A 57,671-nucleotide genomic window follows, 5' to 3' on the forward strand; every position below is an offset into this window, starting at 1 on the left:
GCTCTCTGAAGAACTTACTTCAGAAGAAGATTCAGACGAACTGCTTGAACTCTCTGAAGAGCTAGATTCAGATGAACTACTTGAGCTCTCTGAAGAGCTAGATTCAGATGAACTGCTTGAACTCTCTGAAGAAGAAGATTCAGACGAACTGCTTGAACTGTTTGAAGAACTAGATTCAGACGAACTGCTTGAACTCTCCGAAGAGCTTACTTCAGAAGAAGATTCAGACGAACTGCTTGAACTGTTTGAAGAACTAGATTCAGACGAACTGCTTGAACTCTCTGAAGAGCTTACTTCAGAAGAAGATTCAGACGAACTGCTTGAGCTTTCAGAAGAGCTTACTTCAGAAGAAGATTCAGACGAACTGCTTGAACTCTCTGAAGAGCTTACTTCAGAAGAAGATTCAGACGAACTGCTTGAGCTTTCAGAAGAGCTTACTTCAGAAGAAGATTCAGAAGAGCTACTTGAACTTTCAGAAGAACTTACTTCAGAAGAAGATTCAGACGAACTGCTTGAGCTTTCGGAAGAACTAGATTCAGAAGAACTTACTTCAGAAGAATTTTCAGATGAGCTACTTGAACTTTCAGAAGAACTAGATTCAGAAGACTCTTCGGATGAGCTACTTGAGCTTTCGGAAGAACTAGATTCAGATGATTTGCTTGAACTATTTTCAGACATATCACCTGTTCCAATACCAATTGAACCACGCCAAGTTGCTGTTGATGTGCGTGTATCAACTAATTCGTCTTCATCGAATGATTGAACGGTGTTTCTGTATTGTTCAGCGTCCCCTTCGTCAGTGATTTTGGTTTTGTAGGTAATCACGGCCGAAGTTGGGGCTGTTTTATCTGGCGTTTCGTCAACACCGTGCAATGGGCCTAAGTTAATTAGGAAACTTTGTGTCCCATCACCATTGTCTTTAATAGTTGGATCATCCGTTGAACGTTTAACACTCTTACGATCAGGACGGGCATTTCGATAATTGATGGTCATTGACCCAGGAACATATTCTTACCCCTTGCCAAATGTATCGCGAATAATGGCCTCATCATAAGTTTCTTCAGCATTGTTAACAACAATTTGCCAAGTGAGATCTGTTGGATCGTCTTTATTGTAAGAAATTTGCTTGCTCAACATACTTTGACCCGTCGAATTACGATTACTTTTCTTCCAATTAACATGTAATGTGTTCTTGGAATCATTTTCATTTGGAAGTAGGATATCATTCCCTTTATCATAATCTAATTTAGACGTATCGATTCCGGTCCAAAAGCCAATTCCAAAGGCAACATCAGACAGGGTGACATCATTGCCAAGTCGATCAAAGACGACTGTACCTTTGCCATCTTTAATTTCAACGGTTCCGATGCGTTTACCAGTTTCAATGGAATCAATAATGATTGGTGAGTTACCCGTTTGATATTTAAATTCAGGAGCGACTTCAAACGTGTACTCTTCACCAGGTGTTAAATGGACACTATCGGGAATTTCAAAGATGTAAGAGACCTCATAGCTGGACGAATCGGTTAAAGTGTCACCATCTTTAATTTCACGACCGGCAGAAGTGTTAATCCAAGATTCGGTAATGTATTTTGTAATATCGGTGCTATCGGCATGGGCAACATTTATTGAGAAAATGCTAAATGTCACCATAGTCACCAGAAATAGTAAGCTTTTAAATCTGTGCATTTGGGGGCTCCTTTTAAGTGATTTTAAAATCATACCATAAAAGGATGCATTTTGTCTCTAAAAACAAATGATAAACCAATATTTAAAGATATTGAAAAGATATCGAAAAGATTAAATTTTGTGCATCAATTCACTTTCTTCCCCGTTAATTATCTTTTCTATTTCTTCAGCTAGCTGATAGCGTGGAATCGGACGCAATTTATTAGACCAATCCCAATGAATTTTATTCACAAAGACATTGAGGCCCTTTCCCATATAATACGTATTATTACGAGCCTTGTCATAAACAAGACCAGGATAAATATTAATGGCACGTGACTTAAGTTGACGATCTGCATATTCGGCAATGACATTTTTAGTTTTGGCATATTTATTCAAGAAGAAAGGAGCTGAATTCATATTTAAAAAGATGAGTTTCGTATTTGATAATTTAATAGAATCGATAATTCGTAAACCAGGCAATAAACTATTTTGCTCGTACGATGTTTTTTTGATTGGATTTGGAAATAGAATGCCAATACAATTTATCAGCCAATCAGCTGATTGTACTTCACGCTGCCAATCACCTTCTTGCATTAAATCAGCAGCAAGGTAACGGACATTGGGCAAATGGTCATGCACATGACCACCAGATTTTGAAATACTAACAAGCTCATATACCTGGGAACCAGCACGTTGTAATTGCTTTAAAATCCCCGTTCCAATGAACCCGGTTCCTCCCATAACGACTATTTTTTGCATAATTTTTCTCCTTTTTAATTGTTAATGTATTAAAAAAAGCGTTACGCACAGTAATTGTTGGTAACGCTTAAAAGCTTAGACAAGATAACTTTTATGAATTGTATCAATCAATGTCCGCATTTGAACGGTTTCAGCAACGTTGTGAACTCGTAAAATACGATTTCCTGCTGAATAGAGTAAGGCTTCTGTGATTAAAGTCATGGTAAGTCGATCATCTTTAGCTAAGCCTAATAGTTTTTGTAAATAACTTTTATTAGATACGGCCGTCATGATTGGAAGTTGATACTGATTAAGTTTTTTAATACCGTGCATGAGTGCCAAATCATTATTTAAATTACCGACAGTTGAAAATCCAATACCTGGGTCAAGCGATACACGTTTTAAGTCAATATTGGCATTTTTAAATGTCTGTAGTTGATCATCGAATGTTTCGATGACTTTAGTATAAGTAATCGGTTCGTCCATTAGTCGTCGGTTAAGCATACTAACTAGCCCGACTTTTGAATTTTTCATTAATTCAATTTTTCGTGGATCGTCCACAAAACCATTTATATCATTAATGATATGCACACCAGCGTTGATACTTGCCTCAATGACCATCGGTTTATAGGAATCGACCGCAATGAGTGTATCTGGAAAGCGTGATTTTAATAAGTCGATGTAAGGCAAAATGCGTTCAAGCTCCTCTTCACTTGAAATTTCAGTGTAACCAGGACGGGTTGATTGTCCCCCCACTTCAATAACATCAGCACCATTAGCAACTAGTGCTTCAATTTGAGTGATCGCATCAGCTTTTTGAAAATATTTTCCACCATCGTAAAATGAATCAGGTGTTGTATTTAAAATAGCATAGACTAGGCCTGATGTGGTTAAATCGATTTGCCGATTTGGCAATTGCCAAACAATTTTATGCTGATTTAGAATTGTTTCCAGTGCATGTTGTGCTGCGTCATCAAATAATGATGTGTTTTGAATGAGATCAGATAAAGCTTGATATGTAAATAAACCAGTCAAAGCCTGTTCATCTTGGGCAAATGTCACAAAATAATGTTCGAATAATGGCAGTAATTGGTTTGTCTCGGTTGGACTCAAATTTGAAAAAGAGATAATTAATTTTTGATCAAGTTGGGCTTGTTTTTGAAGTAATGTGTCGGCTGCATTCAAAGCATCAGTGTGAGTCAAATCTTGAATGTTCATTGTAAAGCTCCTTCTTCAATGGCTGTTCTAACATGGTTAATGAGATAAAAAGAGCCGGTAATAATAATTGGACTAGTGGCATCTTTTAACTGATGTAACGCGGTTGATAGGTCTTTACTGGTTGTCACAGCTGTGATACCGGCCTGTTTAAACGTTTGTTCCAAGGTTTCTTTGCTCAAAAATCGTTCGGAATTGTAGGGTTCCGTTAAGATGAAATCGGCATCTAATCTTTTTAAAAATGGCATACAATCGGTATAATCTTTATCTTTTAAAAATCCAATAATCATATGATAATGCTGAGTGCGACCTAAAGTATCAGTCAGCGCCTTTATGCTATCAACATTATGGGCACCATCAATAATAATTGTTGGATTCCGTTGCAAAAGTTCCATTCGACCAGGTAACGGAACTGCATGCAAAGCATTAATGAGTTCATAATCTGTAATGGAATCGCTTGAATGATCTTGATTATAGATATAGGCCCAGTTAAGTGCATTTTGCAGATTGTCGATTTGAAATTTTCCAGCTAATTGAACGCTTAGACGTTCAGTATGATTTACATTTGAAAGGCGCAAATCAACGATGTTTTCAGTTAAATTAGCTGACACTAGCGATACCTGAAATGGTGAATCGTTATAAATCTTTGAGTTGTGTTTTAGGGCAGCCTGTTTAATGATTTTAGAAACGATTGGGTTTTGACTAGGGTAATTAATAACAGTTGAGGTATCATCAATGATTTCAGCTTTAGTGGTGGCAATCGCTTCAAGGGTGTCGCCCAAGATGCCCATATGATCCATTGCAATTTTGGTGAAAATTGTATAGTCACTTTGGCCGAGGGCATTTGTGGCATCTAAACCGCCGCCAAGTCCACATTCATAAATGGCCCAATCAACGTCATTTATACTAAAATGAATGACGCAAATGATAAAATAGGTTTCAAAAATGGAAATATCTGCTTGAGTTAGGGCCAGTGAACTTAATGCTTTTTTTAATTGGGTATAAGCAAGGACAAATTCTTCTTCTGTAATTGCAACCCCATCAATTGTAATTTGATCTAAATCATCGTACATAGCAGGACTACTAAAATGCCCCACTTTCTGATGATGAGTGCGTAACATATGATTGATAATCGTACCCGTTGATCCTTTACCATTTGTTCCACAAATATGAATGTTTTGACTGGCTGATTGTGGCGAACCAAGTTCACTTAAGATTTGAGTTAATAATGCAATGCGATCAATTGTGTCCTCATACAACATCGTTTTTGGAATTTGCTCGATAATTTGTTCGTAAGTCTCTGACAATTTCCATCACCCCTATTTATCTAATCATTCCCAATAACTAATCAGTTATTCAGTGTATTAAAGAATTCCTGTTGTGTATCTATATTTGTAAAGCCACCACGGTAGAAGCTTGATTTAGTCATACTGTTTGATTTTTTGACGCCACGCATTTCGACGCACATATGGCGCGCTTTAACAAAAACAGCGACACCAGCAGGATCGAGGATATCCATCAATGTGTTACCAATGGTACTTGTTACTTCTTCTTGTAAAGTAGGTTTTTTTGTTGCGTAGTCTACCAAGCGTGGAATTTTACTTAAACCAATGACTTTATTGTTTTTTGGGATATACCCCACTGAAACAGTTCCAAAGAAAGGTAATAAATGGTGTTCACACATCGAATAAAATGGGATATCAGCGACAGTAATCATTTCACCATTAATGGAATCATCTGTATCAAATAATTTGTAGTTAATAAAATCAGGTGTTTCTAGAGTAGAAAAAATTTCTTCATACATACGGGCAACACGTGTTGGCGTTTCTTGAATACCTGGGCGATTAGCATCTTCACCAATTGCTTTAAAAATATTGCGAATGCTTTCTTCGATAAGTGCTTGATCCATGAAATTCTCCTTAGTTTAAAGGTTCAATGTATTGGGTACCCCGTAAATCGTGGGTCCGGGTGATAACCTTTTGATATTGTGGATGGTTAACATCCAAAACATCAAGTAGTGGGACTAAAACAAACAAGCGATTAAACATTTCACGATGTGGAACGTCCAAACTGGCTGATTGTATCGAATCATTGTTGAATAATTCGATATCTAAATCTAGTGTTCTTGGTCCCCAATGAATCGTACGAACACGATGATATTTGTGTTCCAAGCCATGTAATGTTGTTAATAATTGTTCAGCGGATAAAGTTGTAGTAATTTTGATGACCGCATTTGTAAATTGGTCTTGGTCTATATTCCCCACAGGATCGGTGATATAAAAGTTTGAGACTTGCTTCACTGAAATTTGGTCAGAAGCATTTAAATCCTTAATTACCTGTTTTATCGTATCCAAAGACTTGCCCATATTACTGCCCAGTCCGATATAACTTGTATTTTTCATGGTTACCCTGCCAATTCGATTTCTGCATTGTCTAAGATGCCATCAATCGGTAAATTATACTTTTTGATTTGAACAGTCACGCAGTCAATTTGATTTGGAAATTCTGTATGAATGGCTTGAATCATTTGTGCTGCAAGTGTTTCAAGTAATTTCACCTCATGTTTTCCTTCAGCCAAATTGGCAACAATATCAAATACGACACCATAGTTAATGGTTTCTGACAAATCATCTTTTAAATAAACTTCAAATGGTTTACTTGGAACATCGAGGGTAATTGTTACGGTAATATCTTGACCAACGGACCGTTCTGCTTCAAAGAAGCCGATAAAACTGTGGAAGCGCATGCTGTTTAATTTAATTTTCAAAATAATAAGCCCCTTAGAGTGTGATATATTAAAGTTTACAATAATTAGGGTACAAAAAAAACAGTAGTCGCCTACTGTTTAACGGTTATTTATCTTTAAAGACCATAACCTTACTTAGAATATAGTTTAAAATAACGACAATAACATTATCGATAAGTTTCCAAATAAATGGATCTTGTTGCAATAATTGGACTCCGAACCAAACAATGGCCATATCAACTAGTAGTGTTGTAAAACGAGCACTAGTAAAAGTAAAGGCTTCTTTTCCAATTTCCTTGGGCGTATGCGCCGTTGAATGGAAAACCCATGTTCGATTGGTTACGTAAGCAAATAAAACAGACGCAATCCAAGCAATCACATTTGCGATTTGTACATTTAGACCTGTAAATGTAATCAGCACATAAAAAGTTACCAAATTTACCAGCGTTGTTAAGACACCGAAAACTAAATATAAGAGAATATCTTGATATTTTTTAATTAAGTTCATCATGCTTGTGGGCCTCTGAATGTGAGATTGGCTGTGTATTTACCTGTTTATCATCAAAATCTTGATCTGATAGTAAATTATCTTGAATGATAAAGCGTGGACGGCTCTTTACTTCATTAAAGATTTTTCCAATATATTCACCAATAATGGCCAGTCCAATCATTTGGAAACCGCCGATAAGCCAAAGCGAAACCATGAGTGACGTCCAGCCTTCAACTGTTTGCCCCGAGATTTGCTGGTACAAAGCATAAATGACCATACCAACGGATACCAGTAAACTAAGAATACCGGCAACTAAAATAAAACGCATTGGTGCAACTGAAAATGATGTGATTCCGTCCCAAGCGAAAGTAATCATTTTAGTTAAGGGATATTTAGAAGTTCCCTCTTCTCGTTCCTTACGTGCGTAATAAACAACAGTACTTGGGAAGCCAACTCTAGGAACAACGCCACGCAAAAATAAGTTGTGTTCTTTAAAACTTAATAAATGATCTACAGCACGTTGAGACATGAGACGGTAGTCCGCAGCATTAGGCACCATTTCAACGCCCAACTTGCCCATTAAGCCATAGAACATGTCGGCTGTCCCACGTTTAAAAGCTGAGTCAGTTTCACGTGAATTACGTGCGCCATAAACGACATCAAAGCCTTTGGCATTTTCGTCGACCATTTCATAAATGGCATTAACATCATCTTGTAAGTCGGCATCAATGGTGATAAAGATATCTCCATAATCTCTTGCAGCTGTCAAACCAGCAACTAAAGCATTTTGATGACCAAAATTACGACTGAAGTTCACACCTGTAATGTGTGGATTGCTTTTTGCAGTATTTTCGATGATTTCCCATGTCTTATCGGCTGAACCATCATTAACAATAACAATTCGACTTTTGGAATCGATTTTCTGTTTATCAATCAAGTCAGTCAAAATTCCATCTAGGACCGTTAATGTTTTTGGTAGTGCTTCTTCTTCGTTGTATGCGGGTACAACAATCATTAATTTATTCATTGTTATCTCCATTTGTCACAAAAAACAATATGTTTTCTATGCATTCTTCTTGACTATTTAGTTTATCACAAATTGTGAATTGTTGCATTTGAATTAAATGAGAATTTTTTAAAACGAAATAAATAAAAAGCAACTCTCAATTGAACTGAACGAAAGTTGCTTTTTATGTTTATTTCTTATTAAGATGCTGCATGTAATAGTAAACAGGCAAACCTAAGATGGTTAAGCCAATCCCAATAATTGCCAATGTGAATTGTGTGATTATTGTTGAAACAATGATGAATACACCACTAAGAATCGCGATAAGTGGCACAATCGGATACAAAGGCACTTTGTATGGACGTGGTAAATCTGGTTCTCGACGACGTAACACAATCACTGCAACGAAGACCAATGTATAGAATAACCAAATCACAAATACTAACATATCTGTTAATGTATCAAAACCACCGATAAACATAAGTGCAATTGCCAAAGCAAGTTGGAAAAGACCTGCAACATATGGAATTTGGTTTTTGTTCAAGCGGGTTAAATATTTTGAGAATGGTAATTCTTTGTTCTCAGCCATTACATATGGTAAACGCATTCCAGTTAAAGTATAACCGTTAAGCGTGCCATAGATTGAAACTAAGATACCAATTGTAATTAGCTTACCACCCATACCACCAAAAATTTTACCAGCAACGTCCATAGCAGCACTTTCATTACCTGCTAAAGCATTAAGTGGTAATGTATGCAAGAAGACGAAATTAACAGCCAAGTAAATGACCATAATCCCAATAATTCCACCTGTAATTGCACGTGGTAAATCACGTGATGGATTCTTAAGTTCTCCAGCAATGTTACCAACGTGAATCCAGCCGTCATATGCATACATTGTGGCTAGTAACCCTGCCCCCAATGCAGTAATAAAACCACCGGTACCAGAACCAGCAGTGACGGGGAACAAGCTAACCGTAACACCACCTGGCTGTAGCAAACCAAAGATAACAATTAATGCCAATGGAATTAATTTAAAGAACAATGTAATTGATTGGAAAGCTCCCGCAACCTTAGCCCCTAAGAAATTAATCAATTCGACCGAAACTAAGGCTGCAATTCCAAATGGGACAATCATTTTAGCATCAACGTGGAATAAATTAACCACTTGTGTTCCAAAGATGATTCCCTTGGCGGCAATACTAGCAGGAAAGTATACAATCACTTGGGCCCAGCCAAGTAGAAAGCTAGGTAGTTTCCCATAGGCACGTTCAATATAAACCAACATGCCACCAGTTTGCGGTAATGCAGCCGCTAATTCAGCCCCAGTTAGACCGGCACATAAGCTAATTAAGCCACCTAACAACCAAACAAGCATCGACATGCTTGTCGATCCAGTCACTTCGGAAACATTAGAGACCTTAAAGAAGACACCTGCTCCGATAACGGTTCCCATAACCGTAGAAATGGCGGAAACCAGGTTCATACTACGCTTCAATTCTTGTGGATTTGAAGCACTACTATCATTATTCATTATTTTACCTACTCACTATTTTATAATTAACTGAATAATTATACCTAAGATGGTTGCGGCATGCAATTATGAATTGTCCTTAAATGTTAAACGCATATAGTGCTTGTACAAGAAATTGTACTTATCATTGGCATTCTTATCCGACCATGGCTTATTTTTACCACAATAATGCAAGAATACAGTGTTACGTGCCACCCAATTGGCATCATTTTCCCCACTACTTGTCAATTGATAAGTCATATCTTTACGAACATCGTAGTTATAGTAACTATCAGGAACAGGCAAAATATCTTCACCATATAATTTATTTAAAACATCTTGGTCTGGTAAGATAAGCAAATTTTTATATTGTTCAATGAAATTAAAAATATCCTCAGAGGTCACCTTCTGGCGAATATTGGCCAAATTCATGAGTAAAACACCGGAATTATAATAATTTTCAGTGTCAGTATCTAGACGAATCTTGTTGACCGTACTAGTTAGATTTAATGCATCAGCATGCATTGAAGCCGCATAAAGGTAGTCTGAAATATCCGTTTCATAAAATGGCGTAATGTCATTAATACATAAGATATCCGCATCTAAATAAAGAATTTTATCTAAATCTGTTGGTAGATATTCATGTGCTAACAAACGGAAATAAATTGACTTTGGATAACGCTTAGAAACTGGCGCTTTTGAAAAGTCATTCTTATCAATCACGATTGGATGATAAGTCATACCAAATTTATCAAAGAATAATTCTAATGCTTCAGTTGAAGCCAATCGTTCTTCTTGGACAATATAGATGTTATATTCATTTTCTGAATCTGAATTCGCCCAGATTGAGTAAACTGTGGTCATGAGCTGTGATGTAAAGTTGTCATCAATAGAAAAAAGTAAATTAACTTGCATAATTAGACTCCCATATCTTTTTAAGTAAGTGGTAACGCTAGTTCAGTAATAATTGTATCTAAGACGCCATCTTGGTCATTTGAAGCAATGGCATTTTTGAAATGATTGATGAGATACGCATCCCCATTTGGCATTGAGCGCGGCTCACCCACGAAATTTAACATTTCTAAATCATTAAAACCGTCACCAAAGGCCATCACTTGGTCCGCATTTAAGTCATAGTAATCTAAAAGATAGGCTAAACCAGTCGCTTTATTGGTATTTGCAGGTATAACGTCAATCGCACCATAGCCAGAAGTTGTTGCATGATATTTCTCAGAAAATGCTTCATTTGTATGCTTGATGAAATTTTTAGCTTCCGATTCAGCAGCACTAAAAATAACTTTCACAATTTCCTCATTGGCAGGAATATCAGAAATTTGATCAATAAACTTAAGATTTGGAAAATACCAACGAATATCTTGGTATAAGTCACCGATTCCTTTATAGTGTGCAAGCATGTAGGAATCTTGAATCCCATTAAAAATAATGCCATGTCTAAAATGCATGGTGTCATCCTGTTCAATCAGTGCTTGAATTTCAGGTAAATCTGTCCGCGTAAAGGCTGAGCTCCGTAAAGACTTGCCTGTTTTGGTCTTGACTTGGGCACCATTGTTAACATTGTAATCAAAGCGACCAATGAATGGCTCGAAAATCATATCAACGAGCGGTTGATCATTACCCGTTGCAATCACAAAGTGCATGTCATGTGCTTCAAAATAAGTTAATAACTTATCAAACTTTTCTTGGTTAATCTTTCGTTGATTATCAAAAAAAGTCCCGTCTAAATCGGTTGCAACCATCTTTATATCGTTCATAACTAACCCTTTCTATGGCGTATTATCACACTTAATATTTTAGATGAAAAAAAAGCAGGTGTAAACCACACCTACTTTTAATCTGCTATATTCTTAGCTTGCTTTTGTTTAATTTTTTTGAAAAAACTGACAATGAACGGTAAGGCAAGATTGACAATCAACATACTTCCATAAATGCAAAGTGAGGTTTCAACAAAGCCAGATGTATTTTCAATAAATTGATCCACATCTTGCTGAAAGAGACTCATAATCATCTGATACATTTTTTGACCCGGAAAATATGGAACTAATCCAGGCACCAGTAAAATGAATGCTGGAATATGGTACATACGTGCTGCAAAAAAACACAGGGTCGTGACGGATGCGACGCCAAACACAATACCATAGTAGAGATCGTCTGCAAGCGTCGCCGCAATAATATTTGGAATGTAGCTCACTGCACCAATTGTTCCGGTAATTAATAGTGAACGATTAGGTGCTTGCACCGCCATGGCGAAGCCCACAGATGCACAAAAAATTAGAATGAGATTTAAAATGAAATGCAAGAAACTCATGCGATTACCTCCAAATTGTATAGACAAGGAGACTGCCTAAAACCATCGTTAACGTTAAAATCATCGCACTTAATAAACGCTGTGGTCCACTAATGAGATTTCCATCAAAGATATCGTTAATGGATGTCGTTAATTGGACCCCTGGTAAGAGCGGGAATAATGCCCCAATGATAATGGCATTATAATCAGACAAAGGAATCATTAGCATTAAGAGACGAACGCAAATGGTAATGATGGCAGAAACGACTAGCTCACCAATAAATGGGCGATGTAAATATTTATAGATACGTAGCACGAGATACATGCCCATCATGCCAAATAGTCCGGCTAAAAAGCTATTCAGCAGATTTTGAGTACCTAAATACGTTAAGGTACTACTTAACAAGAAACTACCAGCTGTCGCCTTTGGAACACTTAATAGATTTTGTTTTCGTAATTGCTGTAATGCGCGATAAAGCTCTGGCAAGGTTAATTCATGTGCAACAAATGCGCGCGAAAGTCGATTGATTTCATCAATTTTAGTTAAATTAATTGACTTAACGCTTGTTTTTTCAACCAAAACAAGTGGTTGCATGTCCGTATCCATTGGGTCGTTGGCGGTAATGATAATGAGTGTACTTGTCACGTAGGCATCAATATCATCATTTCCTTCGGAATATGTATTTGAAATATATTTTACGGTACTGTCAATTCTTGAAAGTTCAGAACCATTTTCCATTAGAATTTGGCTAGCTAAGAGGCATGTTTTTGCTAGTAGTAACTGTTGTCGATCTTGTCCCATATGGTGCCCCACTCCTGTTAATAATTTTAGCGTGTTTATTTATACATAATAAAAGCTGTTGCTTTGGTCTTCAAGACGGCCGCAACAGTTTTTATAAGTAAATTAATTAAATGATAGTTGTTCAAAATGGTAAGAACGATTGCCAGCTGTGATAATACGCTTAACCATTGAGCGACCATATTTTTGAATGTGATCCATTCCATCTAAATTGCTTTCAAAAAGCAAACCAGCTGTTGTTCCAACAAGTGGCATGAGCGTTGTTGCATCACCTGTAATATCCTTTGCCATTTCAAGCGCTTCAGAATATGATGACGCATTGAGAACAATCCAGATGCAGGCGGTTAATGTTTCTACAGCATCATTTGAGGCGGTTAATTGATTCATAGCTGTATTTTTAAAGTCGGGTGTATTTAGTTGTTCAAAGGCTGATAAAGCCTCTTGGAATATTTGATGTTTAGAATAATAATCATAAGCCGCATCAATTGCTGTTTCAAAGGCGTCAACTGGTTGTTGGTCAATCAAAAGTTGATTCACAAAAAAAGCGTAGATACTATTCGTAATCAGCGCAGTTGGTTGATTATGCGTGAGACCCGTCACTTGATGCAATGACAACATAGCGGCACCATTTGAAATAAAATCACTGCCATACTGTGAATTCAAATATAAGACAACCGGCATAATGCGTAAAAGCGCCCCATTATCAATGTCATCAGTTGCATGACTACCTGATGAAAATGGATCATGATTAATCATGTAATGTTCAATTGAGCGAATTGTTGTACGGTCAACCATCTGGGCACTGCGATTAGCGGTGTAATCACCGCGAGCATACCAAGCTGTAAATTGATCCATTAAATGATTTAAGCTATAGCCTCGTGTTAAGCTCGCGATTGTTGCAAGTGACAAGGATGTGGCTGAACTCCAATCAGAAATGTGATCATTTTGACTTAGTTCAGCTACACAGTCTGCATTGATTAAACCATAAGTTGAATTAGTAAGTGCTGTTTGAGAATGATTCATATCTTTATCCTTTCAATCGCTGTATTCTAACATGAATGTAATATGTTGGCAAATTAACTGAAATGCTTTATACTTAAATATATTCACATTGAAAAGTAAGGAGTGACCTATGGACGACTCAGTTCAATCACCAGAAATTAATACATTTTCGCTAGCAGTTTTACGGGACCGCTTATTACCAGATTTATTGCAAGAAGATGAAGCTAATATCTTGTATTGGGCTGGTAAAGGGTTAGCGACGCGCGAGTCTTTAACGAGCATTACAACGATTGAAGTTTACTTTAATCGTGCTGGATTTGGAAACTTGAAGGCACTTGCGCACAAAGGATCTGAAATTGAATGGATTCTTTCCGGACCGGTTGTTCTTGCCCGCCTAACAGAACGCGATGAGCCTAATTTTTACTTAGAGGCAGGCTTCTTAGCTCAAGTAATTGAAACCCTTGCAAATGTTGGAACGGAAACGACCCTTAAGATTGAGGATGAAGAAGTTCATTTTACAACATTATGTGAGCAAGCAATTGATTTACCAATTTAAAGCATTAAAAAATCCGAGACACTTACTGTCTCGGATTTTTTTTAGTTAAATTTACCAACAAACTTGTAAATTGGGAAGCCTTGTTCTGAGAATTTGTGCTCGTACTCGGTTTCGACATTGTCGATCATTTTTTCTTCGTCATCATGCAAATTCAATGATATACCATCAGGTACAAAGCTAATGCCAAATTGATTAAATGAATACAATGAATATTCAAATAAGCCGCGATTATCGGTTTTGAACTCTAGTTCCCCACCTTCAGGCAAAATAGCCTTGTAACCTTCTAAAAATGATTTGTACGTTAAACGACGTGATTCATGACGTGTCTTAGGCCAAGGATCTGAGAAATTTAGGAAAATCTTGCTGACTTCTCCCTGCTCAAAATACGTATCGACACCTGCCCCATCACCATAAATGAATTTTAGGTTAGGCAATTCTTCAGGAAATTCATCTGCTTTACGACCAGCCACTGCGACCGCAGCTTCTTGAATTTCCATTCCAATGAAATTGATTTCTGGATACTTTTGAGCCATACCAATAATGAATTGCCCTTTTCCAGTGCCAATTTCAATTTGAATGGGCTGATTTACAGGGAAAACTGAATGCCAGTCTCCTTTTAAATCAGTCGCTTTTTGTTGATTGATAACTAAATCGGCATGTTCCTCTAACCAAGGTTGAGCCCATTTTTTATTTCGTAGACGCATGTTTTATTCTCCTTTTAAACATGTTCGCAATAATGCGATCAGAGTATAAGAATACCAAAAGAAAGGTAAATATGACAAGGCTAAGCATGCCAATTCCTTGGTTAATATCAAAATTATGGGTAATTACAATCAAAATGAACCAAATTATAAGCATCATCAGGCTTAATGGTAATAAGAAACTGTGAAATGCTTTTTGGCGGTTTGATAGCGTGATTGGGATTACGGTATCAAAAACAAGACGACGGTAACTGCCAGCTAACGGTAGAATTTGGGCAATAAATAAATATTGGAGTAAAGCCAACAGCCCATAAAGTAAATATCCGTTTGTAAATGGAATCAGTAACAAACCAAAAATAAGCATACGCACCCACAGATTCAGATATTCGCTCTTACGGATAAAAGTTGTGAGGTATATTGGTAGCAGTGTGTCCTTACGGTAGTTTGGCCACAAAGATCGTAAACGTTCTAAATATGGATGGGGTTTAATCGTACTTTGTAACCCAGGTACGTCAATAAATAGATTGAAAAATGCATAAATTGTGGCTAAGCGCTGATTCTCTAGTTCAGAAACAGCAGTCCAGTTAATTAGTGTTAGCTGATCAGTATTGAAAGCTGCCGTTTGGCGGGCTTGAACATAGGTTAACATCATCTTTGCAATAATCATGAAAAGCGTAATTAGCAGTAAGATGAAAAAGTTAAAGTCAAATAACTTCATCAACAAAGGCCAAAAGATGATAATGAGTAGTCCTTGAATGGTTCCGTTTATCAACATACTGTATATAGTTGCTTGTTGCCAAAGGCGTTGCAACGGCGCTTCATCCCCTAAAAAGAAAACCGCATCAGCTGATTTAACAAATGAAGCTGGTGTTTTAAACAATAATAATGTTAAAAACAGAATTAATAATAACCCACCCTGCGTCCACCAAACACTAGGTATCGTTTGTAATAATTGTTGATAGGCAAATAATAGTGCACCAAATAAGAAAAAGAAAGCAATGATTGCGTGGTCATTGAAGACATATTTTAAATAACGAGAAAATTCTCGCCACTGTTGTAACCAACGATTTTTGAATAGAGTTGATATCATACGTCTGCCTCACCAATAAGTAACGCTGGAACTTGATCTTTTATCTCTTCCATAGAACCAGAAGCGGCAATTTGACCATCTTCAAGGTAGATAAACTTATCAGCATGGGCACGCAAAGTACTCATGACATGCGTTGTGATTAGAAAACTTGCACCAGCGGCTTTCTTTTCATCAATTAAAGCCAATAAATCATTCACTGCGATGACATCTAAACCTAAGAAAGGTTCGTCAATGATAAATAAGTCAGCATTGGTAATAAAGGCCATAACAATCATGACCTTCTGCCGCATCCCTTTTGAAAAATGAGTTGGAAACCAATTTAATTTATCGTCTAATCGGAATATTTTTAGGAGTCGATGTGCCTCTTCCCAGGTTTCTGCTGAGTCAAGCTGATAAATATTAATCATAAATTGAATATGTTCCTCTAGATTTAATTCTTCATAAAGAACTGGTTGCTCAGGGACATAGGCAATTTGTTTTTTATAAGCAATTGGATCCATCACCATTGAAACATCATTGAGAACGATTGAACCTGTTTTGGGTGCAAGGAGTCCAATTAAATGATTAATCGTTGTTGATTTTCCAGATCCATTTAATCCAATGAATGCCGTAAGTTCACCAGGTTGGATGGTGAATGATATATTTTGAATGACCGTGAGTTGGCCATATCCACCAGATAAATCTTTAACAGTTAAGGTCATGTTTAATGCTCTTACTTTCATTTTTTATTTAATATATCTATTTTACACTATTTTTTACCTCAGGAACCCAAGCAAATTCTTTTCGCATAAGCTATAATGGACTATAGATAAAAACATTTTCAAGGAGGCGTGTTATGGCAGAAGATATTTTTGATAAGATTATTTCAGGTGAGATTCCTTCATATAAGGTATATGAAGACGATGATGTATTGGCCTTTTTAGATTTAAGCCAAGCAACACCAGGACATACCTTACTTGTACCTAAGCAACATGTGGCTGATATTTATGCTTATGATGATGCATTAGCTGGTAAGGTTTTGACCAAGATTCCATTTATTGCACGAGCAATCAAGGCTAGTGATGATAAGATTATTGGTATGAATATTTTAGTTAATAACGGTGAACAAGCAGGTCAATCTGTCTTCCACTCACATATTCACTTTATCCCACGTTATCAAGACGATGGTTTGAATTTGCCTGCTCCTACTGAAGCACACGATATTTCAGAAGCTGAATATAAAAAGCGTGCCCAACAAATTCGAGACCAATTCTAAGGAGTTAAACTGTGAAAGTATTTCAAGATATGAAGCAAATGTTTGGAGATGCCACAAAAGCAGTTCAATTGAATGTTCAAACAGTGGTATTGCGAGTTAAAAATGTTAATGTTACCTCAAATGAACTTAAAAGTGCGCTAAGCAATGTAGAATCAGTCGTACCAGAAGTTCAAACAACGGTTAAAGATATTCAAAAAGATGTCGACAAAATGAACTTTAAAAATAAGGCGCATTTGGATCGCATCAATGAAGCGCAAGCACGGATTGAAACGGAACTTGCAACCCTCAATGATATGTTAACCTTTGGTAAAAAGAAAAAACGTAATAAAAAAGCCAACGCAGTCAAGTAGTCGACGCGGTTGGCTTTTTTTATTTATTTACCAATTTGGAGTTTAAGTTCCATAACTGAGTCACGAAGATTAGCTGCTTCTTCGAAGTCCAGACGCTTAGCAGCGCCTCGCATTTGTTCTTCCAAATTAGCAATTGTTGCTTCTTGATCAGCACGTGGCATATCCTTAAATGCAGTTTGTGTGAAACTTTCTGACTCAGGCTTCCCTTTTTCGGGCGCATGGGTCACTGCAATTAAGCCACGGACTTCTTTCTTAATTGTGTGTGGGGTAATATTGTGCTCTTCGTTGTAGGCAATTTGTATGGTACGACGACGAGCTGTTTCATCCATTGCCTGCTGCATTGAAACGGTAACGCTATCAGCATACATGAGCACATGACCATTTTCATTTCGAGCTGCACGTCCGATGGTTTGAATTAATGAACGTGGATTACGCAAGAATCCTTCCTTATCAGCATCCAAAATTGCCACTAACGATACTTCCGGTACGTCAATCCCTTCACGCAGCAAGTTAATACCAACTAATACGTCGAACTTTCCTAAACGTAAATCACGAATAATTTCGGTTCGCTCCAGTGTTTTGATATCAGAATGGAGATATTTAACTTTAATGCCAACATCTTCAAGATAATCGGTTAAATCTTCGGCCATCTTTTTCGTCAAAGTTGTAATAAAGACACGTTCATTTTGTGCAACGCGCTCATTAATTTCACCAATTAAATCATCAATTTGCCCTTCAACCGGACGCACTTCGATTTCTGGATCTAACAAACCAGTTGGTCGAATAATTTGCTGTGCAACGTTCTTCTCATCAACGCGCTCAGTTTCATAATCACCAGGTGTTGCAGACATATAAATAATTTGATTGACATGTTGTTCAAATTCGTCAATTTTAAGTGGACGATTATCCAATGCACTAGGCAAACGGAATCCATAATCAATCAAAGTTTCCTTACGCGCTCGATCCCCTTTGTACATACCTCTTATTTGTGGCATGGTGACGTGTGATTCGTCGACAACAATTAAGTAATCTTCAGGGAAAAAATCAAGGAGTGTGAATGGTGGTTCGCCAGGTTGTCGCCCATCCATATGGCGTGAATAGTTTTCAATCCCTGTTGTAAATCCCATTTCTTGAATCATTTCGATATCATATTCGGTACGTTGCTTAAGGCGCTGTGCTTCAAGTAATTTTCCTTCGTCTTCGAATTTTTTCAATTGTTCATCAAGCTCTGCCTTAATCGTTTTGACAGCTCTTTCACGAATACTGTCGTTAGTCATAAAGTGGGTTGCCGGATAAATTGAAATGAAATCATCTTCAGCCGTAACTTCCCCCGTTAAGGCATCGATTTCACGAATACGATCGATTTCATCACCAAAGAATTCAATACGTAATGCCTTTGCATCAGAAGATGCAGGGAATATTTCTAATACATCTCCACGCACGCGAAAACGACCACGTTGAAAATCAATATCATTACGCTCGAATTGAATATCAACTAAGCGGCGCATCAATTCGTTGCGTTCAATTTCTTCACCTACTCGTAAATTAATCACATGGTCACGATACTGTTCTGGACTACCTAAACCAAAAATTGACGAAACGGAAGCAACGACAATGGTATCTTTACGTGAAAGTAAAGATGCGGTAGCTGAATTTCGTAGTTTATCAATTTCATCGTTAATTGACGAATCTTTTTCAATATAGGTGTCTGAAGATGGCACATATGCTTCTGGCTGGTAATAATCATAATATGAGACAAAGTACTCGACGGCATTGTTTGGGAAGAATTCTTTAAATTCACCATATAATTGGCCAGCTAGCGTTTTATTGTGTGATAACACCAACACGGGTTTGTTTGATTGGGCAATAACATTAGAAATCGTATATGTCTTACCAGTTCCAGTGGCACCAAGTAAAATTTGTTCCTTAGTACCGGTATCAATCGCACTAACCAGTTGATTAATGGCAGTGGGTTGATCGCCAGTGGGGCTGTATTTTGAAACTAAGTCAAATGTTTGATCAGATGTATTTGTTGACATATGTATCTCCTACTCTTATGTGTTAGCTATAATCTATTATAGCGCTAAATCGTTCAGTTTAAACTAAAAAATTTGATTTAACTTAACAAAAAAAGAAAGATAAGCAGTGTGGTTATCCTTCTTTTTTAGATTATTCAGCATTAAAAATATTAATGTAAATGCGTTGCAAGGTTTCAGAACCAGGGAATTGTTCATTTAAAAGCTCAGGTAAAACTTCACGAATGAAATAGGCAACACTCGCCATGTCTCTAAATGCAAAAATTGTTTCAAGACTCTCTTTATAAATTTCTAAGAAAACATGTTCGGGATTCCCCTTTTGTAATTCACCATAAGCTTCATACAAAAGATCAATTTTATCAGCAACAGATAAGATGCGTCCTTCTAATGTGCTATCCTTTCCTTCATGTAAGCGACGCTTATACGCTTCTTGAAGTTCCTTTGGGATTTCTGTCTCGACAAAGTTATCAGATAAGCTCGTTTCGACATTTGCTAGCATTTCACGTAATTCAGATGATGCATACTTAACAGGTGTTCGGATATCACCAATAAAGCGCTCTGACATGTCGTGATTTAGCGCTTTTTCGTACAACATGCGCCAATCAACTGCGTTCCCAGTTTGTTCTTCAACGTCGCCCAAAAATTGTGCTGCTTGCGTTACTTTCCATGAATGTGCTGCAACAGAGTGTGGTTGATATTTAAAATAACCAGGGGCTCGGCTAATCATTTCTAGTTCATTGAGTCCTGATAAGTATTGATGCATTCCCATGTTCGTGTGCCTCCGAATAGTAATTTTCCTTATCTTAACCTCATATCCAAAACAATGCAAGCGCAATCAAAAAAACAGACCTGATGATTGGATATCATCAAGTCTGTTAAGTATTAATTCAAAATCGTTGTTGTATAGTCGTCGCTATCTGCATCTTTAGTAATATATGCTTGCATATTATCTGAAGCACTAATATTAATTTTCACAGGCACACCCTTTGGCAAATATTTAGGTGCTACTTGAGCAACATAATTTGCAAAATTCGTGATTTCTGTGGCTGAATAGAATTGCGTTGAAATTTTAACATTCAATTCTTGAATTTCATTATCTTTGTAATTTGCTTTTCCAGTTACAGAAGACAGATTTGGGAAGAAGTTTTGCACGTCATCCGTAAAGCTTGTAAAGCTTTGATTTAACTCAGATGCAGGTGTCTTCTTATCAGACGTCTCATCAATACCTTGCATTGGTAATGTTACGGTTTGATAATTAAGACTCTTCCAACCTTCTAATTTATCTCCAGAAGTTGATTTATTCCAACTATAGAAGTCACCACCAGACAACTGGTCATCGGGAGCTTGGGCATACATCGCAACGACAATTGGGGTATCATCACTAACCCCTTTAATTTTACGATAGCGCTTTACGAGTTCTTCAGCCATTTTTTGACCTTCGGCAACACGATCAGCCTTACTAATTTTTTGGGTATAGTTAGCACCATACTCTTCTTTTTGATAAATATCCTCAGTGTTCATACCGAGGCCAAGTACAATCCCCTCTAACTTCAATTTACCGTCATCTTGCTTCATGAAGTTTTGCTCTTCAATCGTTTGTAAGTAAATTGGATTTCGTTGATCGTTTGTCTTCCCGTTATCTTTGGGATTTAAGCCATCTGGATTTTTATCAGACTTACGACCAAGCCAATCTGACATCGTATCCGAATTAACATATTGACCTTCTTGGAATATATATTGAGAAGGGCTAAATCGGTCTTTTGAAAAATCAAGTAAACCATCTTGAAAACTAATCAAATTGAATTGATTGTTATTTTTAGTGGCAGTGATACCTCGTGCTTTACTTGTCAAATAATGACCATCTTTAATAACGGTTTTATAATTTGTTTTATTATTTTTACCAGTTACCTGCACGCCAGAACCCGAATTACGTTTGGTTGTGACGTTTTCTTGATCTGTTTTTTCATTAACATTATTTTTTGAAAAGAAGTTTCCAAAAAAGACTAAGATGCCAACCAAAGCGAGCACGGCTAATGCGCCAAGTCCCCATTTGATCCATTTGCTATAAGACTGCATAATATCTCCTTTATTAACCCCATGCAGCTACGCGGGTAATTTATGTCATTTATAAAATGTATTACTTCACCATATTATCACGTAATTGCTCTTCAGACCAAATATCTATGTCTAAATCTTGTGCTTTTGTTAGTTTTGAACCTGCATCTGCACCGGCGATTAGTAAGTCAGTTTTCTTTGAGACACTATTAGTTACAGTGGCTCCTTGTTGTTCAACCCACTCCGTGATTTGTGGCCGGGTCATCTCGGTCATTTTACCGGTAATCACAACCTTTTTACCGCTTAAAACAGTGTCATGATTAACGGGAGCCCCATTCAAATAAGCTAAATTGACATCTAATTGTTCAAAATCATGCAATAATTCTTGCGCTCGATCAGTTGCAAAATACTGGGCAATGCTATGTCCAATGACGAGTCCAATTCCCGGAACCGCTGCAATATCTTCAGCAGAAGCTTGCGCAATATTCGTGAGCGTTTCAAATTTAGCTGCAATCGTTTTGGCAACTTTTGCACCGACGTTTCGGATGCCTAGGCCAAAGAGTAAGCGTTCAACAGAATTAGTCTTAGAAGCCGCAATTGCGTTTAGTAGGTTGTTAGCTGAAGTTTCACCAAATTTCTCCAAGGCTACCAAATCTTCAAAATTGAGACGATATAAGTCAGAAACTTCTTGAACCAGTTTTTTCTCTAATAATTGGGTCACAATTTTAGGTCCAAGCCCATCAATATTCATTGCTTGACGCGATGCAAAATGTGTAATCGATTCTTGAATTTGCGCAGGACAGAGTGGATTAATACAGCGTAAAACAACTTCACCATCAATATGAACTAATGTTTCATCACAGACAGGACATTCAGTTGGAATCTCGTATGCCAAACTGTCATCTGGGCGTTTGTCAAAGATAACTTCACTAATTTCTGGAATAATATCACCAGCTTTGTGTAGTAAGACTGTATCGCCAATTCGGATATCTTTCGCAATCAAATAATCTGGATTATGTAGTGATGCGCGTGCAACAGTCGTTCCAGCTAGTTGGACTGGATTCATAATTGCAGTTGGCGTCACAGCACCAGTCCGACCAACTGTCCAAGTGATATTTTGGATAACTGTCTCTGATTCTTCTGGTGCAAATTTATAGGCAATTGCCCAGCGTGGAACTTTAATGGTATTACCGTATTCTTCTTGTAAGGCAAGTTCATTTATTTTAAAGACAATTCCATCAATGCCATATGGTAACTCATCACGCGTATGATCAGCCTGCAAAATATATGCTTGCGCTTCATCCATGCTCGTAATGACTTCGTTTGTTTCATTCGTTGGAAGTCCCAGCGCTTTTAGCTTCTTTAACAAGTCAGCTTGTGTAGCTACCGCTAATGTAGCGATTGGATTAACTGCATAATATAAAAATGCTGATAATTTCCGAGCCTTAGTGATTTGTGGATCAAGTTGTCGTAAAGACCCTGCAGCAGCATTACGTGGGTTAGCAAACGTTGCCAAGCCATCATGTTCGCGTTGTTCGTTCAACGCAACGAAACTGGCCTTATTCATGTAAACCTCACCACGTACCTCAATTGATAGTGGTTCCGACAATTGTGTCGGTATATCTTCAATTTGTAAAATATTGGCTGTTACGTCCTCACCAATTGTCCCATCGCCACGCGTTGATGCTTGAATAAGTTGACCGTTTTCATAAATTAAACTAATTGCTAATCCATCAATTTTTAACTCAGCATTATAAGTTAATGAGTATTCATTTTGTTTCTGTGCATTGTCAGCCCATGTTTTTAACTCGTCGATTGAAAAGACATCACCTAATGATAGCATCGGTATTGGATGCGCCACCTTAGCTAAATCACTTTTTAGTTGGGCACCACCCACTTGTTTCGTAATTGAATCTGATGACATTAATTCAGGAAATTCAGTTGCTAACTTTTGTAATTCAGCATAAGACTGATCATATTTTGCATCCTCTACACTTGGCGCATCGTTTTCATAATACTCTTGTGCCCACTGTTTTAATTGTTGCTCTAAAGTATTAATTTGATTTTGAATATCTGTAACAGAATTATTCGCCATAATAAATTGACTCCAATCTAGTCTTCAATCTTTTCAATTGGTGCAAATGCAGCTAGTAAGCGTTTAACACCTTGATTTGGAAACACAATGTCCAATTCTTGATCATTACCTTGCCCGGATGTTTTAACCACACGGCCAACACCCCACTTCTTATGTTGCACTTGATCCCCATCATGCCATTCTGTACTAGGTTGATCAGAAGTATGATTATTGAAAGTTTGTGCGGTTGCGCGTGCCATCGAACGGTTATTTGATGCAGATGATCGCCCGGTAAAGGTTGTCCCAGTTGCCGCTGTTGAACGACGCGCAAAAGGATACTGACTCTCCTGATTTTGTGTACTTGAAACACGCTGATTTTCAGGCATTTCAATTAAATCAGGATTAATTTCATCAATAAAACGTGATGGTGGATTCGTTGATGTCCGGCCGTAGAGCATACGTGAATAGGCATTCGTTAAATAAAGCTTTTCACGTGCTCGTGTGATACCAACATAAGCTAAGCGACGCTCTTCTTCCATTTGGTCATCATCGTTCAAAGCCCCAGCTAATGGGAATAATGATTCTTCCATCCCGACCATGTACACAACCGGAAACTCCAAACCTTTGGCAGCATGTAACGTCATTAACGTTACTTGGTTTGTTGTGGCTTCATCCAAATTGTCTAAATCTGAAACAAGCGCTAGTTCAGATAGAAAATCAGCATATTTTGAAATTGTTTCGTCAGTTGGCTCATAATGTTCATCAAATTCAGCTGTCACTGACAAAAATTCAGAAATATTTTCTAAACGACCTTGATTTTCAGGTGTTGGATGCTCTTGCAAAAACTTTTCATAACCAGATTGGTCAAGAATTTGCTTTGTTAAATCTGTGATTGATAGATCAAATGTCATTTGTTTCTGTAGATTTTCAATCATTGTTGCAAATGCTGTTAATTGGTTCGCCGCACGTGACGTCAAAGAAGGAATCAATGTCGCATTTTTGGCCGCATCTAAAAGCGTCCAATCATTTTGTTGCGCAAATGCACGTAATTTATCGATACTTGTTTGACCAATGCCTCGCTTGGGTTCGTTAACAACACGCAAGAAGCTTTCATTTTCAGCGGGATTTGTAATGAGTGTAAAGTAAGCTAATACATCACGAATTTCTTTACGGTCGTAGAACTTCGAACCACCAATAATGGTATACGGAATATTAGCTTTTACGAGCGCTTCTTCCATTCCACGAGATTGTGCATTTGTACGATAAAGAATAGCTTGATCCTTATAATCATATTGGTCTTCGCGCTTCAACTTTTGGATTTGCGATAAGACGAAATAGGCCTCATCTCGGTCAGATTGCGCACGATAATAGGTGATTTTATCTCCTTTACCATTGTCAGTCCAAAGCTTTTTAGCAATACGCTCCTGATTATTGGTAATGACAGCATTAGCAGCATCTAAAATATTCTGAGTAGAACGATAATTTTGCTCCAGCATGACGGTTTTTGCATCTGCATAATCTTTAGTGAAATTAAGCATAATTTGCATATTCGCACCACGCCAGCCATAAATTGACTGATCAGAATCTCCTACGACTGCCAAATTACGATGCAAGTCAGATAAGAGATGAATTAAACGATACTGCGCATCATTTGTGTCTTGGTATTCATCGACGTGCACGTATTGAAATTTATTCTGATAAAAATTAAGCACTTCGGGCTCTTTTTCGAGTAATTCGATAGTGAGCATAATTAAATCGTCAAAATCAACAGATTGTGTCAATTCAAGTTGATGTTGGTAACTTTTATAGGCTTTAGCCACGATTTCTTCAAAAGGACCATTAGCATTTTCGGCATAGTCAGCAGGCTTTTCCATTGCGTTTTTGGCATTTGAAATCGCAGATAATACCGAACGTGGATCATATTTTTCAATATCGACATTTAAATCTTTCAGCGTTCGCTTAATAAGACTGCGCTGGGCAGATGTATCAATGATTGTAAAGTCTTTTTTATAACCTAAACGGTCAATATCACGACGTAAGATTCGGACAGCTAATGCGTGGAAAGTTGATACCCATACGGCTTGCGCATCTTCAGGTGAAACCAGTTGCCCGATTCGTTCACGCATTTCGCGTGCGGCTTTATTGGTAAATGTAATGGCTAAAATCCGCCATGGTAAGATATTTAAATCTTCAATTAGATGTGCAACCCGGTGCGTTAGAACGCGTGTTTTACCAGAGCCAGCTCCGGCCATGATAAGTAACGGTCCCTCGGTCGTTAAAACAGCTTCAGATTGTTTATCATTCATACCTTCTAATAAAGGATTCATTGGTTACCCCCTTCAATGCGCTTGTGTTCAATGTTTCATGCTTACTTTTGTTAAAAATTAACGGATTTTTTTACCCCAGTATTGATAAAGATCAACTTTTAATGCACCGTTATACAGCTTGCGTTTCTTAGTTGCTTTTGCACCAAAAGCCTCTTCAAAGCCCTCATCTGAAGTTAGGATATATTTTGACCAGGTTGGCATTTGATTATAGATATGCCCCATTTGCGCGTAAAGTTGGCGAGCAGCCTCTTCATCACCTAAACGTTCGCCATAAGGCGGATTAGCAACAATGACACCATTGATTTTGTCAGTCGACCAATCTTTTGCGGCCAATTGTTTAAATGTAATATCATCTCCGACACCTGCTGCATCAGCGTTGGCCTTCGCAATATCAATCATGCTGCCATCGATGTCGAATCCTTCAATATCAAGTTCAACATCAAAATCAATCATTTGACGTGCTTGTGTCTTTAGTTTTTGTGCAATATTGGTATCAAACCAATCCCACTCTGAAATATCAAATTCACGACTAAGACCGGGGGCAATGTTACGTCCAAGCATTGCAGCTTCAATTGCAATCGTTCCTGAACCACATGTTGGATCGACAAATGGATTATCAGTGAACCAATGTGCAAGCTTAACTAAAGCCGCTGCCATTGTTTCTTTCAAGGGTGCGCCCCCTTTTTCAGTACGATAACCACGTTTAAAGAGTGAATCGCCAGTTGTGTCCAAGGTAACCATTGCTTGATTTTTATCAATAGCAGTTTCTAAAACAAAACGGTTTCCAGTCTCAGGCAGATGACCATGGGCATGATAATGGTTTGATAAGCGCTCGACGATTGCCTTCTTTGTAATGGCTTGCACAGTTGGGACTGAATGTAAGGTTGAATTTTTTGAACGTCCATTTACTGGGAAAACAGCATCATAAGGCAATAATTCTTCCCAAGGATAAGCTTTAACGCTTTCGAAAAGATCGTCAAAAGTATGTGCAGAAAACTCTGTTACAACGATTTTAATTCGGTCGGCTGTGCGCAACCATAAATTTGTACGATAGATATCTTCCATTGTCCCAGAAAAGAATACTCGACCATTCGCAGTCTGTGTTGCGTAACCCATATCCTTAAGCTCTTTTGCGACAATCGCTTCGAGCCCGGCGCCCATTGTCGCCATTAATTTAAATGTTTGCATGCTGTAAACTCCATTTTTAATTCATTTTAGTATTTTAGAAAAAAGAAAAGCCGACGCCACTAGGACGCCGGCTTTGCCAGATGTGTTGGCTATAAGCCATGTTTTGTTCCAACAAATAGAATGGCAATCTATTGTTGGTGGTAATCATCTATCTCGGATATTACTATATCCCCCCGACCATCACTTCAATTAGTTAGGTCAAGCGCCCCTACCAAAGTTTGGGTTGCCCGCTCGTGGGGTTTACCGCGTTCCATTCAATTCATTTCTAAATTGATTCGTCACTGTGGCACCTTGGCAACTACTAAACCATAGAAAACCTTAGGTATTTCGTTGGCCGTCAACTTAAAAAGCTGCCTAGCCTTATTTTTTCAGCTAGCACGAACACTACTGACATCGCAGTCAGTGCGAGCATGGACTTTCCTCATACGACATAAGTCATACGCAATTACCCACCAACACATCAATGTTAAACATTATACACTTAATTTTGACTTTCAGTAACCCCTTGTTGTGAAAAGTTCGCAACAATTGTTTCTTGACCAACTTCAGTTGTTGGTGCAGCGGCTGGTGCTTCAGTTGGCTTTGGGGCCACCTTAGTTGCTGATGTTGCTTCATCTGAAACCGTTCCAAAGACACGACGTTCAAGATTTGACAAACGCTTCAAAATATCCATATTTGTGTTAGCACCAGATGTAGCAGGCGCTGGATGTGTTGGATTACTTGCAGAAACAGCTTGAGCAGCAGAAACTTGCTTTGTTAATTCAGAAATTTGAGACTTTAATTTTTCATTTTGACTCTCTAATTCATCAATATTATTTTTGAATGTTTGATAGTCAGCCATAATTTCATCAAGGTAAGCATCTACGTCAGTTTTATCGTAGCCTGAGCCGATACGAGTACTTTTAAATTCTTTGTTTAAAATATCTTCACGAGTGTGTTGAACATTTTGCATGTGAGGAACTCCTTCTTTTTCTTATAAGTATTATTAATAATAGCAGTTTTGATGATTAAATACAAAGCAAATAGTATATTTGTGCTAAATTCAATTTGCTAAATCTTCAGCATATTCTTCTGCATAATCCTGTAAACGATCAAAATCTATCATTAGTAAGTGATAATCATCTTGCCTATTTTGAAACGCTTGAATCGCTTTATAAGTATACCGAACATTTGACTGGTCTGCCATATCATCATAAAAAAGCATGGCTTCATCTGTGTGTGTCAGCATAAAATTTTGATAGCTTTGCAGTTGCCCAGGATTTTGATAGTCTTGATTAGATGTTGCAGCAACAAAATCAACCCGACTTTCTAAAGCATGTAATGCAGTTTGCCGTTCAGGTTTCCATTTAGAACCATAATGTTCATAAGGCTTCATCATGGCAATTTTTAATTGTGGATACTGTTCTTGCAAGTCTAACGCAGCTTCTACGGCCCATTGCTCAATTCCAGATTGTCCACCGGTCAACAACCAATAAGGTTCATCCGTATCGGTAAGTGCATGTGTTAAGAATTTAGTTATCGTATATTTAATAATCGTTACGCGTGGATCTTTGGCATTAAAGATACCTAGTTCAAATTGTGAAAATCCCGTAATCCAAATTCGATTCATGATTGTTACAGTAACCTTTCATAAATGATAATTAGTTTAAATTATAACTATTTTTGAAGAAAAAGCATGCAAAATTGTGAAATAAAAAAATTTTTTGCTATAATTATATAGATACAAGTGGAACTGAGGTGTTTTGTGTGGCAATTAAATATCCAAACGGTAAGCAATTTACGACTGGGCAAATGACACACAGACAGCATAAGCCCACTAATCAAGCAAAGCGTGGTATGACTTTAGAAGAAGAGTTAAATCACGCAAATGCTTATTATCTTGCTACTGATCGTGCTGTAATTCATAAAAAACCCACACCTATTCAGATTGTGCATGTGGATTATCCTGCAAGATCAGCAGCAAAGATTACCGAAGCATATTTTAGAGAAGCTTCAACAACTGATTACAATGGTATTTATCAGGGTAACTACATCGATTTTGACGCGAAAGAAACAGCCAATAAAAATTCTTTTCCGCTTAAAAATGTTCATAATCATCAAGTCGTTCACCTAAAGAAGGTAATTGAGCAAGGTGGCCTTGGTTTTATGGTGATTAGATTTTCTAAACGCTCTGAAACCTTTGTTATTTGGGCCCAGTTACTCTTTGAATACTGGGATCAACAAGAACAGCGTAAGTCAATTCCATATGATGTCATTGTTGAACAGGGTGAGCAGATATTACCTAGTTTAAATCCCGCTCTTCCCTATTTAGATGCAATCGATCAGTTGCTGTCGCAACGTAAATTTAAGGAGTATTAACATGAGTGATGAAACATCACGTACAAGTCGGCAAAATTCGAATTCGAATAACAGTGGCCGCGCAAAGCGTAACACCCCTAAAAAGAAACATTATTTACGTAATGGTTTAATTACAGTCGGTGTCATTGGTGTCATTGGTGTAGCTGCTGGTGGTGGTTTATACGCCTACTATGCTTCAAGTGCACCTGAACTTACAGATAGCGCTTTGAAAGGTACGTCTCAAACGCAATTATTAGATTCTGATGGAAAAGTCTTCTATACAACAGGAAATCAAACTCGAGAAGTTGCGAAAACTTCAGAATTACCTGATTCCATTAAAAAAGCTGTTGTTTCTATTGAAGACAAACGTTTCTATCAACATCGCGGTGTTGACCCTCGTCGTATTTTGGGAGCTTTGTTCGCCAATTTCACAGGTTCTTCACTTGGTTTGCAAGGTGGATCAACTCTGACCCAACAACTTGTTAAGTTAACCGTATTCTCAACCTCTTCCGCCGACCAAACCGTCGAACGAAAGGCGCAAGAAGCACACCTAGCCATGAATTTGGAAAAAAAGTATTCAAAAGATCAAATTTTGACGCTTTATATGAATAAAGTTTATATGGGTAACGGTGTTTATGGTATGAAGACCGCTTCTGAATACTACTTTGGTAAGTCAATGAAAGACTTGTCAATGCCACAAGTTGCCATGCTAGCGGGATTACCTCAATCCCCTTCTGGGTATGATCCCTATACAAACCCTAAAGGTGCTAAGCAACGTCGAGATACTGTCCTAACAGCCATGCAAGAAAATGGTGTGATTAACGAAAAGCAGTTAGCAGAATATAAGGATGTACCCATTACGAAGGGGCTTCAAGTTGATCATCCAGATACAGAACGTACAGCTAAGAATGCTAAAATTTCAGATGCTTACATTTCTTCAACTTTAGATGAATTACAAAAGCTTGGTTATGACCCTACCCGTGATGGTCTTCAGGTACACACCAATTTGAATTTGGATATTCAAAAGAAGGCATATGATGTTGCTAATAGTGATGACATTTTGGCATGGCCAAGTGATGACATGCAAGTTGCAATGACGGTTGCAAATCCAAGTAATGGAAAAGTTATGGCTCAAATTGGTGGTCGTAAGAATGACTCTACCTTTGGGTTAAATCGTGCAAAACAAACGACTCGATCATCTGGATCAACTGCCAAGCCACTTGTTGATTTTGGACCAGCAGTTGAACATTTAAATTGGCCCACATATCGTGCTTTAGAAGATACACCATATACCTACCCTGGTACCAATACGCGTGTTTATGATTTTGATCGTAAATATAAGGGTGCGATGACAATGCGTGATGCGCTTGCACAATCTCGTAATATTCCTGCGGTTCGAACTTATGATGCTGTTGGTGCCAAGAACTCATCTGATTTCTTAGGTAAGTTAGGTATTGACATTAAAGCGGATAAGTTAGTACCAAGTAATGCGATTGGAATTGAAGTTTCAACTGAGCAAGAAGCGGCAGCCTACGCTGCGTTTGAAAATGGTGGAACTTATTACAAGCCAAATTATATCTCAAGTATCTCTGAGCAAAATGGTGATGTTAAAGACTATAAGCCTGAAGGTAAACGTGCTATGAAAGATTCAACCGCCTATATGCTTACTGATATGATGAAGTCTGTCGTGACTGATTCATATGCTAACATGATCGACACACCAGCCTATAAGCAAGCTGGTAAGACAGGAACCACTGGTTATGCGGATGATATCGAAGTACCAGATGGTGCGGCATCAGATACTTGGTTTACTGGTTATACTAAGTCAGCTGTTATCTCAACTTGGACTGGGTACGATGAACCTAATACGCCAGGTCATTACTTGTCTGAAGGTGACGAACAAATGCTTGCATTGAAAGCATATGGACAAGTCATGGAGTACATTATGACTTCTGGTGTTATTGATAGTGATGGTTCTGACTGGACCACCCCTTCTAGTGTTAAGCAAGTTAGTCAATATGGACAAACTGAATATGAAGTGCGTGGCGCATCATTTGATGACCCTGGCCTTGATAAATTAAGAAGAAGCTCAAGCGTTCAACGGGCTACTTATGAAGATGATACACTTAGTTCTTCTTCATCAAACCGTAGTTCGTCAGCATCTTCTATTCTAAATCCTGAGACTCGTAACGCCGTTGGGCAAGCTGGTACTCAAAATAATACAAATGGTGCTCAGGCAAATAACACGACTGGTTCCCAATCAAACAATAGTGCTAATGCACAGACACCAAATGCTAATGCGCAGACACCAAATGCTAATGCACAAACACCAAATGCTAATGCAACACAAACTCCTGCTACTGGTAACGGTGCTCAAAATAATAATTCACAAACACAAGGTAATACCGGAAATCGGTAATTAAATCCATTTAAAAAGAGCTAATCGTCTCATTGACGGTTAGCTCTTTTTTATAGATTCCCTAAATCAAGATTATATAAATCAACATCAGTGGCAACCTTTGGTAAAGTTTCCGGATTAGCTGCTTTATATTGTTGTCGGCTTTTACGCTCAGTTTGAATATCATTTAAAGAATGATAGTTTTTCTTTTGCCATGCGACTAAAATAGTTTCAATATATCGCAAGCTCAAAGCATTATTCATCACAGCTTCTTGCAAAGCTGCTTTAATAAAGTCTGGCCTGAAATGATCAATATCAAACCAATCTTTAACCGTTTGTAACTCAATACTACTTAAAGGACGCCCAAACTCTTGTTCAATTAAATTGAAAATATCGGTACGTGTTGGCTGATCATTTTGACTGGCTGTATCAACAAACACCTCTCCTTGGCTTTCAACACGTTGTCCCGCCGTTGAATGAGAATAGATACCCTCAGTCTCTATAATTTTGACATATAGTGGTGAAAAATCGATACTTGTCGTCACTTTTCCGGATTCATCGCGTAAAGAAATTAAATTAATGAAGTTTTTGGTTCTTAATTGGTCAATAATTTGATTCAATTGACCTGTAGACCAACCAGTACTATGGGAAATTGTGGATAAATTGATATTTTGTGCATGTTCCAATTGATTTTTTAGCTGAACATACAATAAGAACTCATCGTTTGTCATTCCTAAATCACGATAATGTGCTAAAAGATAACTACTGATAGAGACATCACCCTGCGTAAAAAATTGAGATTTAACTTGATCCATCAATCTAATATCCTTTGTATTTAAATAATTGTGTTTAAAAAAGCAGATGTCATAATGAGCATCTGCTTTTTTGTAAAAATTAAGGCTTCAAGCGGTTCATTGTACGTGGGAACGGAATTGCTTCACGAATATGTTCTTCACCAGTTACCCATGTCACCATACGTTCAAGACCTAGGCCGAATCCAGAATGTGGTACGGCACCATATTGACGTAGATCTAAGTACCATTGATAGTCTTCGACGGGAAGTCCCATTTCCTTAATACGTTGTTCAAGATAATCATAATCAGTGTCACGTTCTGAACCACCGATGATTTCTCCATAACCTTCTGGAGCCAACAAATCAGCTGAAATAACAATGTCATCACGTTCTTCATCGCGCTTCATGTAGAATGCTTTAATTTCTTTAGGGAAATTCGTGATAAATACAGGCTTGTTGAAATGGTTTGCCAAGAATGTTTCCTCAGGAGAACCAAAATCAACCCCCCACTCAACATCAAAATCATTTTCCTTTAACAAATCAATCGCATCATCATATGAAACACGTGGATAAGGTAATTGCGTATAACTCTTTAGTAAGTCTTTGTCACGTCCAAGTAAATCAAGCTCGTAATCATTGCGATCCAAGACAGCTTGAATCAAATAAGCAATGTAACGTTCTTGTACTTCAAGTGATTCATCTTGCTTCATCCAAGCCATCTCAGGTTCAATCATCCAGAATTCAGTCAAATGACGACGCGTCTTTGATTTTTCAGCACGGAATGTAGGTCCAAATGTAAAGACACGTCCAAAGGCCATAGCGCCAGCTTCAGCATATAATTGTCCAGTTTGTGACAAATAAGCATCTGTATCAAAGTACTCAGTATGGAACAATTCAGTTGTTCCTTCTGGCGCTGAACTAGTTAGCAAAGGTGAATCAAGCTTAATGAAGCCTTCCTTATTGAAAAATTCGTAGGTAGCCGCAATCAATGTATTACGAATGCGCAAAGTTGCAAATGGTTGGATATGACGAAGATAAAGATGACGGTGGTCCATCAAAAAGTCAGTTCCATGCTCTTTAGGTGTAATTGGGTATCCTTCAGAAGCACCAACAACTGTAACATCTTTAACATCCATTTCGTAACCAAATGGTGAACGGTCATCTTGACGAATTGTTCCGATTAAATACATGCTTGTTTCTTGTGTAAGTGCTTTAATTTTCGCAAAAATATCTTCGCCAACTTCTTCTTTTGCGACAACACCTTGGAAAAATGCAGTTCCGTCACGAAGTTGTAAAAATTGCATTTTGTTTGATCCACGCTTATTACGTAGCCATGCTCCTAAACGAACTTCTTTTCCGACAAAATGTGGTGCATCTTCAATGCGAATTGTATCCATTAATCTGACTCCTATTGTGTAATTTAATTAGAAATTTTGTACTGAACGTAATACTTTACCGTCATTTACGCGATAGCTGATGAAATTTAACGTATCTTGTTTATCAATAAATGTGACATCCCATACTGGAATATTTTGATATTCAGCTAAGCCAAGACCAGTAATACGTTTAACGTCATAATTTTTTTCAACCGTATTCTTAACATCATCAGCAGTTAACCCATCATCTAATTTAACAGTTGTTAACTTTGATGAGCCCTTCTTATTAATAACACCCACTGATTTCTTATCTTTATCACGACCAGTTATCGAATAATAAGTATCTTGTCGAGAAATCTGATGAAAACTATCTACGTATCGTATCTTATCTGCTTTCTTCGCAGCAGTTGTTAATTGAGAGCGTGCTTGTGACATGGGTCGATTGACAACTGAAAAATAACTAAGTATCAATATAACAATTACGATAATAACGCCAATAATTGTATATCGTCGACGTCGCTGTTGCCGACGCCTAGCTTGAGGTGCCAAACGCATCTCCATAATATGCCCTCCTCTGCATCGTACATCATTTGTATGACTCAACTAATAATACTTTATCAAAAATAGCACTGACTTAAAAGCTTTTCACTTAGAAAAAGCAAATTGCTAGAACTTAAGTTTCATGGGATTGTTGTTTTTTCAAAAACTTCACTAATTCTGAGCCAACAGATTTACTATCCAGTGTTTTTTGCGGCATTGTCTTAGGCAACATATGTTGTAAGGTCTTACCATAAGATTTTTCAAGCATACGTACGTCTAACATGACAATTGCCCCATAGTCTTCAGGTGTTCTGATTAAGCGACCGACCCCTTGACGTAAGCGTAGAACGGCTTTAGGTAAAGTACTTTGATAAAATGGTTGCTTACCTTGCGCCTTCAAGAAAGCTTCCTCTGCTTTTTGTGGAATTGAATTTGGTTGCTCAAATGGCAAGCGCGTAATAATGACTAATCTCAATTTATCATTGGGTAAGTCAATCCCTTCCCAAAAACTGTTTGCGCCTAATACAACGATACGTTGCTCATTTTGCATACGTTTTAAGATGCGACCTTTTGTCCCAGTAATACCTTGCGCTAAAATAGTCAGATTATTTTTGTAACCCACATTCGACCGTTGCAATTGTTGATAAACCTGCTGAATGGTTTCAAGTGAATTAAACAGAATCAACGTATTTTCTTGTACGTGACTCAAGATATCATCAATTTGTTGGGCTAAGTACGAGACGTAACCCGTGTCATTTGGATCAACCGCATCTTTTACCAAGATAAATTCACTTTGGTTAGCATAATCAAAAACATCATCAAATGTATGCACCTCTGCAGAATCACGGTCAATATTTAAACGATCGTAGAGATAGCTCGATTTATTAGAAGTGAAGAGCGTTGCACCGATAAGCGTCACTGGCATAAAGTGTGGATAAACACGACTATTAAAGTAATCAATCGTATGTAATAGGCCCCCACTTAACTGCAAATGTTGCTGACCTTCTTGATCTAACGACTGTGTTAACCAGAAGACACTCGTATTTGGAAATTCAACCAAGTCTTGCTGAAATAGAGTCAATTTCTTCTCGGATTCACTGATTAGATTTAGCGAACGACGATAGTCCGCTAAAGCCTGACGTTCCTCAATTGAAAAGACATTCTTTAATTGACTAAATTCATCCAAGAAATCACTCAAACAAGCTTGTAAATCTAAAATTCCTTGATGAATCTTAGCAACACGGCCTTCTTGTTCTACCCAGAATTGTGCTAATTCGGGTAATTCAAGGGCATAGTCATGTTGCCCATTTCCCAAGACCTCTTTTTGATTTAACAAAAAGCGTCGGAATAATTTCGTCTCTAATTGTGGAATTTCGGCAGCTAATTGATGGAAACTTTCAATGAAACGATTTTTCAATTTACGCCCACCAGGTATCCGAGTCAAAATATCTTGAACATTCGCTTCATCAGGACGACTAAATATAAATTCAGCTTGATTAACATCATTTAACCAGCGTTTAAAATCTAACTTGCGACGACTTTGATGGATAACAGCATCAGGCAAATGTTGCGGCTCATCGATGACTAAGTAAGGTTGATTGTCTTGAGGGCCTAAGCGGTGCGCATAGCTCGCTAAATAAGCATGATTAACAACTAAAAATTGTGCTTCATGTGCTAAAACATGCTGACGTTCATTAAATTCGTGGCCATAAAAAGCAGATCCGATTGGATTATTAGCTGTCTGTGACAACTTATCCATAAATGCCGCTTGTGGATTCAATAAATTTAATTCATCAAAATCCCCAGTTAATGTTTCAGTTAACCAAACTAGTATTTGGGCCTTAATAAATTGCAGAGCAGCAGACCCTTCATCAACTTTTAAAGCACGACGAAAACTTTGCAAATTTAGGTAGTGCGTACGCCCTTTAAGACTGACTGCACGTGTCTCAAAAGGTAAAATTGAATTTAATTGGTCATTGATTGTATCAACAACCTGCTGCTGCAAATTAAGCGTTGGTACTGAAATCACAACTTGTTTCTCATGTTGATTTGCCAAATATGCATAAGGCAGAGCATAACCAAGGGTCTTTCCCATCCCTGTAGGTGCTTCCATGACCAATGCATTTGAACCAGCAACGTTGATAACTAAGTCATCTTGATTATAATGATGCTCAACAAAATTCATTAATTTCGCTTGTTGTTCTCGATAAGTTAAACGACTACCAAACAACGCTTTCTTCTGGTTAGCTTTGGCGGGATAAATTGCTTGCTTATCTTGAACTAATGGCGCTGGTGCTGAAAAACGTCGAATGGCTAAACCATCGATGACCTCTAGGTAATCCGCTAAGGCCTGTGGATTATCTTGGTTCAACTTCAGTGCATCAGCGAAAACTTGTTTACTTTCACGAGGCAAAACTAAGGGTAGATTGGTTAGTAACTGCAATGTAACCATGGGTAGTGCTTGGGCCCGATTTAAGATGCTAATTAACAGTTCGGCCGTCGTTGCGGCATCACTATCTGCTTGGTGTGGGTGTTCATGTAGAATCCCCAAGAATTTAGCAATATCAATTAAGCGATAGCCTGGTGCTGTTGGCCAAAGAATTTGACTAAGTGGCACCGTATCCAAAGCTACAGAATCAAGCGGTGTAATGCCCAATCGTGTGAATTCAGTATTTAAGAATGGTAGGTCAAAATTAACATTGTGCGCAACAAATACAGTCCCTTGTAACATGGCATGAATTGTTTGCGCGACCTCTTCAAAATACGGCGCATTCTTAACCATGCCATTTGTTATACCCGTTAATTGTGTAATATGCCTAGGAATTTTAATTCCAGGATTAATCAATGTTGAGAATTGATTAATAATTGTTTTATTTTGTACGAAGGCAATCGCGATTTGAATGATATGGCCTTCCTCTTGCGATGTTTGTGTGGTTTCTAAATCAACAACCGCATAAATGTCTTTTTTTTGCATCTTTCGATCACAACCTTGTCTAATTTCTTAGCTCATTATAGCATGTTTTAACCTTGTTTCGATATATTACCCTATATATCTATTGCTAAAGCAGATGTTCGTAAACATAACGTTAATGCGATATAGCATATTAAATGGAATTTTGTTAAAATCAACAAGTATGGGCAATTATAAATTCATATAAATAATGAAGATATTAAATATAAAAATTAGTAAGAACGGTGGGTTTACAAATTATGCAAAGTCGGAGTACTGGAAAGAGTCACGCTAAAGTTATTTTGATTGGTGATCATTCAGTCGTGTATGGACAACCAGCAATTGCGGTACCATTACCTGATTTATCAATGACAGCTACTGTTACAACACGCCATTCAGGTCAAATGATTCTCACACCAAATTATCAAGGACCAATGGATTCAATGGGTGAAGTTTATGAAGGCGTACGTCAACTTATCACACGCTTGTTAAAGCGTTTTGATGCGACTGACCTCCCCTTTACCCTAAAGATTTCATCAAAAATTCCGCAAGAACGTGGTATGGGTTCCTCAGCGGCATCTTCAATTGCAATTACACGTGCATTCTTTAATTTCTTTGAAAAGGACCTTTCACAAAAGGAATTACAGCAATGGGTAAACATTGAAGAAGCGGTTACGCATGGATCTCCTTCTGGTTTGGACGCAGCGACATGTTCAAGTGATGTCCCCGTTTGGTTTATCAAAAAGCAAACGATTGAAACCCTAGAAATGAACTTAGACGGTTATTTAATCATTGCTGATACAGGCATTCGAGGTCAAACTGGTTTGGCCGTTTCAGTTGTTCGTGAGCAAATGGAAACGGCCCCTGAAGACACACAGGGCCATTTAGAAGCATTAGGGTCAATCGCACAAATCATGCGCAAAGGCCTGGTTGAAAATGATACCAAGACAATTGGGCAAGCAATGACTGACGCACACCATCACCTACAAACACTTGGGGTTTCTCATCCCAGTTTGGACCGTCTCGTAAAAGCTGCATTGGCAGCTGGTGCAGCTGGTGCCAAATTAACTGGTGGTGGTGTTGGTGGTGCAATGATTGCTTTAACAGATACTAAAGAAGAAGCAACACAGGTTATTCATGCATTAGAACAAGCTGGTGCTCAAGAAATTTGGTCACAGCATTACGTTTCACAGAAATAGGAAGTGGCATTATGCAAGCATATACAGCACGTGCGCATACCAATATTGCTCTGCTTAAATATTGGGGTAAGGCTAATGAACAACTCATTATTCCAACAACAAGTTCCATTTCATTGACCCTAGACGAATTTTATACAGATACAACGGTTGTCTTTGATCAGCATTTAAATGAAGATGCCGTTTTTTTGAATGATGCGCCTTTAACTGGTAAAGGGTACAAAAAAATTACGGACTTTTTGGACATTGTGCGCCAATTAGCAGGTATTTCGACTAAAGCCCATGTCCAATCAACGAATCACGTCCCAACGGCGGCTGGATTAGCTTCATCTGCCTCAGCCTTCTCTGCTTTAGCTGGCGCAGCAAGTAAAGCAGCCGGTTTGGATTTGTCTTTAGCTGATTTAAGTCGATTGGCACGTCGTGGTTCTGGTTCCGCTTCAAGATCAATTTATGGCGGATTTGTTGAATGGGAACGTGGCACAGATGATACGACATCAGTCGCCCATCCATTACAAGAAGTAGTTGATTGGGATATTCAATTGTTGACGGTTATTATTAATGACCAACCTAAAAAAGTAGATTCACGCGGGGGTATGCAACATGCCCTGCAGACCTCACCTTTCTACCAAAATTGGGTAGACGCAACCAATGCTGCTACAGTTGATATGAAAACGGCGATTGAAAATCATGATTTTCAAAAGATTGGTTCGCTTGCAGAACAAAATGCTTTACAAATGCATGCAACCAATATGACTGCAACACCCCCTTTTACCTATTTAACAGATAATTCTTGGGCAGTCATCCAACTAGCGGCACAGTTACGATCAAAGGGGATTGAAGTCTATGCAACAATGGACGCTGGTCCTAATGTTAAATTGATTTCACATATTTCAGATTATCATGAAATTGTATTAGCTTTACAAAGTGTATTGCCTGATGTTGAAACTGTTGCTGCAACACCAGGGCCTGGCCTAGTTGTCGTAGCAGGAGATGAAATATGATTACCAAAGCAAAAGCACCCGGGAAACTTTACTTAGCAGGTGAATACTCTGTTACTTTACCTGGTCATGCAAGTATTATTTTTGCAGTAGACCGTTATATGTTTGTGACCCTTTCAGACCTAGATGAGCGCGAAATTATATTAAAAAGTGATAAGTTAGCAACCTGCCGCGTTGCCTTAGATCAATTGACGCCAACTGATGACATTGTTCCAGAATGGCACTTGGCCTTAAGTACCTTACAAGTTTTACAGACCTGGTTAACAGAGCAAGGTCTCACCTTGGGTGGCTTGTCGATTGAATTCACGAGCGATTTGGACATTGATGGTAAAAAAATTGGTTTAGGCTCTTCAGCAGCTTTAGTTGTCGCTTTAATCAAAGCGGTTGCCAAGCATTTTGACCTTGAACTGTCTAAGCTAAACAGATTCAAATTAGGAGCCATCGCATTGACCCTCCTACCTAACTTTAAAAATGGTTCAATGGGTGATGTGGCTGCTGCTAGTTTTAACAATGTTATCTACTACCAACGTTTTGATAATGTTTGGCTACAGAGCCAATTAGATTCCTATCATGCTGGTAATTTATTAAATCTCTTGTCACTGGATTGGCCAAAGCTTGACATCCACACCATCGCTTTTCCTGAGGAATGGCAATTATTAGTTGGTTGGACGGGGCAACCAGCTGACACACAGCAACTTTTATTAGTGAATGCACGTGTCGCAAGAATCTATAAAGATCGACTGGGAAAAAAGACGACACCGCTCATTAAAATATTGGAAAAAAATATTCAAAATACGGATTATATTGGTTTCAAAACGAATCTTCGGTTAAATCAAAAAGCATTAATTGCATTTTCTGAGGCAATGCGCATTAATTATCTCACACCTAAATTGCATGAACTTGTAGCGGCAGCTTATCATCGTGGCATTGCTTCAAAAATTTCAGGTGCTGGTAATGGTGATAATGGCATTGCCATTGTGACGAATGCCGAGTCAGCTGCCAATCTAACTCAAAAATGGGAATCATTCGGTATAAAGCCCTTAAATCTACATATTGCCACTGATGAAATGGAGGATGCCTTATAATGGAATCAATTCATGCACAACGTAAAAATGAACATCTTTCTCTAGCTGAATTAAATTTCCGAAAAAACAATCCAGTTTCTTCGCTAGAGCAGATGCGGGTGATTCATCGTCCCCTTCCTGAAATTGCTCGTATAGATGTAGATTTATCAGTTCAAAATCCTGAATTTGCATGGCAATATCCTTTCTACATTGAAGCGATGACTGGTGGCAGTGAAAAAACTGGTGCAATTAATCAACAACTTGCACGTGCTGCAGCTGCGACAGGCATTGCTATGGCCGTTGGTTCACAAAGCATCGCGATTAAAGAACCTGAACAAATTCAAAGCTTTAGTGCCGTCCGTACAGAATATCCTGATGGTTTCTTAATTGCTAATATCGGTGCTGGTCACAATGCTGACCATGCACAACAAGCTGTTGACATGCTGCAAGCTAATGCCCTAGAAGTGCACGTCAATACCGTTCAAGAAACGGTTATGCCTGAAGGTGATGAGTCATTTTATTGGATAGAGAATATTAAAAATATTGTGTCAAAAGTAAATGTCCCTGTTATCGTTAAAGAAGTCGGCTTTGGCTTTGATGCACAAACTCTAAGCGAATTGGCACAAATGGGCGTACAATATGTCAATATTGGCGGTCGGTCAGGGACTAATTTTGCGGAAATCGAAGATCGTCGTGATCGCGAAAATCCCTACCAATATCAGTATTTATATGATTGGGGACAAACAACAGCAGAGTCCCTTTTAGAAGCCAAAATCACAGATAAGAAACCAACTATCTTTGCAACTGGTGGGATTCAAACCCCACTAGATATTCTGAAAGCACAGATTTTAGGTGCACAGACTGTTGGCATTGCTGGTCACTTTTTACATACACTATTAACAACTGGTGAGGATGGTTTGATTAACGAAATTAAACTATGGCAACGTCAATTGGTTGATTTATATGCACTTGTAGGTGCGCGTAATGCGACAGAGCTATCACAAGTTCCCTATGTACTGAATTCAGAATTAAAAAACTATTATGATCAACGTTCATAATTATTGAAGAGTTAGCGATTAGCTAGCTTTTTTATTTATAATCATATAAAAAAACCTTAATTTTTAGACGCAAAGGTAAATGAATAGTAAATATTATTGTTGTTTTCATACACTCCCCCCTTTTTGTAAGTGCATAAGATAAGATAATAAGTATGAGAAATGCTGTAACTGAGAGTATTCGTCAGCAGACTGACGAACAAATAATCGATGCGACGCTTACTTTGTTACAAAGTCAATCCTATGACCAACTGGCGGTGACCGAAATAACCCGCGAGGCAGGCGTGTCACGGATGGCTTTCTATCGCCATTTTGGTACAAAGGAAGCTGTCATTGATGCAATTGTCAACCAACTTACCCATGAGTTCAGAGTTGAAACAGAAGGAATGCCTTTAACAAGTCAAGCCATTGCACATTCATTTTTAGGTTTTATTAAAGCCAATGGTATGATTATCGCCGTACTTCTCAATGCTGGCCTACGTGAGCAATTTTACCCACCCCTTCGCGACATTCTTCAAACATTATATGTAGAACTTTTTACACAAGAATTTGAAAGCGAAGATGCCAATCATGTGTCAGGACTACAATCGATTGATTATGTCGCTGATTTTACCGCTTCTGGTATGTTAGCCTTGGCAATTCGTTGGATTGCCACTGGTATGCGTGAATCGATCGATGAAATGTCATTGATTGCTGAACAAATGACCGAAGCAAATCACTAAAAAAAGAAGGATGACATAAATGTCATCCTTCTTTTTTATACGCTCATTAAAGATTTTCTTTAAACCAAGCAGTTACATCATTAGGATTTAAACGTTGTCCGTTTCCAATATGTGCAACTTGTTCACCATTTTCAAATAATACGAATACCGGAATACCACGGAGATTATTTTCATTTGCAACTTCAAGATTTTCATCACGATCAGCATCAACCCATACGGCACCTTGCGCCTCAGCTAGATCTCGAAAACTACCTACAAAAGGTTTAATGACTTTACAATCACCACACCATGATGTTTGTAAAAATAAAATTGTCTTTGAATTGTCAGCGATTGCTGAACGAATTTCTTCATCCGTGTGTGCAGTTGGTTCATAAAATTCCATTTGAATCGTCCCCCTTTTATCGTTATCTATATTATACACTCTTACATTGTGTAAGTACAAATAAAAGAGCCATGGGAAAGCTGATATCTCAGTTTTCCCGCGGCCCTATTAATCACTATTTAGAATCTTTATGACTCTTTTTTTCTGCATTGCGAGCGCGATTAGCTTCACGCATTTCCGCCTCTGATTGTCCTTGTTCTTCTTGCTGTTCTTGGGCAGCAGCTTGGGCATTTTGCATAGCTTTAGCAAAAGCACCTTGTGGTTCTGGTGCAGAAGAAACTAAAGTACCAGCCAAAGCTTCATCAACAACATCCTTAACTTCAAATGAGTTAACCACACCGTTACGAATACGTGGACGCCACATTGTAATAATGATTTGTTGAATAATCATAACAATTGCACCAGCACTAAAGTAAAGCGCAATTCCACCGTTGGTAAACCATGTCATGAAGAGCATCATCAATGGCATGATATACATCATTGAACGCATTGTCTTCTTTTGTTCTTCTGGAATACCGATCATTGAAAGATATGATTGAAGGAAGTATACCAAAGCTGTGAAGATAGCTAGTAATGGGCTCTTATCAGCTAATGAAATCCCATAAAAACTAGCATGTGCTAATTCATCTGAATGTTGAATCGCTTGGTACAATCCAGCGAAGATTGGCCATTGAATCAAAATGATTGAAAAGTTCATTCCGCCAAACATTGAGACATTGTTTTCGCGGTAAATTGCCATCATTGCCTGTGAGGCTTTCATTTGTTCGTCTTGAGTCGTTGCATTCTTTTGTGCTTCTTGCACTTTTGTCAATTGTGGTTGCAATAGACGCATTTTTTCTTGTTGCACAGTCGCTGAATGTTGTTGCTTAACCATGAATGGCATCAAAACCAAGCGAACAAAAAAAGTCAACATGACAATTGACCAACCGACAGCATTAACGCCACCAATTGAATGTTGGGCCCATTTCATGAAATCAGTCAAAGGACCTTCTAGGAAATTAATGTTTCCAGTTACCATAAGTCCGATTAGGATAATCACAAGAATTGGGGTTAAGTGTTTAATTTTCATTTGGAATTTTTATCCTCACCTATTTTTTAATTTAACCTAACTATTATAGCATATTGCCTTTCATTATAAAATAATGCGAAATTTATTTATAAAAAAAGTATGTGCCTATGCAGTCACATACTTTTAATTATTAAAGCTTCCCGTATTTACGTTCAGCATTTTCATACAATAGCCATGCTAAGAATGCAAAGAAAATTGGACCGACAATTGTCCAAAAAGCGTTAGAAATGTCCCCACTCATAAGTAATGGGACAACCGTCATAATCATTGATGTTACAATTAATGCTTCAACCAAAATAACAACAAACCATGTCATTTTCATTGATTTAAAGAAGACAAAAGGATGTTTAACATCTGTCAATTTTTTAAAAATTGGGAATGCAGCGACTAAGAAGACATATGGTAGTGTTGATGAAACATTACCCATATTCGTCAAGATTTGGTATAACTCACTCGCGTTACTTCCACCAAATGAGATACCCAAAATGAATAGCACAACTAAGCCTGCTTGTAACCATACTGCTAATGTTGGGACCCCAGCCGTATTCAACTTAACAATTTTCTTAGGCCAAACTTCTTTTGGTGATCCTAGAATGAATGACTTTAATGGTGAATAAGTCAATACAAAGAATGAACCAACATAGGCCATAAACATTGATAATCCTGCAAAACGTGCAAACCATGCCCCAATTGTTAGAGCAGTTGCATGTGATAAGCCAAGCGCTGAACCAAACTCCACACCCAGATTGTTCATCAAGATATAGGTAACATTCCCAAGGTTAGCATCCTTCATATTAGCTAGTTCAGCCCAATTTGAAGTCGCACCCCAAAGTAGAATTGATAATGCATAACCAATCGTAATGACTAATGTCGCCGTAAAAACAGCTTTAGGATAAGTTCGCTCGGCATCATCAATGTCTTCCATCATGCCCCCAAGTTGTTCCATTCCGGCATATGCAAAAACGGCATATAAAGCAAATGAAATCAATTGCATTGGTGATTGGAAGGCAGGATTTTGAGGAACGATGAATGATTTTGCAACAACTGGTTCAGCAAATTGCCCGTGGTTTGCAACCAAGACGACAATTGAAGCAATTAGTAAAATAACATTCAATGCCATTACGAAAATTCCACCGATTGATGAAATCTTTGAAATTGATTGCACACCTTTGGTTACAAAGAAAGCCACGACGATAACAAAAACACTGGCTAAAATTCCAACCGTTTTTGTACTTGATAGCCCAAAAATTGACCAAGATTGCGTCACATCGTGTCCGGCAAACACTGTTGAAAATGGAATCCATACCTTTTGGGAAACTGAAATCATCCAGACAACCCAAGCTGCTAATCCGACAAAAGTAGCGATGAAGGCTGTTTTTTTGCCCAGTGCACCTTCCATCCAAGTATAAATTCCCCCACGAGAATCCTTATATGAAGAACCAAATTCTGCATACATCATTGAGGTTGGTAAAAAGAAGCACAATGCGCCTAATACATACCAGATAATTGCTGCATATCCTGTTTGCATATATGCAACAGGTCCATTAGCAAATCCAAAGATGGTTGAGAAAATCATCAGCACTAACGCTGATAGACCAATCTTCTTTTTATTCATTTGTTACGACTCCAATCAAAAAAGTTAATAAATATACAAATTTCAGTTTACACGCTTCATTTGATTGAAACAATTAAAAGGTCAAGACCCTCATGAACCCTTTAAGCGTTTGCCATAATCTCATGCTCTTGTTATGAATTAAATTTATTCATAATGGCACCAATATCCTTTAGTAGTAAGGTTTGTGTGCCATCTGGATTGTTAACGAACTCCACTTTGTTCTTATCTTGATATACATCCATTGGGATTGTAATTTCAATCCCTGAATCAAGCTTAAAACGTTGCGTCTGATACTTTTTTTCATACTTGGCAGCATTTGGAATCTCAATTGAGTCTTCCAAATTTTGTTCTTTTGCAACTTCTTGATAAGCTGTCTTGGCAGTCATATTCCCTTCAAAGACTGCATCACCAATATCAGAAATATTGATTGATCCTTCATTATCCTGTAGATTTTTAAAAATGGCACTCTGAGCTGATGACAAAGCCTCATGTTCGGGAACATCAAATTTTTCAGCAACATGTTTGACTGTATTCTTAATACTCTTCAAATTATCTTTGGCTGAAGTTTCTGGATTAATCTCCAAAAATTGTTGTGAAAAATAATTAACACGATGTCCATCAATCAAATATTGTTTTTCAACTAGTTGAAAAGCCCCTGTCATTAAGTTAATCAAAATACCTTCCTGCGCCGTTTGCGTGGGATCAGGTAAAATAGCTTTGTTCAAGACTAATTTATTAACTAAATCATCGCCTTCATAATCAATCGTGTGCGTATGATGGGGTACTAAATTTAACTTCAGCAATGCAAAAAAATCATCGGTTCCAGCTGAATATTCGACACAAACCATGTCGCCGGCCGGTATTTGTTCACTTGGCGCAATAATACTGAATAACTTATCAGCCAATGTCGTTGTCTTTTCAACAAAACTAGCCGGATTATCATCACTAATCATCTGGGCAATATAATCTGAATCTTGCAATTGACCAGGTTTATAGTCGCCATTTTCAAATTTAACAAGGATCCCTTCTAAATATTCATGAACTTGAATATTCGAAATATCCATTTCGTTTTGAGAAGCGATTAAATTACCGGCATCCTTATCCAAAATGTGTAAAATTGCGTGTTTTATTATCACGATTATCACTCCCTATTTTTAAATATAAAAACGTTAATACGGATCCATGTGGATATGTATTAACGTTTCTAAGCTAATGCTCTTTTTTTTCTGGTTGAATTGGTAGTGTAATTCTAAACACAGAGCCTTGTCCTAAGGCAGACTCCAATGTGATTTGACCACCATAACCTTCAACTAATTTTTCAGCGATACTCAAACCAAGTCCATTTCCACCTTGTTTTCGTGAACGAGCCTTATCTACACGATAGAAACGATCAAAAACATGCTGTGCATCTTCAGAACTAATACCTTCTCCAAAGTCCTGAACAGCAATTTCAAGGCTTTCACCCGAACGTGAAGCTGCAAAATGGATTTCTTTACGGTCTTGACTATATTTAATCCCATTATCTGTTAAGACAATCAAAATTTGTTCAAAATGATCACGGTTCATATTTAACCAAGTTTCAGATTTCAACGTATCATCTAGGACAAAAGTAAAATCAGGATAAATCAGTTTGTAATTATTATACACACTGTTTATCACTTCTTTTGCATCCGTATGCCCGTCTTTAAAAGTTAATTCAACTTGATCAGCTCGTGTTAAATCAAGCATCTCCTGGACAAGTCCTTCCATTCGTTGCATTTCTTTCAAAGAAGCCTGAATTGATTCGTCGAGAATTTTAGGATCCTCTTTTCCCCAACGATTAAGTAACTCCATATGCCCTTTAACAATGGCCACAGGTGTTCTTAATTCATGAGAGACATCTTCAACGAAGCGCTGTTGTTGCGTAATGAAACGCTGCATCTTGTCTAACATGCCATTTAAGACATCTGCCAATTCTGACAATTCATCGGGTCGCTTAGTCCGTAATTCGACTCGTTCAGGCAAGCTTGGATCTTCTTTAATTCGATCAGCTACTTTGGTCATATCTTCAATTGGTTGCAAGAGATACCCTGTTAGCCAGTAGACCCATAGACCTAGTAACATCAAGCCAAGCATTAATGATACCGCAATAATTGAATATATCTGCGTAAAGGTCTTATGGTAAGACGTTAATCTATTCTCAATTGCTAAATAACCAATCTTATCACCATTCTGGTTGACCAATGGCTGGCGCCCAATCATCTCAATATTACGTACTGACCCCTCAACAAGTGTCGTGGGTTCATTAACCTTCTTAAAAGGTATGTTAGCTCGCTTATCAGGATAAATTTGCACACCATCGTTATCATACAGAAGTAATTCAAAGTCAGCACGGCCCAATTCATTAATAATAGGATCATTAAGGACGGAACCAAAATCAAATTCATTTGGCGCTAGTACACTATTAATGTCTGTTGAATTCAATTGGCGATCAGACTCATGTTCCAATCGCTTGGCGACCGTAAACATTGATTGCGTCACATTATCCCGTTCTGCATTTAACATACGATTAGAAAAAGCTTGCACTAAGAACCATGCAAAAATAGAAAAGATTAAAAAGACACCAACTAGCGAGCCAATGGTCCACTTCCATTTCAATGATACTGGTTTTGGACCAGCATTTTTTTTATTAGCGGATGCTTTATCCATTTACGGCCTCCTATATGGGACTACTGACGCATAACGTAACCAGTTCCACGTACCGTTTGGATATATGAAGCTCGTGAATCAGGTTGGTCAATCTTATTACGTAGGTAACGAATGTAGACATCAACAACGTTTGTTTCAATATCAGCATCGTAGCCCCAAACCTTCTTCAACAATTCTTCACGTGATTGCACAACATTGATGTTTTCCATCAAGATAAGAAGCAATTCATATTCACGTTTTGTTAAGTTGATAATTTCATTGCCACGACGAGCGATGCGGTTTTCTTTTTCAACTGTTAAGTCACGATAACGCACAACACTTTGATGTGAACTGTGTTCTTCTGTTTCAATATTAATTCGACGCAATAATGAGCGTACGCGAGCCAATAATTCTTCAATTGCAAATGGCTTTACAACGTAATCATCCGCCCCATAATCAAGACCAGATACACGGTCAATCACAGAATCACGTGCAGTCATCATAATGATTGGCGTATTTTTAGTTTCACGTAAACGACGAGCAACTTCTAGTCCACTCAATTCAGGTAACATTAAATCAAGCAGAATTAAATCGTAATCCTTATTCATGGCTTCATCTAATCCGTCGCGACCATTGTCAGCGACATGGGTGTCGTAGCCTTCATGTTGTAACTCAAGTTCAACAAAACGGGCCAAATTTTCTTCGTCTTCAACGATAAGGATATTGCTCATTTCACATACCTAACTTTCTTCTTTATTATTTAAATCACTTTAAACGTTTTTTGATATATTCCTGTAATATCTTAAATAGTAACACATTTCTCTCATTTTTCCTACGATTTCCCTGTTATTTAGGCATTTAACCTGTGCTTATTTCCCGGAATTTCGGTTTTGCTGATGAAAGATAAGTAAAGTAAATGGCAAAACTAAAACCACACCGAGTATTGAATACATCAATGACAACACTGCTGATGTGAATAATTTCGTATTAAATATCTCAGCAAAACTGTAGTTCAGACGTGTAAATAGTAAGGATAAACTCAAAAAATCTGCTAAGTAACCAAACAAAACAGTGTTAACAGCTGTCCCAACAATTTCACGACCTAAGCCTTGACCTGCGTGAATAATCTGAGACAAATTGGCATCCGGTTGATCTTGTTTTAATTCATTTAACCCAGCCGCGATGGCAACTGCAGCTTCAGCAATCGCCCCCAGCGTTGCTAATAAGGCTGCACAAATGCCAAGCGTGGCAAACGGCACATTGATCCCTAATGACAAGCCCTCAAGTGCTTCACTATTTTCAACAGAGAAGCCTGCTGATAGTGACAGATACTCTGTTGGGACGATTACGAGTAATAATAAAATCATCACGATAAAACTGACCGTCAAAGCTAAGCTTGTTGTATTTTCATTAGACCCCGTGCTAATGATGGTAATGGTCAATATAATGCCACCACCAATCATTAAGACCCAAAAAGGATTAAAAGAAAAGCTGATTAAAGTAATGATACAAGCTAAGACAAAAAAGTTAATCCATAGACTAACAAAAGCGCCCAGCCCTTTTCCACCACCAATTAAGACCATTAAGACAAATAAAATCAGTGCTAATGCGATGGTAACTGTCATAGCTGGCCTCCTTTATTTTGTAGAGAGCGGAACGTCATAAGCTTAAAACACATCAAGCCAATGGGTACTGTCAAAACAATCCCAATCGCACTAATTAACGTTTGTAGCATACCAATCGATAAATTCGTCATATACGTAAATGACCAGGAATTACCATTTCTCAAATACAAAACTGCCATTGGCAATTGTTCAGCAATGAAAATAAGAAACAAGACATTGTTAAGTGCGCCAAAAATTTCACCACCAATATTTCGTCCTGCTTTAATTAATTCTTTACTTGAAATATTTGGACGTTCGCGTTGCATCGAAAATAATGTTGCCGTCATATCAGTTGCTTCATCCATCACGGCGCCTAATACACCGACCAAGGTCATCGCCATAAACAAGGTACTTGGATTGTCGGTGACAAATTCCATATGTTCATAGTAGACACCTTGATTATGTAACAACATAAACACAATTTTACTAATCAAGAGTGTCACCGCACTTGTCAGTAAGACCGTCATTACAATTGTCCATGTCTGTCTTGATTTAAACCCCATCAATAAACCTAAGGTAAACAAAGTCGTTAAAATGGCAAAAGGAATAAAGACCACGAATAAATTACTATGCGGGATTGCGATGTTAAGGAAGATAAAACAAATAAATAAGGCCACATTCAGTCCTAAAGTGAGTAGCATGATTCGGCCATGACGACCCATTAAAATCGTCATCACCCCTAATACCAATACCATAAATGGTACCCATAATAAATCGTGACGGACATTTTTTACGGACCAATTCATATTTGAATCGTGGGTTAAGAACACTTGTTGTCCCTGCTTTAATTTAACGTTTAAAGCACCTGACTCATCATAATCATTGGTTAATCGGATCGTCTTACCTCGATCATTCGTATTCAATAATTTTGTCTCTATTGTTTGTTTGTATGTCTCAACGCGATTACCGTAAGGGTCAGATTGTTGTCCAGTCGTATCCGTTTGAACTGATGTAATTTTAGCAATTGGATCATGATACAATTGCGCATTTGTCGCAAAAAAACATGCCGTTACTGCCACTAGCGCAATTAAGGCTAGCCAAGAACGCCATGTTTTTTTGAAATAATTTAATATCATTTGCATTAGTGCACCCGTTTATTTTCACCAAACATGGCTACTTCTTCAGAAAGGAAACGAATTCTTTGCATTAACCGTTCTGCTTTAAGAGGTTCATTTCCATCTTTTGTATGGGTCAAGTGTTCCTTTTCAAGCTGATTCATTGAAAAATTAGATGTAAAGAAAGTTGATAATTCATTTTGCATACGATATTCCAAAATCGCGCTTAAAATATCATCTCGTAGCCATGAGGTTAATGATTCCGCACCAATATCATCTAAAACCAAAATTGAGGCTTTTTGAACCACTTCTAATCGTTTTTGATTGTCAATTGTCGGATTACTGATACCGTTTCGCAGTTCAATTGCAAAACTTGGAAAGTGAACTAATGTCACTGGTTGCCCGATATCAGCAAATGAATTGGCCATAGCTCCCATGAGATGTGTTTTACCAACACCATATGGTCCATGAATATATAAACCACGATGATATTCTTGCGGATTTGCTTGATAATTTGAGATAAAATCAATCACTTTACCAATCACATGGCTTTGATCAGAAGATGGATTGGCAAAATCGCTCAACGTCGCCCGACTAATTAACTTTGGCATTTGAACTGCATGCACCAACTCTTGTTGTTCACGTTGTTGCTGCGCCCGGATTGTCGATTGGCTTGGTTGATATAACACGGTTATTTTTCCATCAATAAAGTCTAAAACAGGTTCATACCCGGTATGCACCGATTCATTTTCTGGCTTACGCTTTTGTGTATAGAATTCATATAAAGTTGCAAAATCCCGAAGGACGATATCATTTGTCAATTCATTTTGGTGGGCATTAAAGAACTGGTTAATTTCTTGATCAGATAACACCGTTTTTTGAATATCAGCGTAACGCGTATTCATATTGTTTTCTCGCATGCTTTTTTTCAATGCTTGACCAACATCAAGTGGTTGATTTTCAAAATCTGGCATCGTTGTTAGTCCTCCTGCTTTGTTTTTTGCGCTGATAGAAATGCATCTAACTTACGCTTTGCTTCAGCTTGTTCAGTCGAGCTTGCAGCAGCTTGTTCCCGTTGCTTTTCCCAATCAGGACGGGTCTCATTTTTAAGTGAACGATTATTATTATATCGTCGATTGTTATTACCCGTTTGTTGTGACTGATTTTTTTGACGCGCCTGAAGATACTTTAAAGCTCCTTCGGCTGTTTTAATCCCCGCTTGCGTCCAATCGTTCACAATTGTTTGCATGAGATTACGACTAATGGACGTTCTTTTTTGCCCAACTGTCAATTCATACAATAAAACATTAATGACTTCATTAGGGAGACGATTTAATTGAGCAATATCTTGTAATGTTTTCAATTCAGAATCAGTTACAAAGCCCCCTTTTTCTTGGCGTAAAGCCTTCAAATACGTAACTGGAGCAAGCGTTTTAACTTGCTGTAAGAATTGTTCCGTTGCGTTTTTAGGCTTTGACTGACTTGGTTGTTCGCTAACCTCGCCATTCGTTGTAGGCGTTACTTGACTAGCATCTTGACGTTGTGTTTCAAGCGTTTGCTTACTTAAGCTTCTGCGAATACCCGCCATATCAATCGTATTATCTTTGGTTAAGTTCTGTTGAATAAGTCGGACTAATGCAACATCATCTAAACCATATAGCTCTTTTTCAATCACTAAAGCTGCTTCGTTTTCCTTTAATGTTCGTGTTGAAACATTGAACGAACGTAACATATTGGCCATCAGGTCAATATCCAGATGCTTTTTCTCGGATGTATTTTGTTTTTCAATAGGTTGCGATACAGTTTTTTCAACTGGCGCTTTGATTCGCTTAAATCGCTCCATGCCAACTAAATCAAAGAAAGAAGCTGTCACATTTTTTCCTTCAATCTTAGGCGTAACCGGAATTGTGTCAGCCACAAGCTTTTGTAAAGTATCTTCACCTAGATAATGTGCTAACAAACTCGCCAGTGTATCATCAGCCAAAAAGGCACGTGTTGACATTGGCTCTAGCACTTCATAAACCCACTGTGTACCTGTCGTTAAATCTTGTCGATAAGTTCGTAAGAGTCCCATTCCTTCTAAACGCGCACGCGCATCTAAAAATGAATGATGGGTTAACCCGGCTTGATCTAGTAGCTCTGTATGCGTAAATGCACGATTCTTATCATGCGGATAACATGCAAGTGTCATATACAGTGTGAAAGCTTCATGACCAATAATAGGTAAATAAACCTGCGTTAAAGATCGAATATTGGGTAATGTTAATTCCGTTTGTGACACAACATGATAGCGTTGTGCTAAAGCAAATTCACTCATAGTCGACCTCCTTTTATATGGACTAAGATTTAATGGCCTCCAATAATTCATCTACTTGCGCATATGTATGCTCCAAGGTAGATGAATTATCAATTAAAAAGTCAGCCATTGCTTGTTTTTTAGCCAATGGCATTTGTGCATGGATTCTATGCCAAGCTTCAGGCTCATCCAACTGATTCCGGTTCATTAATCGTTTCAATTGGGTCTTTTCGTCAATTGTGACTAAAGCAACACCGTCATATGCCATCCCTTGGTTACTTTCAAATAGCAATGGAATATCTAATACCACCAAGGGCACTCCTTGACTCTCAAGTTCAGCTAATTGACGTTCAAATTCAGCATATACGCGTGGATGTGTGATTTGATTTAACTTCTCACGAGCATCGTTGTCATTGAAAACAAGCGCACCTAATTTTTTACGATTTAATTGACCATCAAAACTGACCATCCCCGGTCCAAACGCCCTGACAATCTCTTTTAAAGCTGGCTGTCCATCCGCCGTGATTTGATAAGCAATTAAATCGGCATCAATCACAGGTAAACCCTTTTCTTCTTGTAAATACTTTGAAACCGTTGATTTTCCAGTTGCAATCCCACCTGTTAATCCTAACTTATACATGACTTAATCCCTTTCTACTTGGCAATGTGGACAAAATGTTGTTCCGCGTTGTGCTACTTTAATTTTCTCGAGTGCTGTCCCACAACGTAAACATGGTTCTCCGGCACGTCCATAAACCTCTAATTCATTCTGAAATTCGCCAGCCTCACCAAACACATTTGTAAAACTATGTACGGTTGTGCCGTGATGTTCAATTGAACGTGTCATTTCCGCAATGATTTTATTCCTTAAGGTATGAATTTCATCATCAGTCAGGGCATTAACGTGCGTCTTAGGATGAATCTTGCTCTGCCATAACGTTTCATCGGCATAAATATTTCCGATACCGGCAATATGGCTTTGATCTAGTAAAAACGGCTTGATACGCGCGTTTGATTTATTAAAAATGCGCTTCATATACGCAAAGTCCAAAGCATCTTCCGTTGGTTCTGGGCCAAGGGTTGAAAGGCCTGGAACCTGGTCCAGTTGCGTGTTGGGAACAACCGTCATCCGGCCAAACTTACGTGTATCGCGGTAAAACAAATCCACGGCATCGTCAAGGTGAAAAGTGACAAGATCGTGCTTCCCTGGCTCAGTCCCGCGTGGCACGGTATAATACGACCCTTCCATGCGTAAATGCGATACCATCGTTAGCTCACCTGAAAAGCGGAAAAGGAGATACTTTCCACGCCGATCAATACGTTCAATCTTGCGCCCTGCTAATTCAGCGTCGAATTCCTCAGGTGTTAAATTACTGACGGTCTTTGGCCAACGAACCTCCGTTGATTCTATGACATGACCTTTCACAAGACGTGTTAACCCACGTCTAACAGTTTCGACTTCGGGTAGTTCGGGCATTAGGTTCTCCTTTCTTTGATATATCAACGTTTTATTGTTAATAGGCTAACTTTTAGGCTAACCATCCAACTATGTATTTTTGTTACGTCCTTTATGATTTATTTCTTCATAATTATACTACATGTTTTTAATCTATGTTGGTAAGTTTGTCGAGTGTTCTGAATTCACTCATCTTATCAGTAACTACTGTTAATTCTTTTCAAGTAACGTGTGTATTCTTCAGACAGCAAAAACTACATGTGTGTTTGAGTCAAGTCTACTGTTCCATGAATATTTATTTTAAACTTAGTTGAAAATTTAAGCAGATAATTGCCATTTCTAGAATATTTATATAAAATTAGTTAGTGGAATACATACGTGCAAAACCGAACTACGTTAAAAGCTGTAGGAGTTAGGAAAATGGCAAAAGGCGCACGCACTGAAAAAGTAGACAGAGGATCTGAACATATCGTCCTCCCAATAATTGCTTTAGTTTTTGGGGTTATTGGATTGGTAATTTCTTGGGTACCTATCATCAATAATGCAGCATTCTTTTTTGGGTTAATTGGTCTTATTTTGGGAATAATTTCATTAATCGTTAATAGAAAGAATGTAAAAACAATTTCTATTATTGGAACAGTAATTGCTACTGCAGGTATGGCAATTGTACTGTTCACGCAATATCACTATTCAAATGCGCTAGATAAAGCGACATCTGAATTAAGTTCTGCAGTCAATACAGATGATGATTCTGATTCATCGGCAACTGATAAGTCTAAGAGCGATGATTCTAGTTCAAGTAAACCTATGCCAACTGGAGAAGATACTACCCTTTCTTCAGGTAATTGGGAGGTCGGCAAGGATATTAAACCAGGTATCTATGTTTTAACTGCCCCATCTGGTTCAGGAAACGTTGATTCTGACCCAAAGAATTATGAAAATCCTTCAATAAATATTATTTTAGGTTCTGGCGAAGAGGATCACGAAACAACAAAATATCGTGCATATCTAAATGATGGCGACCAAATTAATATTTCTGGCTTAGATACTGTAAACTTTGAAACAGATAAGCCTCTAAATAATACAAGTAATGACCAATATATCAGTGGTCAATATAAAGTTGGAACAGATATCAAACCTGGGCGATATAAAATCAGTGCTGTATCAGGATCAGGAAATTTGATAACTGACGGTAGTGTTAATGAGATTCTTTCTACAGAGCCCGACGATGGTGAAGTAGCATCTACCACTGTTAATCTTAAGAATGGTGAAGTGTTGAACTCAGATGTGCAAATGATTCAACTAGAAGAACAGTAGACTCATATTTTTACAATCCAACATAATTCATAGAAACACGTCACCTTACTAGGTGGCATACATATTTAAAAAGTGAAAACGTTAAAAGGACAATCTCGCTTCTGTTTTATTTGAAGAAATTATGTGAGCAAGGTAGCCCAGCACCAATAAAAACTGTCCAGAAACATCTTAGATATTCAAGTATTGAAATGACTTTAAGAATTTATACTCAAATTTTGAACATGGAAAATAGTATGGCCGAGGAATTTAAATAAGAATATACCATTTACCTTAAGTGCAAAATCTCGTGGTAAACTTATTGCTAAACTCACCTAAAAAACAATTAAAAAAGACTGGAAGCACCCTACGTCAGGTGTTTCCAGTCTTTTTTCTTTAAGGAATCTAAAAACGCCTTTCTTTCGCCTGGCGTCTGTTTAATCTAATAATTCAAGTTCATCTGGATTAACCTCGGTTTGATAGATCATCCACTCTCTACCATCATCGGCATCAATATCTATACTTGCAATTTCCGGATCATTATCAGCCGGATTAGTATAATTTACCATTACTCCAATAATTTCTCGATTATCGTCAAAAGCTTTAAGTTTTAGTCGAGGTGATTTACGCCTATGATCTAACATATCAGCCCATATTGGTATTAAATCATCAAACTTAATTATTTTACTCATTATCTGTAAACCTCAACGTGTCCGCTCTTTCTTTTTTGTAGAGTAATGTATCTTCATGCCTGTTGCTGGCTTTTCAATTCCTGTCCCTTCTTCTATTATAACGCCATGGACAGGCACATTCAAAATAGATTCAACGTTAGCTAACCTTTTTGTGGATTCACGCAACTTACCTGTACCAGCATACTTATAAAGTAGCTCCTGTATATCCATTACTAACTTATCAGTTGGCCAAGGGTAATTTCTGCATGTCTTGAACGACGTAGCTTATACGTGATGCCAAAGCACCCGACAGTAGTTGCTGAAACGGAGTGACCAATGTCAGCAGAGAACCGTAGCATCACAATTCGGTCATCATCTGGCAACTCGTCTACTCTTTGGATTGATTTAAACAAATCCATGTTATAGACATTGGTGCCTAGGCCAACAACCTCACCTAAATATAAATACCTATAGTAGTCATAGTCATTAGCTTTAAGGCTCTTAGGCGTTGTTGCTGTGCAACAGTAAAGCCCATTTCATCATCTAAGTATGTTGAGTGGTCCACTAGGTATTCAGAATCCTTTTTCTTACTATCCACCCACTCATTAATCCAATCATATGGATTCTTAGGCGGATTGTATGAACAGAAGATTTTTACATCATCAACACACTCTGACTTGTTACGTATAAATATTGGGTTTGATTGGTCGAATACTTCAGAAGACTTCATGTTAGCCGCTTCTTCATACCACAGTCCAATAACATCAGTCGTCTTATCAGACTTAAGCTTATCGGGGTCATCAGCACCATAAAACAGAAAAGATGACCCAGTTTGCTTATGTGTAATTCTCATAGGACTCACATAGCTATCAAATTCATCTACTAAGTTCATCTGTGTTAAAGCCCAGTTAATCTGTTTATACACTAACGTACGCAAATTAGTCTTGTTTTCACGTA

Annotated in this window: 56 protein-coding genes and 1 other RNA gene (1 of these 57 only partly in view); 12 read left to right on the plus strand and 45 right to left on the minus strand. The window is 37.9% G+C overall.

The genetic code is table 11. The features are described 5' to 3' along the window. On the plus strand, nucleotides 1–763 hold a 763-nt coding region (locus tag IV67_RS09375), incomplete at its 5' end, for a hypothetical protein (protein WP_057787922.1). Nucleotides 764–1,011: 248 nt separating this feature from the next. Here the strand turns inward: IV67_RS09375 and IV67_RS05525 are convergent. The 15 genes from IV67_RS05525 to IV67_RS05595 form a co-directional block, all read right to left on the minus strand. Continuing rightward, on the minus strand, nucleotides 1,012–1,689 hold the full coding sequence (locus tag IV67_RS05525; protein ID WP_057787924.1) for a hypothetical protein: 678 nt from the start codon (nucleotides 1,687–1,689) through the stop codon (nucleotides 1,012–1,014). Between the two features lie 111 nt (nucleotides 1,690–1,800). Next, nucleotides 1,801–2,430 (minus strand): NAD-dependent epimerase/dehydratase family protein, encoded by a 630-nt coding sequence (locus IV67_RS05530; protein WP_057787926.1) that lies wholly within the window; start codon nucleotides 2,428–2,430, stop codon nucleotides 1,801–1,803. A gap of 75 nt (nucleotides 2,431–2,505) precedes the next feature. Next, nucleotides 2,506–3,627, minus strand: a complete 1,122-nt coding sequence (gene folP, locus IV67_RS05535) for a dihydropteroate synthase (RefSeq protein WP_057787928.1) — start codon at nucleotides 3,625–3,627, stop codon at nucleotides 2,506–2,508. Next, nucleotides 3,624–4,931 (minus strand): bifunctional folylpolyglutamate synthase/dihydrofolate synthase, encoded by a 1,308-nt coding sequence (locus tag IV67_RS05540; protein WP_057787930.1) that lies wholly within the window; start codon nucleotides 4,929–4,931, stop codon nucleotides 3,624–3,626. The genes folP and IV67_RS05540 overlap by 4 nt, the downstream gene beginning before the upstream one ends. A 41-nt stretch (nucleotides 4,932–4,972) precedes the next feature. Further along, entirely contained in the window at nucleotides 4,973–5,533 is a 561-nt protein-coding gene (gene folE, locus IV67_RS05545) for a GTP cyclohydrolase I FolE (protein WP_057787932.1), read from the minus strand. Between the two features lie 10 nt (nucleotides 5,534–5,543). Beyond that, on the minus strand, nucleotides 5,544–6,026 hold the full coding sequence (gene folK, locus IV67_RS05550; protein ID WP_057787934.1) for a 2-amino-4-hydroxy-6-hydroxymethyldihydropteridine diphosphokinase: 483 nt from the start codon (nucleotides 6,024–6,026) through the stop codon (nucleotides 5,544–5,546). Between the two features lie 2 nt (nucleotides 6,027–6,028). After that, nucleotides 6,029–6,391, minus strand: coding sequence for a dihydroneopterin aldolase (folB, locus tag IV67_RS05555; RefSeq protein WP_057787936.1), 363 nt, complete (start codon nucleotides 6,389–6,391; stop codon nucleotides 6,029–6,031). 85 nt (nucleotides 6,392–6,476) lie between these two features. After that, nucleotides 6,477–6,881 (minus strand): GtrA family protein, encoded by a 405-nt coding sequence (locus tag IV67_RS05560; protein ID WP_057787938.1) that lies wholly within the window; start codon nucleotides 6,879–6,881, stop codon nucleotides 6,477–6,479. Continuing rightward, entirely contained in the window at nucleotides 6,865–7,887 is a 1,023-nt protein-coding gene (locus IV67_RS05565; protein ID WP_057787940.1) for a glycosyltransferase family 2 protein, read from the minus strand. Before IV67_RS05565 ends, IV67_RS05560 begins: the two co-directional genes overlap by 17 nt. Nucleotides 7,888–8,056: 169 nt before the next feature. Further along, nucleotides 8,057–9,400 carry an APC family permease gene (locus IV67_RS05570; protein WP_057787941.1) on the minus strand — a complete coding sequence of 448 codons (1,344 nt, stop codon included), beginning with the start codon at nucleotides 9,398–9,400 and terminating at the stop codon, nucleotides 8,057–8,059. Between the two features lie 66 nt (nucleotides 9,401–9,466). Then, on the minus strand, nucleotides 9,467–10,294 hold the full coding sequence (locus IV67_RS05575) for a glycosyltransferase family 8 protein (RefSeq protein ID WP_057787943.1): 828 nt from the start codon (nucleotides 10,292–10,294) through the stop codon (nucleotides 9,467–9,469). 20 nt (nucleotides 10,295–10,314) lie between these two features. Then, on the minus strand, nucleotides 10,315–11,151 hold the full coding sequence (locus IV67_RS05580) for an HAD-IIB family hydrolase (RefSeq protein ID WP_057787944.1): 837 nt from the start codon (nucleotides 11,149–11,151) through the stop codon (nucleotides 10,315–10,317). Nucleotides 11,152–11,228: 77 nt separating this feature from the next. After that, nucleotides 11,229–11,705 carry a threonine/serine exporter family protein gene (locus IV67_RS05585; RefSeq protein WP_057787946.1) on the minus strand — a complete coding sequence of 159 codons (477 nt, stop codon included), beginning with the start codon at nucleotides 11,703–11,705 and terminating at the stop codon, nucleotides 11,229–11,231. 4 nt (nucleotides 11,706–11,709) lie between these two features. Further along, on the minus strand, nucleotides 11,710–12,486 hold the full coding sequence (locus IV67_RS05590; RefSeq protein ID WP_057787948.1) for a threonine/serine exporter family protein: 777 nt from the start codon (nucleotides 12,484–12,486) through the stop codon (nucleotides 11,710–11,712). A gap of 102 nt (nucleotides 12,487–12,588) precedes the next feature. Beyond that, the gene (locus tag IV67_RS05595; protein WP_057787950.1) at nucleotides 12,589–13,506 is read right to left on the minus strand and encodes an ADP-ribosylglycohydrolase family protein; all 918 of its coding nucleotides are present in this window, start codon (nucleotides 13,504–13,506) and stop codon (nucleotides 12,589–12,591) included. A 109-nt stretch (nucleotides 13,507–13,615) separates the two neighbouring features. Between IV67_RS05595 and IV67_RS05600 the strand changes: the two genes are divergently transcribed. Then, nucleotides 13,616–14,041 carry a DUF2507 domain-containing protein gene (locus IV67_RS05600; RefSeq protein WP_057787952.1) on the plus strand — a complete coding sequence of 142 codons (426 nt, stop codon included), beginning with the start codon at nucleotides 13,616–13,618 and terminating at the stop codon, nucleotides 14,039–14,041. Between the two features lie 41 nt (nucleotides 14,042–14,082). Here IV67_RS05600 and trmB read toward each other — a convergent pair whose 3' ends face one another. From trmB to IV67_RS05615, 3 genes are read right to left on the minus strand one after another with little or no spacing between them, the layout of a single operon-like run. After that, nucleotides 14,083–14,745 (minus strand): tRNA (guanosine(46)-N7)-methyltransferase TrmB, encoded by a 663-nt coding sequence (trmB, locus tag IV67_RS05605; protein ID WP_057787954.1) that lies wholly within the window; start codon nucleotides 14,743–14,745, stop codon nucleotides 14,083–14,085. Further along, complete coding sequence (locus tag IV67_RS05610; protein ID WP_057787956.1) at nucleotides 14,729–15,832, minus strand: ABC transporter permease; 1,104 nt, start codon at nucleotides 15,830–15,832, stop codon at nucleotides 14,729–14,731. The genes trmB and IV67_RS05610 overlap by 17 nt, the downstream gene beginning before the upstream one ends. After that, on the minus strand, nucleotides 15,829–16,533 hold the full coding sequence (locus IV67_RS05615; protein WP_057787958.1) for an ABC transporter ATP-binding protein: 705 nt from the start codon (nucleotides 16,531–16,533) through the stop codon (nucleotides 15,829–15,831). Before IV67_RS05615 ends, IV67_RS05610 begins: the two co-directional genes overlap by 4 nt. 134 nt (nucleotides 16,534–16,667) lie before the next feature. On the opposite strand from IV67_RS05615, the gene IV67_RS05620 reads away from it, so the two are divergent. Then, entirely contained in the window at nucleotides 16,668–17,087 is a 420-nt protein-coding gene (locus IV67_RS05620; protein WP_057787960.1) for an HIT family protein, read from the plus strand. Nucleotides 17,088–17,098: 11 nt separating this feature from the next. Further along, a complete protein-coding gene (locus tag IV67_RS05625) occupies nucleotides 17,099–17,437 on the plus strand; it encodes a hypothetical protein (protein ID WP_157050294.1) in 339 nt (112 codons plus the stop codon). A gap of 23 nt (nucleotides 17,438–17,460) precedes the next feature. Here IV67_RS05625 and uvrB read toward each other — a convergent pair whose 3' ends face one another. From uvrB to IV67_RS05665, 9 genes are all read right to left on the minus strand, one after another. After that, on the minus strand, nucleotides 17,461–19,476 hold the full coding sequence (gene uvrB / locus IV67_RS05630; protein WP_057787962.1) for an excinuclease ABC subunit UvrB: 2,016 nt from the start codon (nucleotides 19,474–19,476) through the stop codon (nucleotides 17,461–17,463). Nucleotides 19,477–19,606: 130 nt separating this feature from the next. Next, nucleotides 19,607–20,242, minus strand: a complete 636-nt coding sequence (locus IV67_RS05635) for a YfbR-like 5'-deoxynucleotidase (RefSeq protein ID WP_057787964.1) — start codon at nucleotides 20,240–20,242, stop codon at nucleotides 19,607–19,609. A gap of 113 nt (nucleotides 20,243–20,355) precedes the next feature. After that, entirely contained in the window at nucleotides 20,356–21,549 is a 1,194-nt protein-coding gene (locus IV67_RS05640; RefSeq protein WP_057787966.1) for a CamS family sex pheromone protein, read from the minus strand. 61 nt (nucleotides 21,550–21,610) lie between these two features. Beyond that, nucleotides 21,611–23,623, minus strand: a complete 2,013-nt coding sequence (gene ligA, locus IV67_RS05645; RefSeq protein ID WP_057787967.1) for an NAD-dependent DNA ligase LigA — start codon at nucleotides 23,621–23,623, stop codon at nucleotides 21,611–21,613. A gap of 17 nt (nucleotides 23,624–23,640) precedes the next feature. Further along, nucleotides 23,641–25,929 (minus strand): DNA helicase PcrA, encoded by a 2,289-nt coding sequence (pcrA, locus tag IV67_RS05650; protein ID WP_057787969.1) that lies wholly within the window; start codon nucleotides 25,927–25,929, stop codon nucleotides 23,641–23,643. 57 nt (nucleotides 25,930–25,986) lie between these two features. Beyond that, nucleotides 25,987–27,117, minus strand: coding sequence for a THUMP domain-containing class I SAM-dependent RNA methyltransferase (locus tag IV67_RS05655; RefSeq protein ID WP_057787971.1), 1,131 nt, complete (start codon nucleotides 27,115–27,117; stop codon nucleotides 25,987–25,989). Nucleotides 27,118–27,204: 87 nt separating this feature from the next. After that, nucleotides 27,205–27,574, minus strand: an RNA gene (gene rnpB, locus IV67_RS09135) — RNase P RNA component class B. A 24-nt stretch (nucleotides 27,575–27,598) separates the two neighbouring features. Continuing rightward, nucleotides 27,599–28,069, minus strand: coding sequence for a cell division regulator GpsB (gene gpsB, locus IV67_RS05660; RefSeq protein ID WP_083486685.1), 471 nt, complete (start codon nucleotides 28,067–28,069; stop codon nucleotides 27,599–27,601). 90 nt (nucleotides 28,070–28,159) lie between these two features. After that, nucleotides 28,160–28,726, minus strand: coding sequence for an SLOG family protein (locus tag IV67_RS05665; RefSeq protein WP_057787973.1), 567 nt, complete (start codon nucleotides 28,724–28,726; stop codon nucleotides 28,160–28,162). Nucleotides 28,727–28,863: 137 nt separating this feature from the next. On the opposite strand from IV67_RS05665, the gene recU reads away from it, so the two are divergent. Both recU and IV67_RS05675 read left to right on the plus strand, forming a co-directional pair. Next, complete coding sequence (gene recU / locus IV67_RS05670; RefSeq protein ID WP_057787975.1) at nucleotides 28,864–29,475, plus strand: Holliday junction resolvase RecU; 612 nt, start codon at nucleotides 28,864–28,866, stop codon at nucleotides 29,473–29,475. A gap of 1 nt (nucleotide 29,476) precedes the next feature. Continuing rightward, a complete protein-coding gene (locus IV67_RS05675; protein ID WP_057787977.1) occupies nucleotides 29,477–31,873 on the plus strand; it encodes a PBP1A family penicillin-binding protein in 2,397 nt (798 codons plus the stop codon). A gap of 50 nt (nucleotides 31,874–31,923) precedes the next feature. Here the strand turns inward: IV67_RS05675 and IV67_RS05680 are convergent, their stop codons facing one another. The 4 genes from IV67_RS05680 to IV67_RS05695 all read right to left on the minus strand — a co-directional run bounded on the left by IV67_RS05680 (nucleotide 31,924) and on the right by IV67_RS05695 (nucleotide 37,535). Further along, nucleotides 31,924–32,667 carry a DnaD domain-containing protein gene (locus tag IV67_RS05680; protein WP_057787979.1) on the minus strand — a complete coding sequence of 248 codons (744 nt, stop codon included), beginning with the start codon at nucleotides 32,665–32,667 and terminating at the stop codon, nucleotides 31,924–31,926. A gap of 79 nt (nucleotides 32,668–32,746) precedes the next feature. Next, nucleotides 32,747–34,042, minus strand: a complete 1,296-nt coding sequence (gene asnS / locus IV67_RS05685; protein WP_057787981.1) for an asparagine--tRNA ligase — start codon at nucleotides 34,040–34,042, stop codon at nucleotides 32,747–32,749. Between the two features lie 27 nt (nucleotides 34,043–34,069). Next, nucleotides 34,070–34,582 (minus strand): cell wall elongation regulator TseB-like domain-containing protein, encoded by a 513-nt coding sequence (locus IV67_RS05690; RefSeq protein ID WP_057787983.1) that lies wholly within the window; start codon nucleotides 34,580–34,582, stop codon nucleotides 34,070–34,072. Between the two features lie 112 nt (nucleotides 34,583–34,694). Beyond that, on the minus strand, nucleotides 34,695–37,535 hold the full coding sequence (locus IV67_RS05695) for a helicase C-terminal domain-containing protein (protein WP_057787985.1): 2,841 nt from the start codon (nucleotides 37,533–37,535) through the stop codon (nucleotides 34,695–34,697). A gap of 236 nt (nucleotides 37,536–37,771) precedes the next feature. Here IV67_RS05695 and mvk point away from each other — a divergent pair, with 236 nt between their 5' ends. The 5 genes from mvk (at nucleotide 37,772) to IV67_RS05720 (ending at nucleotide 42,546) form a co-directional block, all read left to right on the plus strand. Beyond that, nucleotides 37,772–38,710: a mevalonate kinase gene (mvk, locus tag IV67_RS05700; RefSeq protein WP_057787987.1), complete on the plus strand. Its 939-nt coding sequence runs from the start codon at nucleotides 37,772–37,774 to the stop codon at nucleotides 38,708–38,710. An 11-nt stretch (nucleotides 38,711–38,721) separates the two neighbouring features. Next, nucleotides 38,722–39,708 (plus strand): diphosphomevalonate decarboxylase, encoded by a 987-nt coding sequence (mvaD, locus tag IV67_RS05705; RefSeq protein ID WP_057787989.1) that lies wholly within the window; start codon nucleotides 38,722–38,724, stop codon nucleotides 39,706–39,708. Next, entirely contained in the window at nucleotides 39,705–40,790 is a 1,086-nt protein-coding gene (locus IV67_RS05710) for a phosphomevalonate kinase (RefSeq protein ID WP_057787991.1), read from the plus strand. The genes mvaD and IV67_RS05710 overlap by 4 nt, the downstream gene beginning before the upstream one ends. Next, nucleotides 40,790–41,827 (plus strand): type 2 isopentenyl-diphosphate Delta-isomerase, encoded by a 1,038-nt coding sequence (gene fni / locus IV67_RS05715; RefSeq protein WP_057787993.1) that lies wholly within the window; start codon nucleotides 40,790–40,792, stop codon nucleotides 41,825–41,827. Before IV67_RS05710 ends, fni begins: the two co-directional genes overlap by 1 nt. A gap of 152 nt (nucleotides 41,828–41,979) precedes the next feature. After that, nucleotides 41,980–42,546 (plus strand): TetR/AcrR family transcriptional regulator, encoded by a 567-nt coding sequence (locus IV67_RS05720; RefSeq protein ID WP_057787995.1) that lies wholly within the window; start codon nucleotides 41,980–41,982, stop codon nucleotides 42,544–42,546. Between the two features lie 46 nt (nucleotides 42,547–42,592). On the opposite strand, the gene IV67_RS05725 is transcribed toward IV67_RS05720, so the two are convergent. From IV67_RS05725 to mutM, 12 genes are all read right to left on the minus strand, one after another. Then, nucleotides 42,593–42,928 carry a thioredoxin family protein gene (locus IV67_RS05725; RefSeq protein WP_057787997.1) on the minus strand — a complete coding sequence of 112 codons (336 nt, stop codon included), beginning with the start codon at nucleotides 42,926–42,928 and terminating at the stop codon, nucleotides 42,593–42,595. A gap of 115 nt (nucleotides 42,929–43,043) precedes the next feature. Next, a complete protein-coding gene (yidC, locus tag IV67_RS05730; protein WP_057787999.1) occupies nucleotides 43,044–43,997 on the minus strand; it encodes a membrane protein insertase YidC in 954 nt (317 codons plus the stop codon). A 130-nt stretch (nucleotides 43,998–44,127) separates the two neighbouring features. Further along, nucleotides 44,128–45,612: a glutamate/gamma-aminobutyrate family transporter YjeM gene (gene yjeM / locus IV67_RS05735; protein WP_057788001.1), complete on the minus strand. Its 1,485-nt coding sequence runs from the start codon at nucleotides 45,610–45,612 to the stop codon at nucleotides 44,128–44,130. Nucleotides 45,613–45,743: 131 nt separating this feature from the next. Continuing rightward, nucleotides 45,744–46,748, minus strand: coding sequence for a nucleoid-associated protein (locus IV67_RS05740; RefSeq protein WP_057788003.1), 1,005 nt, complete (start codon nucleotides 46,746–46,748; stop codon nucleotides 45,744–45,746). Between the two features lie 73 nt (nucleotides 46,749–46,821). Continuing rightward, nucleotides 46,822–48,300, minus strand: coding sequence for a HAMP domain-containing sensor histidine kinase (locus tag IV67_RS05745; RefSeq protein ID WP_057788005.1), 1,479 nt, complete (start codon nucleotides 48,298–48,300; stop codon nucleotides 46,822–46,824). A gap of 20 nt (nucleotides 48,301–48,320) precedes the next feature. After that, nucleotides 48,321–49,010, minus strand: a complete 690-nt coding sequence (locus IV67_RS05750; protein ID WP_057788007.1) for a response regulator transcription factor — start codon at nucleotides 49,008–49,010, stop codon at nucleotides 48,321–48,323. A 138-nt stretch (nucleotides 49,011–49,148) separates the two neighbouring features. After that, complete coding sequence (locus tag IV67_RS05755; protein ID WP_057788009.1) at nucleotides 49,149–49,904, minus strand: YibE/F family protein; 756 nt, start codon at nucleotides 49,902–49,904, stop codon at nucleotides 49,149–49,151. Next, entirely contained in the window at nucleotides 49,901–51,025 is a 1,125-nt protein-coding gene (locus IV67_RS05760; protein ID WP_057788011.1) for a YibE/F family protein, read from the minus strand. Before IV67_RS05760 ends, IV67_RS05755 begins: the two co-directional genes overlap by 4 nt. After that, nucleotides 51,025–51,972: a primosomal protein DnaI gene (dnaI, locus tag IV67_RS05765; RefSeq protein ID WP_057788013.1), complete on the minus strand. Its 948-nt coding sequence runs from the start codon at nucleotides 51,970–51,972 to the stop codon at nucleotides 51,025–51,027. Before dnaI ends, IV67_RS05760 begins: the two co-directional genes overlap by 1 nt. 5 nt (nucleotides 51,973–51,977) lie before the next feature. Then, nucleotides 51,978–53,315, minus strand: coding sequence for a DnaD domain protein (locus IV67_RS05770; RefSeq protein WP_057788015.1), 1,338 nt, complete (start codon nucleotides 53,313–53,315; stop codon nucleotides 51,978–51,980). A gap of 22 nt (nucleotides 53,316–53,337) precedes the next feature. Further along, nucleotides 53,338–53,934 (minus strand): dephospho-CoA kinase, encoded by a 597-nt coding sequence (gene coaE, locus IV67_RS05775; RefSeq protein WP_057788017.1) that lies wholly within the window; start codon nucleotides 53,932–53,934, stop codon nucleotides 53,338–53,340. Between the two features lie 3 nt (nucleotides 53,935–53,937). Next, complete coding sequence (gene mutM, locus IV67_RS05780; protein WP_057788019.1) at nucleotides 53,938–54,771, minus strand: bifunctional DNA-formamidopyrimidine glycosylase/DNA-(apurinic or apyrimidinic site) lyase; 834 nt, start codon at nucleotides 54,769–54,771, stop codon at nucleotides 53,938–53,940. Between the two features lie 399 nt (nucleotides 54,772–55,170). On the opposite strand from mutM, the gene IV67_RS05785 reads away from it, so the two are divergent. After that, on the plus strand, nucleotides 55,171–56,067 hold the full coding sequence (locus tag IV67_RS05785; RefSeq protein ID WP_057788021.1) for a hypothetical protein: 897 nt from the start codon (nucleotides 55,171–55,173) through the stop codon (nucleotides 56,065–56,067). A 413-nt stretch (nucleotides 56,068–56,480) separates the two neighbouring features. Here the strand turns inward: IV67_RS05785 and IV67_RS05790 are convergent, their stop codons facing one another. Beyond that, entirely contained in the window at nucleotides 56,481–56,735 is a 255-nt protein-coding gene (locus IV67_RS05790) for a hypothetical protein (RefSeq protein WP_057788023.1), read from the minus strand. Nucleotides 56,736–57,168: 433 nt separating this feature from the next. Then, nucleotides 57,169–57,671, minus strand: partial view of a phage terminase large subunit gene (locus tag IV67_RS05800; protein ID WP_057788027.1) — the 3' portion only. It continues 193 nt past the right edge of the window; the window shows 503 of its 696 coding nt (coding positions 194–696); the start codon falls outside the window, past its right edge; it ends in the stop codon at nucleotides 57,169–57,171.

The sequence above is a fragment of the Weissella minor genome (assembly GCF_001437425.1).
GTDB classification, from domain to species: Bacteria; Bacillota; Bacilli; order Lactobacillales; family Lactobacillaceae; genus Weissella; species Weissella minor.

Coding starts and splice junctions, on each gene's coding strand:
- IV67_RS05525 (WP_057787924.1), bottom strand. CDS start 1,689: ATGCACAGATTTAAAAGCTTACTATTTCTGGTGACTATGGTGACATTT.
- IV67_RS05530 (WP_057787926.1), bottom strand. CDS start 2,430: ATGCAAAAAATAGTCGTTATGGGAGGAACCGGGTTCATTGGAACGGGG.
- folP (WP_057787928.1), bottom strand. CDS start 3,627: ATGAACATTCAAGATTTGACTCACACTGATGCTTTGAATGCAGCCGAC.
- folE (WP_057787932.1), bottom strand. CDS start 5,533: ATGGATCAAGCACTTATCGAAGAAAGCATTCGCAATATTTTTAAAGCA.
- folK (WP_057787934.1), bottom strand. CDS start 6,026: ATGAAAAATACAAGTTATATCGGACTGGGCAGTAATATGGGCAAGTCT.
- IV67_RS05560 (WP_057787938.1), bottom strand. CDS start 6,881: ATGATGAACTTAATTAAAAAATATCAAGATATTCTCTTATATTTAGTT.
- IV67_RS05565 (WP_057787940.1), bottom strand. CDS start 7,887: ATGAATAAATTAATGATTGTTGTACCCGCATACAACGAAGAAGAAGCA.
- IV67_RS05570 (WP_057787941.1), bottom strand. CDS start 9,400: ATGAATAATGATAGTAGTGCTTCAAATCCACAAGAATTGAAGCGTAGT.
- IV67_RS05575 (WP_057787943.1), bottom strand. CDS start 10,294: ATGCAAGTTAATTTACTTTTTTCTATTGATGACAACTTTACATCACAG.
- IV67_RS05580 (WP_057787944.1), bottom strand. CDS start 11,151: ATGAACGATATAAAGATGGTTGCAACCGATTTAGACGGGACTTTTTTT.
- IV67_RS05585 (WP_057787946.1), bottom strand. CDS start 11,705: ATGAGTTTCTTGCATTTCATTTTAAATCTCATTCTAATTTTTTGTGCA.
- IV67_RS05590 (WP_057787948.1), bottom strand. CDS start 12,486: ATGGGACAAGATCGACAACAGTTACTACTAGCAAAAACATGCCTCTTA.
- IV67_RS05595 (WP_057787950.1), bottom strand. CDS start 13,506: ATGAATCATTCTCAAACAGCACTTACTAATTCAACTTATGGTTTAATC.
- IV67_RS05600 (WP_057787952.1), top strand. CDS start 13,616: ATGGACGACTCAGTTCAATCACCAGAAATTAATACATTTTCGCTAGCA.
- trmB (WP_057787954.1), bottom strand. CDS start 14,745: ATGCGTCTACGAAATAAAAAATGGGCTCAACCTTGGTTAGAGGAACAT.
- IV67_RS05610 (WP_057787956.1), bottom strand. CDS start 15,832: ATGATATCAACTCTATTCAAAAATCGTTGGTTACAACAGTGGCGAGAA.
- IV67_RS05615 (WP_057787958.1), bottom strand. CDS start 16,533: ATGACCTTAACTGTTAAAGATTTATCTGGTGGATATGGCCAACTCACG.
- IV67_RS05620 (WP_057787960.1), top strand. CDS start 16,668: ATGGCAGAAGATATTTTTGATAAGATTATTTCAGGTGAGATTCCTTCA.
- uvrB (WP_057787962.1), bottom strand. CDS start 19,476: ATGTCAACAAATACATCTGATCAAACATTTGACTTAGTTTCAAAATAC.
- IV67_RS05635 (WP_057787964.1), bottom strand. CDS start 20,242: ATGGGAATGCATCAATACTTATCAGGACTCAATGAACTAGAAATGATT.
- IV67_RS05640 (WP_057787966.1), bottom strand. CDS start 21,549: ATGCAGTCTTATAGCAAATGGATCAAATGGGGACTTGGCGCATTAGCC.
- ligA (WP_057787967.1), bottom strand. CDS start 23,623: ATGGCGAATAATTCTGTTACAGATATTCAAAATCAAATTAATACTTTA.
- pcrA (WP_057787969.1), bottom strand. CDS start 25,929: ATGAATCCTTTATTAGAAGGTATGAATGATAAACAATCTGAAGCTGTT.
- IV67_RS05655 (WP_057787971.1), bottom strand. CDS start 27,117: ATGCAAACATTTAAATTAATGGCGACAATGGGCGCCGGGCTCGAAGCG.
- gpsB (WP_083486685.1), bottom strand. CDS start 28,069: ATGCAAAATGTTCAACACACTCGTGAAGATATTTTAAACAAAGAATTT.
- IV67_RS05665 (WP_057787973.1), bottom strand. CDS start 28,726: ATGAATCGAATTTGGATTACGGGATTTTCACAATTTGAACTAGGTATC.
- IV67_RS05675 (WP_057787977.1), top strand. CDS start 29,477: ATGAGTGATGAAACATCACGTACAAGTCGGCAAAATTCGAATTCGAAT.
- IV67_RS05680 (WP_057787979.1), bottom strand. CDS start 32,667: ATGGATCAAGTTAAATCTCAATTTTTTACGCAGGGTGATGTCTCTATC.
- asnS (WP_057787981.1), bottom strand. CDS start 34,042: ATGGATACAATTCGCATTGAAGATGCACCACATTTTGTCGGAAAAGAA.
- IV67_RS05690 (WP_057787983.1), bottom strand. CDS start 34,582: ATGGAGATGCGTTTGGCACCTCAAGCTAGGCGTCGGCAACAGCGACGT.
- IV67_RS05695 (WP_057787985.1), bottom strand. CDS start 37,535: ATGCAAAAAAAAGACATTTATGCGGTTGTTGATTTAGAAACCACACAA.
- mvk (WP_057787987.1), top strand. CDS start 37,772: ATGCAAAGTCGGAGTACTGGAAAGAGTCACGCTAAAGTTATTTTGATT.
- mvaD (WP_057787989.1), top strand. CDS start 38,722: ATGCAAGCATATACAGCACGTGCGCATACCAATATTGCTCTGCTTAAA.
- IV67_RS05710 (WP_057787991.1), top strand. CDS start 39,705: ATGATTACCAAAGCAAAAGCACCCGGGAAACTTTACTTAGCAGGTGAA.
- fni (WP_057787993.1), top strand. CDS start 40,790: ATGGAATCAATTCATGCACAACGTAAAAATGAACATCTTTCTCTAGCT.
- IV67_RS05720 (WP_057787995.1), top strand. CDS start 41,980: ATGAGAAATGCTGTAACTGAGAGTATTCGTCAGCAGACTGACGAACAA.
- IV67_RS05725 (WP_057787997.1), bottom strand. CDS start 42,928: ATGGAATTTTATGAACCAACTGCACACACGGATGAAGAAATTCGTTCA.
- yidC (WP_057787999.1), bottom strand. CDS start 43,997: ATGAAAATTAAACACTTAACCCCAATTCTTGTGATTATCCTAATCGGA.
- yjeM (WP_057788001.1), bottom strand. CDS start 45,612: ATGAATAAAAAGAAGATTGGTCTATCAGCGTTAGTGCTGATGATTTTC.
- IV67_RS05745 (WP_057788005.1), bottom strand. CDS start 48,300: ATGGATAAAGCATCCGCTAATAAAAAAAATGCTGGTCCAAAACCAGTA.
- IV67_RS05750 (WP_057788007.1), bottom strand. CDS start 49,010: ATGAGCAATATCCTTATCGTTGAAGACGAAGAAAATTTGGCCCGTTTT.
- IV67_RS05755 (WP_057788009.1), bottom strand. CDS start 49,904: ATGACAGTTACCATCGCATTAGCACTGATTTTATTTGTCTTAATGGTC.
- IV67_RS05760 (WP_057788011.1), bottom strand. CDS start 51,025: ATGCAAATGATATTAAATTATTTCAAAAAAACATGGCGTTCTTGGCTA.
- dnaI (WP_057788013.1), bottom strand. CDS start 51,972: ATGCCAGATTTTGAAAATCAACCACTTGATGTTGGTCAAGCATTGAAA.
- IV67_RS05770 (WP_057788015.1), bottom strand. CDS start 53,315: ATGAGTGAATTTGCTTTAGCACAACGCTATCATGTTGTGTCACAAACG.
- coaE (WP_057788017.1), bottom strand. CDS start 53,934: ATGTATAAGTTAGGATTAACAGGTGGGATTGCAACTGGAAAATCAACG.
- mutM (WP_057788019.1), bottom strand. CDS start 54,771: ATGCCCGAACTACCCGAAGTCGAAACTGTTAGACGTGGGTTAACACGT.
- IV67_RS05785 (WP_057788021.1), top strand. CDS start 55,171: ATGGCAAAAGGCGCACGCACTGAAAAAGTAGACAGAGGATCTGAACAT.
- IV67_RS05790 (WP_057788023.1), bottom strand. CDS start 56,735: ATGAGTAAAATAATTAAGTTTGATGATTTAATACCAATATGGGCTGAT.